The sequence below is a fragment of the Streptomyces sp. NPDC054765 genome (assembly GCF_053612065.1).
Map to the genome: position 1 here is coordinate 1 of NZ_JBSHBP010000050.1, position 56,872 is coordinate 56,872.

The window sequence follows — 56,872 nt, forward strand, 5'->3', positions numbered from 1 at the left end:
ACTGCACCGTTTCCCCTCAAGGACTTCCTCAACATCTCCGCACGGGCGAAGCTGCCCGCCCCATCAGCCCAGGCTAACCGCCCGCTGGTCGGCCCCCCCGGGGATCTCTGCCCCGGGGGCGCCGTCCTCGCGTTCGCGCACCGGCCGTCCGCGCACCGGCCGTCCGCGCATCCGCCGAACGGCCGTCCTCGCCGCCGCCCCTGCCGGCCGGGCGCGCGTCCGCGTCCGGCCGCGCCGCACTCACCCCAGCCGCCGGTACTCCGAACTCAGCAGCTGGTCCTTCGCCGGCCCGCCGACCTGCCACCGCAGATGCCAGGTGTCTGTCCCGGCCACAGTGAAGGTGCCCTCGTACCGGTCCTCGGCACAGGGGTGGACGGCGCTCCAGCGGCCGGTCCTGAGGTCGAGGTCGTGGAAGGGCCGGCCGTCGGCGAAGGCGACCTCGGCGGTGCCGTCCGGCCGGGGCCGCAGCCGCAGCGTGCGGCTCGCCGGATGCACCGCCCCGCCCCAGTGGAGCCGCCCTTCCTCAAGGTGCAGCAGCACCTCCCCCGTCGCGTCGGGACGGAACTCGGCGGTGCCGCGGAAGCTGCCCGCTGCGCCGGTCCGCAGGTCGCACACGGTGCGTTCGATGCTCCAGCGGCCGGAAAGGTACACCGCGGCATCGGCGACGGGGTACGGATGCGGCCCTGCGGACGGATGCGGCCCTGCGGACGGATGCGGGGCCTGCCCCGGCTCCCGCCCGTGCCTTCGGCCGGGTTCACTGCCACTTCCCATCCCCCTATTCTCGCGTCCGCCCGCCCACGTCACTCCGTCGGCCCCGCCCGGCGCCGCTCCCCTCTCCCCCGGCCCCTCGTACCGTGCGAAGCCGCACCGGCCGTCTTAATCTCGGGGCAGTGATCGTCACCGAGGTCCACACGGCGGGCCGCCCGTCGGCCTGACGCCGTCGGCCGGGGCCCCGCGCCTGCCGCGACCGCCCCGTACGAGCCCGAAGACCGGAGGCACCAGCATGCCGGAGCTGTTCATCGGAGGTCAGTGGACCGCAGCAGCCGACGGGCAGGCGCGGGAGATCCGTTGCCCGGCCGACGGCACACTGGTCGCGACCGTTGACGAGGGCGGACCGAAGGACGCGGCGGCCGCGATCGGGGCTGCCCGTACGGCCTTCGACGACGGGCCCTGGCCGCGGACGCCGGCGGCCGAGCGCGGCCGGCTCGTACGGCGCGTCGCCGAGCTGCTGGAGCGCGACAGGGACGCACTGGCCAGGGCCGAGTCGCTGGACACCGGCAAACGGCTGGTCGAGAGCGCATACGACATGGACGACATCGCCCGCTGCTTCCGCTACTTCGGCAACCTGGGCGCGGCGGGCGGCACGGACCGGTTGGTGGACGCCGGTGCGGCGGACGTCGACAGCCAGGTGCGGCATGAGCCGGTGGGCGTCTGCGCGCTGATCACCCCGTGGAACTATCCGCTGCTGCAGACCGCCTGGAAGGTCGCGCCCGCCCTGGTCACGGGCAACACCTTCGTCCTGAAGCCCAGTGAGCTGACCCCGCACACCGCCATCCACCTCATGCGGCTGCTGGCCGAGGCCGGGCTGCCGGACGGCGCCGCCAACCTGGTGCTGGGAACCGGCCAGGACGTGGGCGCGCCGCTGACCGAGGACCCACGGGTGGACATGGTGTCCTTCACCGGCGGTCTGCTCACCGGCCGTCGCATCATGGCCGCGGCGGCGCCCACGGTGAAGAAGATCGCCCTGGAGCTGGGCGGCAAGAACCCGAACATCGTCTTCGCGGACGCCGATTTCGACACCGCCGTCGACTACGCGTTGATGGCGGTCTTCCTGCACTCCGGGCAGGTCTGCTCGGCGGGCGCCCGGCTGCTCGTCCAGGAGGAGCTGCACGATGCGTTCGTCGACGAGCTGGTCTCCCGCGCCCGGCGGATCCGGCTCGGCGGACCGTTCGACGAACATGCCCGCTCCGGCCCGCTGATCTCGGCCGCGCACCGCGCGAAGATCGAGGCGTATGTGGCGGCCGGGCTCGACGAGGGCGCCGTGCTGCTCTGCGGTGGCTCCCGGCCCGACGATCCGTCGCTGGCGAACGGCTTCTACTACCTGCCGACGGTGCTGGACGAGTGCACCCCCGACATGTCCGTCGTCCGCGACGAGAGCTTCGGCCCGGTGCTGACCGTCGAGCGGTTCCGGGACGAGGAGGAGGCGGTCTCGCTCGCGAATGACACGGTGTACGGGCTGGCCGGGGCGGTGTGGACGCAGGACGGCGGACGTGCCCACCGGGTCGCCGCCCGGCTGCGCGCGGGAACGGTGTGGATCAACGACTTCCATCCGTATGTGCCGCAGGCGGAGTGGGGCGGAATGAAGCAGTCGGGCATCGGGCGTGAGCTGGGCCCCGCGGGGCTGGCCGAGTACCAGGAGGCCAAGCACATCTGGCGCAATACCGGGCCGCGTCCGCAGAGGTGGTTCGAGTGACCGACGCCGAGTCCCCGCGCCCCGGCACCCGGGCCGACGGTTCGCACGACGACGACTCGCTCGCCGAACTCGGCTACAAGCCGGAGCTCAAGCGCACCCTGGGCAACTTCCACACCTTTGCCGCCGGGATCAGCTATATCTCGATCCTCACCGGTACCTTCCAGCTGTTCTACTTCGGCATCGCGCACGGTGGCCCGGCGTACTGGTGGTCGTGGCCGATGGTCTTCGTCGGGCAGCTGATGGTGGCGCTGTGCTTCTGTGAGCTGGCCGCCCGCTATCCGGTGGCCGGGTCGGTCTACAACTGGTCCAAGAAGCTCGGCGGCCCGCACATCGGCTGGCTCGGCGGCTGGATGATGCTGACCGCCACCATGGTCTCGCTGTCCGCGGTGGCGCTGGCGTACCAGGTGACGCTGCCGCAGATCTCGTCGTGGTTCCAGTTCATCGGCGACGGCACCGGCCAGTCCGTGGCCGCCAACGCCGTGGTGCTCGGCACGATCCTCATCACCTTCACCACCCTGGTCAACGCGTTCGGCGTCAAGCTGATGGCGCGGATCAACTCCGCGGGCGTGGCCATCGAGCTGATCGCCGCCATTGTTCTGGTCATTCTGCTCGCCGCGCACGTCACCCGCGGCCCCGGCGTGGTGTTCAACACCTTCGGTCTGGGCAGCGGCCAGAACCTCGGCTATCTCGGCGCGTTCCTGACCGCGGCACTGGCCTCGGCGTACGTCATGTACGGCTTCGACACGGCCTCGTCGCTCGGTGAGGAGTCCAAGGACCCCGGCCGCAACGCGCCCCGCGCGATCCTGCGGGCGCTGGTCGCGTCCTTTCTCATCGGCGGCCTGATCCTGCTCTTTGCCCTGCTCTCCGTGCCGGATCTGCATGCCGAACAGCTGTCCGTGGACGGCCTGCAGTACGTGGTGCTCTCCACGCTCGGCTCGACGATCGGGCAGATCGTGCTCTGGTGTGTGGTCATCGCGATCACCGTGTGCGAGCTGGCGGTGCACACCGCCGGCATCCGGCTGGCGTTCGCGATGGCACGGGACAACAACCTCCCGGCCGCCTCCCTGCTCGCCAAGGTCAGTCCGCGCTTCCAGACGCCGGTGCTGCCGGCCGTCATCATCGGCCTGGTGGCGATCGGCATCCTGCTCATCAATGTCAACCAGCCGCAGATCTTCTCGGTGATCACCAGTATCGCGATCATCATGATCTATCTGGCCTACCTGGCGGTCACCCTGCCGATGCTCTTCCAGCGGCTGCGCGGCAACTGGACCCCGGCCAAGGGGAAGTTCTCCCTCGGCAAGTTCGGCCTTCCGGTGAACGTCCTCGCCGTGCTCTGGGGCTTCGGGATGTCCCTCAACCTGGCCTGGCCGCGCGCCGCGGTCTACAACGCGACCGGCCCGCAGCACTGGTATCTGCGCTGGGGCGCCTTCTTGTTCGTCGGCGTCGTGGCGATCGGCGGCTTCACCTACTACTGGTTCGTCCAGCGCAAACGCACCGGCGTCCTCGCCATGCACGCCGCTGTCACCCCCGGCAGCGGCACCCCGGGCGGCAGCGCCCCCACCCCCTGACCTGGAGACGGCGCGATGTCCCAAGAAGCTCCTGTGGACGAGTTCGACTATGTCGTGGTCGGCGGCGGCACGGCCGGTGCCGTCGTGGCGGCCCGGCTCAGCGAGGACCCGACGGCCACCGTCTGCCTCCTGGAAGCCGGCCCCTGTGACGTCGGCGACGAGAACGTGCTGCGTCTGGACCGCTGGATGGGGCTGCTGGAGTCCGGCTACGACTGGGACTATCCGGTCGAGCCCCAGGAGAACGGCAACAGCTTCATGCGGCACGCCCGCGCCAAGGTGCTCGGCGGCTGTTCCTCGCACAACTCCTGCATCGCCTTCTGGGCCCCGGCGGAGGATCTCGACGAGTGGGCCGCAATGGGCTGTACGGGCTGGAGCGCGGCCGACTGCTTCCCGCTCTACCAGCGGCTGGAGAACAACGACGCCCCCGGTGACCATCACGGCCGCAACGGCCCGGTCACCCTGCGCACCATCGCGCCCCACGACCCGGGCGGGGTGGCCCTTCTGGAGGCCTGCGCGGCGGCCGGCATCCCGACCACACCGTTCAACACCGGCAGGACCGTGGTCCGGGGCGCGAACTGGTTCCAGATCAACTGCCGTGAGGACGGCACCCGTTCCTCCGCCTCGGTGTCCTACCTCCACCCCGTCATGGGCACCCGTAAGAACCTCGATGTACGCACCGGGCTCCAGGCCAAGCGCCTGAATTTCGATTCCTCCCGGCACTGCACCGGCGTGGACTACCTCGCCCCCGATCTGATCCACACCCGCACCGTCAACGCCCGCCGGGAGACCGTCCTGTCCTGCGGCGCCATCGATTCCCCGAAACTGCTCATGCTCTCCGGCATCGGCCCGGCCACCCATCTGCGGGCCACCGGTATCGAGCCGATCGTCGACTCCCCCGGCGTCGGCTCCTACCTCCAGGACCACCCGGAGGGCGTGATCATGTGGGACGCCAAGCAGCCCATGGTCACCTCGTCCACCCAGTGGTGGGAGATCGGCATCTTCGCCGACACCGAACCCGGCCTCGACCGACCGGACTTGATGTTCCACTACGGCCAGGTGCCCTTCGACATGAATACCTACCGCCGCGGCTACCCCACCTCGGAGAACGCCTTCTGCCTCACCCCGAACGTCACCCGTGCCCGCTCGCTGGGAACGGTCCGGCTGCGTACCCGCGACTTCCGCGACAAGCCCGAGGTCGACCCGCGCTACTTCACCCACGAACACGACATCCGTGTGATGACCCACGGCCTGCGCCTCGCCCGCGAGATCATCTCCCAGACGCCGATGGCCCATTGGGCCGGTACCGAACTCGCCCCCGGTCCGTCCGCCCACTCCGACGCCGACCTGTTCGAGTACATCCGCACCACGCACAACACGGTCTACCACCCCGCCTGCACGGTCCAGATGGGCGCCCCCGATGACCAGGCGACTCCCCTCGACCCCCACCTGCGCGTCAAAGGCGTGACCGGCCTACGGGTGGCCGACGGTTCGGTGATGCCGTTCCTCCCCGCCGTGAATCCGTGCATCACCACCATGATGATCGGGGAGAAGTGTGCGGACCTGATGCGCAGCGACTGATCGCCGGGTCCACGCACACCGACGACCTACGAGGTGGGCTCCCTGCGTCGGCATTGTCCGCATCAGGTGCTAGGGGTCGCCGTCCGGTCTTACGACCTTTCAGCCTCTCAGCCCGGCCTTCCTTCATGTCCTCGGCGGCAACCAGAGCTGCCTTCCCCGAGGCCGGTCCGGCCGGACTCCCTCGCTCGCCCCGTAGGCCTTCGTTCAGCATACTCCCAAACAAAGGGGATGGAGCGGGCAATCCGGACTTTTTCCTGACGCTGCCCGGGGCAGCGAAACCCCTGCTCACCAGGGGTTTTCACGGGAACCCGAGGGGCGCGAACCCTGCGCACACGCCGGCAACCGTGCGTATACGCCAATACTGCGGGGCCGGCTGCGGCCGCCCCCGTCGCCGGACCGGCCTTGAGCCCCCACCACGGTCAGCCGAATGCGCCGACGCCGCGCACGGAGGGCGCGGCCGGCCCCGAAACCCCCATGATCCACTCCGGCACTCGATTTCCCGGCTGTGTCACGATCGTTGCGTCACGCAGGGTGGAGAGGGGACACGCATGGCCGGTCGGGCCAAAGAGCACAGCAACCATACGGAGGGCGGCACGGGCCCGGAGCCGGCGGGGCGCGACGCCGGCTTGGGGGCGACCGTGGCCGAGCGGGTGCGGCGTGTCGAGGGGGGCCTGTCTCCTGCCGAGCGGAAGATCGCTCGGGCGCTGACGGCCAACTACCCGGCGGCCGGGCTGGAGTCCGCTTCGGGGCTCGCCTCCCAGGCCGGCGTCAGTGCACCCACCGTGGTGCGTTTCGTCGCCCGGCTCGGCTTCGACGGCTACCGGCACTTCCAGCAGTCGCTGCGCGAGGAGGTGCAGGCGCGTCACGCCTCGCCGCTGACCCTGGCACCGGTGATCGGCGCGGACTCCCCCACCTCCGAACTGGTCGAGGCGGCGCAGCAGGTGAGCGGTGCGACGCTGGGCCAGACGTTCGCCGCGCTCCCCGAGCCGGAGTTCGACCGGGCGGTCGGTCTGATCTGTGACCCTGCCAAGCGGATCGCCTGCTTCGGCGGGCGCTTCTCGCAGCTCCTGGCCGAGTACCTCGACCTGCATCTACGGCTGCTGCGTCCGGGGACCTTCGTGCACACCGCGATGCCGGGGCGCGATGCGGGATTCCGCCTCGATCTGAGCCGACGGGATGTGTGCGTGGTCTTCGACTTCCGCCGCTACCAGGACGACACCGTGCAACTCGCCAGGTTCGCGCACCAACGCGGGGCCAGGATCGTCCTGTTCACCGATCCGTGGCTCTCACCGGTGGCCGAATTCGCCGAGGTGGTGCTCCCCGCACGGGTCGAGGCACCCAGTCCGTTCGACAGTGCCGTCGCGCCCCTGGCGCTCGTGGAGACCCTGGTTGCCGCCGTGCATGCGCGCCTGGGCCCGGCGGCCGAGGAGCGGATGCGGGCCGCGGAGGAGGCATGGCGCGGAGAGGCCGGCGACGGAAGACCGGCAACTTCCTGAAAAATTCATTTCAACATACCCCTTGACGCTCCACTTGTAATGAATATTTCATGAGGGTGTCTCGGGCCGCGCCCCCTGCGGCCCCCCTCCTGCTCGGGAGTCTGTTGTGCCCGATCATCCTCATCCCTCACGCAAGCTGCGGCTGTGGGAAGCCCTGGCCCTCTCCGTCGGTCTCATGGGGCCGACGCTGGCGATGGGCCTCAACGGGGCCGGCGTCGCGGCCACCGTGGGCAAGGCCGTGCCCCTGGTCTTCCTGCTCGGCCTGCTCGGCGTCGGCCTCGTGGGCTACGGCTTCTGGCGGCTGACCCAGCACTTCCACCATGCCGGCTCCGTCTACGCCCTGGCCGGAGCCACCATCGGGCCCCGCGCCGGCTTCTTCGGCGGGTTCGCCCTGCTCGGCACCTACCTCGCCTTCCTCGTGTGCACGCTCGCCGCGACCGGGGTCTTCGCCCATGCGTTTCTGCACGCTCTGGGCATGACCTCCACCGGCCCGTGGGCGGTCGTAGCGATCGTTGCCGCCTTGGGCGTCACCCTGCTCAACTCACGTGACACCCGCCTCACCGCCCGCACCCTGCTGATCACCGAAGGCATCGGCATCGCGGCCATGCTGGTCCTCGCCCTCGTCGTCATCGGGCGTACCGGCACCGGTTCGGCCCCTCGCCACCAGTCCTTGGACCTGTCGGTCTTCACCCCCGGCGGAGCCACCTTCGGCACCATCATGACGGCGACCGTCTTCGCCTTCCTGTCCTGGGCGGGATTCGAGGCGTGCGCGTCACTGGGCGAGGAGACCGACGACCCCAAGCGCAACATCCCGCGCGCCCTGGCGGGAAGTGTGCTGCTCACCGGCGCCCTGTACATCCTGATGATGTTCGTCCAGACCATAGGGTTCGGCACCGACGGCAAGGGCGTGAAGGAGTTCGCCGGGGCGGAATCGGCTCTGGTGACGCTCTCCGACAGCTACCTCGGCGCCTGGTTCTCGCTCGTCATCGCCTTCACCGCGGTCGCCTCGGCCTTCGCCGCTGCGCTGTCGTCGTCCGCCGCCGCCGCGCGCATGGTCTCCGCGCTGGCCCGTGACGGCTTCGGTCCGGCCTGGCTCGCCCGCACCGAGCCGGTCACCGGCGCCCCCACCACGGCCCTACGGCTGTGCGGGGCCCTGGCCGCCGCGCTCACGGTCGTCATGTACGGCCTGGGCACCTCCGCCTTCGACACCTACTACTGGTTCGCGACCATCGGCGTGCTGTGCGTCCTGGTCGCCTACGCGGTAGCCGGTGCCGGCGTGATCGTCTTCACCCTCTCCCGCCGCGGCACCATCCCCCGCCGCGAACTGGTCGTCCCGCTCGCCGGTCTCGGCTACCTCTGCTTCGTCTTCTACCAGCAGTCCACCGGCCAGAGCGCGCCCTACACCTACTTCCCCTGGATCGTCGCCGCCTGGTGCGCGACAGGTCTCGCCGTGATCCTCCTCGCCCCCTCCCTCGCCGAGCGCATCGGCGCCCGTCTCACCGGTGAACTGAACGGGGGTCAGGGCCTCCGCCAGGAGCAGAGCCCCGAACCTCCTGCCGCCGACAGCATGAAGGTGATCTCATGACTCCCCGCACCGACGACTACGCGACCGTCTTCGTCGCCACCTGCGATCTGGCCGGTCAGGTACGGGGACGTGCCGTGCCGCCTTCGGAACACGACTCGGTCCTGCGCAGCGGCACCGGCTGGGTTCCCGCGAACCTTGCGATCTCCTCGTTCGGGCCGATCGCGCCCGACAACGTCTTCGGCTCCCGGGGCGACCTGCGGCTGGTCCCCGACGCCGGCACCGCGGTCGGCATCCCGGCGGACGGCGCTGCTCCGGGGATGCTGCTCTACCTCGCCGACCAGACACTGCCGGACGGACAGCCCTGGGCGTGCTGCCCGCGCACCTTCCTGCGGGACACCCTCTCGGAGCTGCGTGAACGCACCGGTCTGGAGGTCGTGGCCGCCTTCGAGCACGAGTTCGTGCTCGACGGCCTGCCCGAGAGCGCCCCGTTCTCACTGCGGCGCTTCCGGGAGGCCGAACCCTTCGGATCCGATCTGGTACGGCTGCTGGAGCACGCCGGCCTCGAACCGGAGACCTGGATTCCCGAGTACGGGGACGGCCAGTTCGAGGTCACCCTGCGCCCCGCCGCTGCCGCGGTCGCGGCCGACCGGGCCGTCCTCCTCAAGGAACTCGTCCGCGACCTGGCCCGCCGCCGTGGTCTGCCCGTCACCTTCGCCCCGCTCCTGGACGCCGACGGAGTGGGCAACGGCGTCCACCTCCATCTGAGTCTGCGCGACGCCGACGGCCACCCCGTGCTGTACGACCCGCAGCGCCCCGGCCGGCTCTCCGCCCTCGGCGCCCGTTTCAGTGCCGGCGTCCTGGCCCATGCCCCGGCACTCACGGCCCTGACCGCGCCGAGCCCGGTGTCCTTCCTGCGCCTGGCCCCGAACCGGTGGAGCGCCGCCGGGGCGTTCCTGGCCGAGCGCAACCGCGAGGCGCTGCTGCGCATCTGCCCCACCACCGAGCTCGCCGGATCCGGCCCCGCCGGCCAGTTCAACCTCGAATACCGCGCCGCCGATGCCACGGCCAACCCCTGGCTCGCCCTGGCCGTCCTCGTCCGGGCCGGTCTGTCCGGTCTCACCGGGGAGTACGACGAACCCACCGTGTGGCCCGAGGACTCCGACCGGTCCGATCTCGCGCTGGTGCCGCCCCTGCCCGGCACCCTCGACGAGGCCCTGGAGGCCCTGGAGAAGGACCACATCGTCCGGTCCTGGTTCGATCCACGGCTGCTGGCCACCCACCTCTCGGTCAAACGGTCCGAACTCGCCCAGCTCAACGGCCTGGACGACGCGGCACGCATTCGGAAGGTCCGCAATGTCTACTGAACGACTCCTCGCGGAGATCGCACGGCTTCCCCTGGTGGACCACCACGTCCACGGCGCCCTCCGTCACGACGCCGACCGCTCCGCCCTGGAGCAGATGCTCACCGAGTCCGACCGCCCGATCCCGCCGTGGATGACCCAGTTCGACTCGCAGATCGGCTTCGCCGTCCGCCGCTGGTGCGCCCCGGTCCTCGGCCTCGAACCCCACACCGATCCCGAGACGTACCTGGCCAGGCGCTCCGAACTCGGCACCGACGAGGTCAACCGGAGACTGCTCGAAGCCTCGGGCATCGGCCACTACTTGCTGGAGACCGGCTACAAAGGGGAGGACATCCTCGACCCCCTGGGCATGGCGGCCGCCTCAGGACGCCGCGTCGACGAGGTGGTGCGCCTGGAAACCGTGCTGGAGGACGTGGCGCGCTCCGGTGTCACCGCCGCCGGACTCCCCGACCGGTTCCGGGAAACCCTGACCGCACGCACCGCCACCGCGGTCGGCCTCAAAAGCATCATCGCCTACCGCCAGGGCTTCGACTTCGAGCCCGAACGCCCCGACGATCACGAGGTGGCCGCCGCCGCAGGCGCCTGGCTCGCCGAGTGCGAAGCCACCGACACCTTCCGCGTCAGCCACCCGGTACTGCTGCGCTTCGCCCTGTGGTGCGGTGTCGACCGCGGTCTGCCGATCCAGCTGCACGCCGGCTACGGCGACCCGGACATCGAACTCCACCGCTGTGACCCGCTGTTGCTCACCCGGTTCATCAAGAACGTGGAACCGCACGGCACCGACCTGCTGCTGTTGCACTGCTACCCCTTCCAGCGCAACGCGGGCTACCTCGCCCAGGTGTTCCCGCACGTGTACTTCGACGTCGGCCTCGGCATCAACTACACCGGCGTGCGCTCCGACGCCATCATCGCCGAATCACTGGAGCTCGCCCCCTTCGCCAAGATCCTCTTCTCCTCCGACGCCTGGGGGCCGCCGGAACTGCATCACCTCGGCGCCCTGCTGTGGCGTCGCGGCATGGCCAGGACCATCGCCGCGTGGACCGAGAGCGGAGAGTGGGACGTCGAGGAAGCCCTCAAGGTGGTGCGCATGATCGGCCACGACAACGCCCGCCGCGTCTACCGCCTGGAGGCCCGTACATGACCGGCCACCACCTGCCTGCGCTGACCGCCGCGCTCGACGAGGAACTGCCGGCCGCCGCGGCACTGCGCCACCGCATCCACGCCCGCCCCTGCCTGTCCGGCGCCGAAGCCGCCACCCGCGACCTCCTGCTCGCCGCACTGCCCGCAGGCTCCACCACCAAGGTCGCCGACACCGGTGCCGTCATCCGGATCGGCGGACCGGGCCCCGCCGTCGCAGTCCGCGCCGAACTCGATGCCCTCCCGGTACAGGAGAAGACCGGCGTCGCATGGACGTCCGAACACCCCGGCCTCATGCACGCCTGCGGCCACGACGTACACCTGGCCGCGCTCACCGCCCTTGCCCGAGCCCTCGACCGCACCGGCGGCCCGGCCCCGCTGCTGGCCGTCCTGCAACCGAGGGAGGAGGCCTACCCTTCCGGCGCCCAGGACATCGTCGAGGACGGCATCCTCGACCGGGAGCAGTGCCGGGCGGTGATCGGGGCGCATGTGCAGCCCCTGCTGCCGCCTGGCACCGTCGCCTGCACCCCCGGCGGCGTCAACGCCTCGTCCGACGAGTTCACGATCACGGTGCGGGGCCGCAGCGGCCACGCCGCCTACCCGCACCTCACCCGCGACCCCGTCGTCACCCTGGCCCATATCGTCGTCGCCCTGCAGAGCCTGGTCAGCCGCGGTATCGACCCCATGTCCCACGTCGTACTCACGGTCAGCACCCTGGCGGCCGGTACCGCCGCCAACGTCATCCCCGGCACTGCCGAAGCCCGCGGCACACTGCGCGCGCTGGGCAACGACGACCGCGAGATGCTGCACACCCGGCTGGCCGAGGTCGCCGGACTGGTGGCACAGACCCACGGCTGCACCGCGCAGGTGGACATCACCCGCGGAGAGCCCGTGCTCGACAACGACCCGGCGCTGACCGCCGCCACAAGACCGCTGCTCGGCACGCTCGGCCTGAGCGTCAGTGACGACCTGCGGTCAGCCGGCTCGGACGACTTCTCCTTCTTCTGCGCACACCTGCCGTCGCTGATGCTGTTCGTCGGCACCCACGGCGGCACCGAACAACTCCACTCGCCCACGTTCCTGCCCCCCGACGAGCGGATCCGCGACGTCGCGCACGCCATGCTCGCCGGCTACCTGGCTGCCGCAGAATCGATCGTCTGAACTCCCCGGCGTCTTCGCACCCTTCACACACACTCACCGATCACACACACCGAACCGAACGCCTCAACTCCCCGACACCTTCGCGCCCTTCACACACCGGGCCGAACGCCTCGACTCTCCGGAGTCTTCGCACCCTTCGCACGCAAGGACCGCCTCATGACCACCACCGAAACGCACGGCACGCCCCACCCCCGCCCCGGCTCCACGACACAGCACCATGTGTCCCTGGCCGAGACGGCCACCGCCCACAACTACCACCCCCTGCCCGTGGTGCTGGCCTCCGGCCAGGGCGCCTGGGTCACCGATGTCGAGGGCCGCCGTTACCTGGACTGCCTGGCCGGATACTCGGCCCTGAACTTCGGCCACGCCCACCCCCAGCTGACGGCCGCGGCCCAGGAGCAGCTGGCCCGCCTCACCCTGACCAGCCGGGCGTTCCACAACGACCGCCTCGGTCCGTTCTGCCAAGACCTCGCCGACCTGGCCGGTATGGACCTCGTGCTGCCGATGAACACCGGTGCCGAGGCCGTCGAGACCGCGATCAAGGTCGCCCGCAAATGGGGCTATGAACGCAAGGGCGTAGCCCCGGACCGCGCCACCATCATCGTCGCCGACGGCAACTTCCACGGGCGCACCACCACGATCGTCAGCTTCTCCACCGACCCCGTCGCCCGCGACGGCTTCGGCCCCTTCACCCCCGGCTTCCGTACCGTCCCCTACGGTGACAGCGCGGCGCTGGAAGCGGCGGTCGACGAGAACACCGTGGCCGTGCTTCTCGAACCCATCCAGGGTGAGGCCGGCGTGCTCATCCCCCCGCCGGGCTACCTCCACGCTGTGCGGGAGGTGTGCAGCCGCAAGAACGCGTTGTTCATCGCGGACGAGATCCAGTCCGGACTCGGCCGTACCGGCACCACGTTCGCCTGCGACGCCGAGGGCGTCACCCCCGACATCTATATCCTCGGCAAGGCCCTTGGCGGAGGCATCGTGCCGGTGTCCGCCGTGGTCTCCAGCCATGACATCCTCGGCGTCATCCGCCCCGGCAACCACGGCTCCACCTTCGGTGGCAACCCCCTCGCCGCCGCCGTCGGCCATGCCGTGGTCGGGTTGCTGCGCAGCGGTGAGTACCAGGCCAGGGCGGCCGCACTGGGCGAGCGGCTGCGCGGCCGGCTGGAGGATCTGACCGGCCACGGCGTGGTCGCGGTCAGGTCCCGTGGTTTGTGGGCCGGCATCGATCTCGACCCCGCACTGATCACCGGACGCGATGCCTGTATGCAGCTCCTGGACCGCGGTGTGCTCGCCAAGGACACCCACGGCTCCACTCTCCGGCTCGCCCCGCCACTCGTCATCGAGTCCGGCCAACTGGACTGGATGTGCGATCAGTTGGGAGACGTCCTGGCACAGGCGGGCGCCTGAGGTCCGGCGGGCAGGGGCGGACGGTGTCACGCAAAGAGGGTCGTGACCGTGGTCACGACCCTCTTTGTACGCGCTTGCGGGACGTGTCCGAGGGGGACACGTCCCGGCCACCCGTATCAGGAGCCGGCACTGGGACTCGATCAGGTCGAAGTCGAAGTCGATGAAATTGACGGGTGACGAGTGACGGGTGACCGGCGACCGGCGACCGGCGACTGATGGCTGATGGCTGGTTGAACCGGCCGTCTCCCACTGATCAAGAGAAAAATTCCCACTCACTGGAAGACCGGACCCCTAGCCTCCGGTTTTTCGCTCTATATTCCGGCAGGTGACCACCAAGAAGACCGCGCACGGGCCGGGCCACAGGACCGGAGTCATTCTGGCGGCGTTCGCCGGGCAGACGTCCATGACCGCTCAAGGCATCGCCCGGCACACCGGCATTCCCATCAGCGCCGTGTACCGGCACCTGCAGGATTTGGTGCGCCTCGGCCTCGTCAGCCCGACCCGGACGCACGGCCGATACTGCGCGGGGTCACTCACGGTGCAGATGGCGGAGAACTACCGGCGCGGGATGCTCCACGGCGGGACGGTGCAGCGCCGACTGGCCCGGTTGGCGTCCGACACCGATGAGCTGGCGGCCTTCCTCATCCCCAGCGGCCCTCACGTGGTGTGCGTCGACGTCGCCGAGGGCTCGCGCGTGATCAAGTGCAGCTTCTCCCCCGGTCTGAGCCAGCCGCTGACCCTCGGCGCGAGCGCGCAGGCGATCCTTGCCCACCTGCCGGAAGAGCGCGTCGCCGAAGTCTGCGCCGCGCACCGGCTGGGCCCCGAAGAGGTCGAGTCGCTGCTCATCAGCCTCCACCATGTCCGCGAGCGGGGATACGCGATGAGCGCGGGCGTCGTGGACGAGGGCGTGTGGGGTGTCAGCGTTCCGGTCTTCGACCGGTTAGGGCAGGTCACCGGAGCGGTCAGCACCATGGCGCCGGAGTTCCGGGTCCATGGCAGCCAGCAGGCCCTGCTCACCTTTACCCACGCCGCAGCCCAGGACATCAGCCGCCTTGAGGAACTCCCGCCATGACGATAACGAACACCGGCCGCAGCGCTGTCCCGGCCCCGGCCGCCATCCCGGCCCGACCTGTCTGGGCCGGCCGCGTTGACGGGCCGGGGCCGGAGCACCGGCGCTGGCACTCCACGGTCGGCGCGGCCGATCCGCAGGCCCTGGGAGTGGCCCTGATCGGCTTCCGCAGTGACGAGGGCGTCCGCCGGAACGGGGGCCGGCCAGGAGCCGCGGACGGGCCGGGAGAGATACGCCGAGCGCTCGCCTCCAAGGCCCTGCACGCCGACCTCGTCGTCCACGAGGCGGGCGACATATGCGTAGACGGTCACGATCTGGAGGCCGGGCACGACAGCCTGGCTTCCGCCATCGGTTCACTCGTCCGCGCGGGCCACCTGCCCATTGTGCTGGGCGGGGGCCATGAGACGGCCTACGGGTCCTACCGGGGACTCGCCGAGGGCGGGGCCCTCGAAGGACGGCGTCTGGGGATCCTCAACCTCGATGCGCACTTCGACCTGCGCGCGGCGGAGCAGGCCACCTCCGGCACCCCCTTCCTCCAGATCGCCGGACTCGAGGCTGCGCGCGGCGCCGACTTCACCTACGCGGTGGTGGGCATCAGCGAGTCGAGCAATACCGCCGCCCTGTTCCGCACGGCGGCCGCCTGGGACGTGGCGTACCTGACGGACGAGCAGTCCCAGGAGCGCCACCTGGACGAGGTGCTCGGGTTCGTCGCCCGTTTCGTCGACTCCGTCGATGTCCTCTACCTCACCATCGACCTCGATGTCCTGCCCGCCGGTGCCGCCCCCGGCGTCAGCGCCTCGGCCGCACTCGGCGTACCCGCGACGGTTGTCGTCGAAATCTGCAAGGCGGTCGCGGCGAGCCCGAAGCTGGCGCTGCTCGACGTCGTGGAACTCAGCCCGGCTCACGACCAGGATCACCGAACGGCGAACCTTGCGGCCCGCCTCGTCCACACCGTGGCGGTCACCGCCGACGCCACCCGCCATCCGTCACGCGGGCGCGCTGCCGCAGACCGCGTCCGCGTGAGCTGAACCCGCCCACCACACCGAGCCAGAACGGAGTTCACCATGGTAAGAGCGCCCCTGAGGCGAAGGAAAGTCGCAGCCGTCCTGGCCGGGCTCGTCGCCTGCGTCACGCTGCTGATGGGTGTCTCACCGGCCGCCGCGGAGGACAAGGGCAAGGGGGCCGGCAAGCTCGAACGGCTGCGTTCGGGCCAGGCGACCCTGCGCGTGGGCACCGATGCGACCTTCCCGCCCTTCGAGTTCACCGACGCCAAGGGCCACAAGCAGGGCTTCGACATCGAGCTGGTCCGAGCGCTGGCCGAACGCGCGGGGATCAAGAAAGTCTCCTTCCTGCAGATGCCGTTCGGGAACATCGTCCCGGCCCTGCAGGCCCAGCAGGTGGACATGGGCGCCTCGGGGATCTACATCAACGACGAGCGCGCCAGGGTCGTGGACTTCACCGATGTGTACTACCCGGGCGGGCTCGTGATGTTCGTCGCGGAGAAGAACGACTCGGTCAAGTCTCTGGCCGATCTGGCCGGGAAGCGCGTCGCGGTGCAGGTCGGTACCAAGTCGGTCGAGTGGCTCAAGGAACATCAGCCCCGGGCCCAGCTGATCACGGTGCAGACGAACGAGCAGATGTTCTCATCGGTCAAGCTGGGCCAGGCCGACGCAGTCGTCACCGGCGGTCCGGCCGGGCAGTACTTCATCGCCCAGCACGGCGGCCTCAAGCAGGTCGGCAAGCGGCTGACGCACGAGAACTACGGTTACGCCCTTCCGAAGTCCGACGGCGAGGTGACCGCGGCGTTCAACTCCGCCCTTCAGAAGATGAAGGACGACGGCTCGTACACCGCGCTGACCAAGAAGTGGTTCTCGGCGCAGAGCGGTACGGGCGCAAAGAAGGCACGTCCGCTCTTCAATCCGCAGACCATCGTGGAGTCGTGGAAGCAAATCCAAAGCGGCCTCCTGGTGAGCATCGCGGTGATCCTCATGTCGCTGTGCCTGAGCCTCGTGCTCGGCATGGCCGGCGGGTTGGCAAAGCTGAGCAGGGTCCTGCCTCTGCGCTGGCTCGGCAGCGCCTATGTCTCTGTGATCCGCGGAACACCGTTCGTGGTCCAGCTGTTCTTCCTCTATTTCGGTCTGCCCCAGCTCGGGCTGCAATTGCCGCCCATGGTCGCGGGCGTCCTGGCGCTCGGTCTCTACAGCGGCTCGTACGTCACCGAGATCTTCCGCGGAGCCGTACAGGCGGTGGACCGCGGCCAGATCGAGGCCGCCAGGTCCTGCGGGATGTCCCATGCCGCGGCCATGCGCCATGTCGTCGTCCCGCAGGCGTTCCTTCGGATGCTGCCTCCGCTGGGCAACGAGTTCGTGTCACTGACCAAGAACTCCGCGCTGGTCTCGTTCATCACGATCGGCGAGCTTTTCCTGGTGGGGCAGACGATCATTTCCAGGACCTTCGACGCCCTGACCGTCTATCTCTTCATAGGCCTTCTCTACTACGCCCTTACCAGCATCATCGGGGCCACTACCCACGCAATCGAGAAGAAGATGGCGGTGTACGTCTGATGGCAATCCTGGAAACCTCCGGAATGACCAAGGCGTACGGCGAGCACCAGGTGCTTCGGGGCGTCGATTTCGCCATCGAGCCCGGACAGGTAGTGGCCGTGATCGGGCCGAGCGGCGGCGGCAAGTCAACCTTCCTGCGCTGCCTCAACCTGCTGGAAATACCGACCGCGGGGCGTGTCGTGTTCGCCGGCGAGGAGCTCAGCGCGACCGAGTCGAACCTCGACCGGCTGCGGGCCCGGATGGGCATGGTCTTCCAGCAGTTCAACCTCTTCCCGCACATGACAGTGCTGCGCAACGTGGTACTGCCCCAGATGAACGTGCTCGGAAGGACCCGCGAGGAGGCGGAGCGCAGGGGCCGCGCCCTGCTGGACCGGGTCGGCATGCTCAGGTTCGAGGACTCCTATCCCAACCGGCTGTCGGGTGGGCAGAAGCAGCGCGTCGCCATCGCGCGGGCCGTGGCGATGGACCCCGAACTCATGCTGTTCGACGAGCCGACGTCCGCGCTGGACCCGGAAGTCGTCCATGACGTCCTCGAAGCCATGACCGACCTTGCCCAGGACGGCATGACCATGGTCGTGGTGACCCACGAAATGGGGTTCGCGCGCAAGGTGGCCGACCGCGTCGTCTTCATCGACGGCGGCCGGATCGCCGCGGATCTGCCGCCAGAGGAGTTCTTCTCCGAGCAGAACGACAACGAACGGATCCGGACCTTCCTGGCCAAGGTGCTGTAGGGGAGCCGTGACCGGGGCCGGCCTCGGGAGAACGTACCGGGCCTGATCGCCAGACCTCAGCTCAGACCGCTTCGGCCCCGGCCTCCACTCTCGGAGGCCGGGGCTCGGTGCTGTTCGGGCACGGACAGCACAGCACGCCGCACCGCAGGATCACGTTCGCGTACGGCGTCGCCTCCTCGGGTCCGGCCTCGAGTCAGCCTGTCGGCCACGGTCGGCGGCTCGCTCGCGGACGAGCCGTCGGGGCTTCGGTCAGCCGGAGCAGGAAGAGCAGGGGCAGCAGGACCCGACCCTCACGTTGTCGATCACCGGACCGTAGGCACCGCCGGCAGTGGTGCTGGTGAACGACAAGGTCGTGGAGGCACCGGTGGCCACGAACGTCACCTGACGCCCCACGTAACCCATCCGGGCAAATGTCTTGCCCGTGGTGTCGAACGAGAAGTCCTGGAAGTTCTGCCCGTCAATGAGCACCTGACCTGTCTTCACGCCCTGATTGCCCGCCGGGTTGCCGGCCAGCGCGTAGGAGACCGTGTACGTCTTGCCCGCTGTCGTCGCGAAGGTCTGCGACACCTTGCCTGGGCCCGCGCCGTTGAGATCGACGGACTGCCCCCCGTCAGCCGCCTGCCAAAAGCCGCTGCCGATCAGGTCCACCGAACCACTGTCGACCGTCCAGGGACCGATGGACTGCCCCGCCGTCAGCTCACTGAAGGAGTTCGCAGGCGCGGTCGGGTATTCGAAGCTGCCGTCATCGAGCGCGACCGGGGCCGCCAGCGCGGTACCGGGCAGGAGAGCCAGCAGGCCGGCAGCGGCAACGGTTGCGACGGATGCGCGTAAGGCCACCATGAGTTCCTCCAGGTGAGAAGGGCGTTCGGGTGTACTGGCGGAGCACACGAAGTCTGTAGCACGGGCCTCGCCAGGAACAGATCACGAAGACGGCGCCCGGGGGTAACGGCCCTGGTGAGTTCGCCATCGCGCGCCGCGCTCACACATCAGCACGCCGATAAAAATCAGCCAGGGCCGACCGCGGACACATCACCAACTGCGAGTGGCGGCCGACTGATCAGAGGCCGTTCCGCTCGTTCCCCGTCTTCCTCCACCAGGCTGACGGACGATCAACCGCGACGATCACAGCCTCCGACCGGCCCGCTCACACCCCCGGCGACCTCACACCAGAACCTCCCTCCTGCATCAGGAGGGAGGGCGCTCAAAAGCCCGCTACCGGACCTCAACTGACCTCGTCCGTTGGCGAGATGAGCGCTTCAGTGATCACACGACTGCGCACGCTCGTCGAGTACACGACCATGGTCGTCGTCGAGCCGATCCGGGCGATTCGCGAGGTGACCTCTTCCAGATGCGCCATGGACTGCGCCGCGACCTTGGCGACGAAGCAGTCGCTGCCCGTTACGTGGTGGCACTCCAGGACCTCCGGGCAGTCGTGGAGGATGCCCGCATAGTCACGGAAGTCGCTCGTGGGATAGCGGATGTTGACGAAGGCGAGGATCGGCAGGCCCAGCCGGTCCAAATTGAGCCGCGCCTGGTAGCCCTCGATGATGCCCCGCTGTTCCAGGCGCCTGACCCGCTCGGCGACCGCGGGTGGGGTCAGAGCGATCCGGCGGCCCAGTTCACTGAAGCTGATGCGGGCGTTCTCCTGGAGCTCGGCCAGGATCCGCCAGTCGGTGACATCAAGGTCGTCTTTCAAATCAATAGCCATCAGTCAATTATGCGAATAATTCAACAGCGAAACAAGGAATACCCTTAATGATCTCCCTGTCCAATCGGCAGTGGACGCCCATAGTCTGCGGGTAGCCATAGCCAGGGAGGCCAGATGTCGCGGACTGAGCAGGACGTGCGGGTCGTCGAAGACCGACGGGAACGACACCGTCGCCATGGGCTGAACCTCGCACAGGGGATCGCCCTCTACGTAGGGGCGGTGCTCGGGACCGGAGTCCTGGCGTTGCCCGGCCTTGCGGCCAAACAGGCCGGACCGGCGTCGTTGCTGTCATGGCTGGGGCTCGTCGTGATGTCGGTACCGCTCGCTGCGACTTTCGCCGCACTCGCGGCGCGCTTCCCCGACTCCGGTGGGGTGTCGACCTACGTGCGGCGGGCCTTCGGAGATCGGGCTGCGGACGTTGTCGGCTGGTGGTTCTACCTGGGCGCACCGGTCGGCATTCCGGCGCTGGCCTTCTTCGGCGCCTCCTACCTGACTCGAACGACAGGCGGCGGCTGGTGGGCAACGGTCAGCTATGCGGCGGCACTCCTCGTGTTCGGCTTCGTGGCCAACGTCTTCGGGGTACGCGTTTCCGGGAGAGTCCAGCTCGTCCTGTCGGGGGCGCTGGCGCTCCTGCTCGTCCTGACGGTCGCGGTGGCACTGCCGTACGTCCGGCTGTCCAACCTGCATCCGTTCGCCCCGCATGGATGGGGGGCGGTCGGCTCTGCGGGTGCACTGCTGGTCTGGTCGTTCACCGGGTGGGAGACCGTCACCCACCTTTCCGCTGAATTCGCGCGCCCGGAACGCGATGTGAAGCGCGCTACCGCCGGGGCGCTGATCGTTGTCGGCGTGTTGTATCTGAGCCTGGCGGCGGTGACCGTCCTGGTTCTGGGGAGTGCGGCCGGGACGAGTTCGACCCCGCTGGCCTCGCTGCTGCAGAGCGGCCTGGGCGGCTCGGGGCCGCTGATCGCGAGCGTGGTCGCGCTGCTGATCACCCTCGGCACGATCAATGCCTATGTGACCGCCACCGCGAAGCTCGGCGCCGGCCTGGCCCGGGACGGTTCCCTGCCGTCCCGTCTCTCGGCGGGCGCGGAGCCAGGCGCGGTGCCGCGGCGAAGCCTTCTGGTGGTGGCGGGGATCTCGGGCAGCGTGTTCGCCGTCGCCGCAGCCACGAGGATGGACGTGCAACCGCTGGTGCTGAGTACGACGGCATGCCTCGGCGCCGTCTACGCCATCGGCTCAGCCGCCGGGGTCCGACTCCTGCAAGGCACGAGCCGGGCGGGCGTGGTCAGCGCTGTCGCGGCGTTCGGGATCATCCTCGTCTTGCTTGCCCTCACCGGCTGGTTTCTGATCTGGCCGCTGTTCCTGGCGGCCGCAGCGCTCGTCCGCGCAGCCAAAACCTCCGGGAGACAGTCGGCAAAGGACTGACCGGTCCACCTCCACCACGCCCTGAAGAAAGGCTGTTGGGGACGTCGAGGTAGGTGCCGTCGATCGCGACGGCCAGCAGACCCTTGAAGCGGGCTCCAGGGGTGCGGATCGCCGAGGCCGGCCCGCGCAGCAGGTCGAACAGGGCCCGCATCGGGCGTACTCCGAGCCGGGTCCGAGCGTTCCGCAGTCCCGCCCCGGTGATCTTCGGGACCGGCAACGTCTCCAGCGCGGCGGTGAGCTTGTGCCAGACGGCCAGGTAGCCGCACTCCTCAAACAGGGCGGCCGCCGGCAACAGGTAGACCACCACCCGGGCGGGAAGATTCCGCAGCCGCCGCTGCCTCGCACCGGCCTCGGCGAGAGCTGCATCGACCATGTCGAACCGCACGATCTGGGTGAGTTCCCCCAGATGGCCCGGGGCGAACAGGCCCCTGGCTATCGTGATTTCACGCGTGATGACGCTTGCCGAAGTCGCGGAACCGGTCGGCGTACAGGGCGTGTTCGAAGTCCAGGACGCAACTGATCCGTCCGTCGCGGACGAGGAAGTTCGGCAGCCACAGGTCGCCATGGGTGAGGGCCGGGACGTTCGCCGCGTCGTCCAGCCGCGCCAGGGCGGCGCCGACGGCGGTCCGCAGGGCGTCGGCGTCGCCGATCAGCGTCAGGTCGGCCTGCGGCAGCAGCGCCTCCACCTCTGCCTCGACGGCCTGCCGCAGCGTCGGCGCGGTGGTACCGCCGAGCACGTCGCCGTAGTGCGGGCCCTTGATGGCGTGCAGCCGTCCGACGACGTCGCCGAGGTCGCGGACCAGCGTCAGCCGCTGCTCCGGGCCGAGGGCTTCCCATACGTCCCCCGCGGCGTCGCCTTCCTGGAACTCCTGGATGACCAGCGGGCCGTCCACGGCCGGCTCGTGGGGGACGAGCTGCCGGTAGCGGACCACCGGGATGCCGTGCTCGGCCGCCACCTGCGCTGCGGCCATCAGGCGCCGCAGGTGCTCGGGGTCCCGTTCGCGCTGCGGCACCTTGACCAGCAGTCGGCTCTGGTCGGTGTCGGCCACCCACTGCTTGCTCGTGTAGCCCTTGTCGAGGGGGTGGACCGACGTGACGCGGATCTGTGGGAACTCCCTTTCCAGGATGGCGCTGATGGCGCTGGAGGGGTTGGTGGGCATGCGGAAATCACCTGCTGTGGGCATGGGGGGTACGGTTCGGCGCCCGGTTCGGCACCTGAGTGAGGGCAATCTTGAGGCGCCCCTGCATCAGCACAACGTAGGCCATGCGCAGGGCCGTTGCACCACGCCTGATCCGCTCCCAGACGAGGTCGGCGACGCCGAGCCGGGCCGCCTGCGCCATGAGGAACACCACGGCGTCCCGGGACTTGGCCGAGTGCCCCGTCTCCACGTTGTCGTCGGCGATATCCAGGCCGTGTTTAAGACCGCGTCCTACATGGTCTTACACACAGCCTGGTTGTGCACGCTCTGCTTCCGGACGTACACCGGCTCTGCCGCCTCTCGAGCGCTCTCATGACGACCTCGATCGCCCGCTCCACCCCCGCGCAGAATGGGCGCGGGCTCGCCTGCAGGACAGTCGGTCTTACGGCCGTCGACGGACAGCTCGGAGGCAACGAGCAGCCTGCCCCGGCCCGGCGGCGGTCGCGTTCATCGGGGAACCGGAACTGTTGGTGGCAGCGGCAGCCATATCGTGTGCCTCCTTTCTTCAGCCGGATCTGGCCAGTCGTAGGGCGCGCGCCCGCCTGGGTACCGGGTACGGCTTTCGTGGTGGGTATGGCTGCTGACAGGCAGCAGCATCGGTCGCCCGGCCCTACGACGACTCAACAGCTGAGGGGGATATACGAATGACGGCTCTGCGCGGACACAGTGGTTCCGCGCCGTGAGCGCCCTGTCCTGAGCTCATCAGGAGATCCGCGCTGAGACCGTGGACGCTCAGACCGGTGGAGACGGGAGTCCAAGCTCACGCGCTGTGTCCGCCGTATCGCGGGGACCTCGCGTTCCAGGAAATGAGTCCGGCGACGAATCGGTTCATCCCGTTCACGTATCGGGAGATGCTGCTGCTGCCGGTTTCCTTGATCAGCTGGGCGGACAACTCGGCGTGTCGGTCCATAGTGGTCTCGAAGCGTTCGATCGTCAGCTGCGCGGCCTCCATCGTGGTGATGTTCCGGCTGCGAGCGATGACGCTCACAGCGTTTTCCTCTCCCTCACCGGCCAGGATCTCCTTGTGTAAGGACTGGAGATCCTGCAGGAGGATCACCCGGTCGATGTCACACGTGTGGAGGGACTGAAGGAGCGGGTTCTCGCACTCGGCGGAAAGGTCGATACCGAGGCTGATCTCGATGAGGATGTGGTCGATGGCCTGCCCGATGGTGCGGCGTCGGGCCTCCAGGTATGCGTCAAGGTCTTCGTAGGTTTCCGCGGCCGTGCGTCGTTCGGCGGTTTCGACGCAGCCGTGGAAGTAGTCAAGTACCGTCCTGGTGAGGCGGTCCAGTTGCCCGGGGGGGACGTAGCCCCGCAGCCGATCCCAGATGACCTTCATCAGCGGACCGAATCGTTCTTCGTTCGTGGTGGTGAAGGCCGACTCCGCGTCCGCGATGCAAGCCTTGAGCATCCCGCGCACATCGCTGTCACCATCCGCGTCGATGACATCGTCGCGCTCGACGAAGACCAGACTGATCGCCGAGAAATCCCACAACGCCTCACGGCCGCACGCCGGCCAGCACAACGCCGCACACAGCACATAGTCCGCAGCGATGATCCTCGGCTCTTCACTCTGCGGGAAACGGCCGCGGGCGAAGATGCCGGGGTAGAAGTCGCTGTTTCTCACTTCCTCGTAATGAGGACTTTCCGTGGCGCCTTCCCCTTGCGTCAGGCTGTGCCGCAGTTGTGCCAGCGACTCAAGACGCGGCTGAACCGTGGATTTTCCCATGGTGATGACGAGCTCCTTACGATGTCCTGCGTGGTCGTCGCTCTCCGCGGATGTCACGAGGCCGCGAGGTGCTCGGCGACATCCCGGGCGGCAAGGCGCATGGGGAGCCGACGCGGCGTCATCACGCTTCCGAGGGCGGGCCTGACCTCGACATCCGGCACAGGTTCCAGCTTCCACCGGGCGACAATGGTTGCCAGGGTGATAACCGCCTCGACGATGGCGAACTTGTCACCGATGCATTTGCGTGCCCCACTGCCGAACGCGACCATGGCATGACGGGGCGGCAGCTCGTTGCCGTTGGACGCATCCCACCTATCGGGGTCGAAGGCAGCGGGCTGAGTGAAGTGCTCAGCGCTGCGGTGAACGATGTAGGGGCTGTAGGCAATGGTGGTGCCGGCGGGAATCCGGTGCTCCCCCAAGGTGGCGTCGGCGGTCGATTTCCTCGTCAGGAACCAGCCGGGTGAGTACAGCCGCAACGTCTCCTTGATGACGCGGTCGGTGTATTCCAGCTGGGACACGTCGTCGTAGGTGGCCGTCCGACCGGCGAGGACCTGGTCGACCTCCTCATGCAACCGCCGTTGCACCTCCGGGTTCTGGCCAAGAGCGTGAAGTGCCCATGCGACAACCGTCGCTGACGATTCACCTCCGGCGAACAGGAACGAGATGACAGCGTCCGATATCTCGTCGTTGCTGAGGCGTTGGTTGCTGCTTTCCGCATCACGAGCGGATACCAGGGCGGACAGCAGATCACCGTGGTCGACGCCACTTTCGCGGCGGCGCGTGATGATCTCATGGGTGGTCGCGGTGAGGCGTTCCTTCGCCTTGAGGAACGAGCGGTTCCCCGGCACCGGGAGCCGGGTCAACCATGCCGGCATGAACATCTGCCGGTAGAAGCCTTCGAAAACGACCGCGACATCGCTGATCATCTGCTCAAGCGTCTCGTCAGCCAAGGTGTCCGAGAAGGCGGCGGTCATGAGAATCCTGTTGGTGGCCTTCATGATCTCGCCGGGCACGTCCACGACCTGCCCGTCGCGCCAGGAGCTCACCACTTCCTCGACGTGACTGCTCATCACCTCGGCATAAGCAGGCAGCCGGGCGCCATGGAACGCAGGCTGAAGCAGCCGCCGCAGCCGCCGGTGCCCCTGGTACGGACAGGATCCCGGACCGTTGCCCAGGACTTCGCGGACGCGGTCGAAGAGCACCCCGCCCTTGTCGAATGTGCGGTCGTCGCGGAGAACCTGCTGAGTGAGATCCGCGTCGCACACCACGACCATTCCTATGGGGCCCACACGAATGCGTACGAGATCGCCGAGAGGGGATAGAGAACCCAGGAACTTCTGCGGATCCCGGAGCAAAGGCAGGCTGTGGCCGAGCAGAGGAAGCGCTTTCGGCGCGGTCGGTACGGTGTCGATGACTGTCATACGCTCCTGCTTTCGTCGATGAAGGTGGTAACGAATCCCGGCCTGCGTCACACGCTTCGTCGGGTGGCCGAGTCCGCCAAGTGGTGCAGGACCGGCAGGGCGCCCGGGTGGATCGGACCAGGGTCGGCCAGCAGCTTTTTGACGCTGTCCCGGTGCCGGGCGATCATGTCCTCGATACCGGCCCGCGCACCGGTCTCGATCAGGACGGCCCGGACCTGCTCGGCCTGAGCATCGGTGAGGTCCGCCCGGCCGAGCAGATCGCGCAGCAGGTCAGCGGAACGCCCCGAAGCAGCACGCAAAGCGAGCGCGACGAGCGCGGTGTGTTTGCCGTCGCGCAGGTCGTCCATGCGCGATTTCCCGGTCTCGGCGGAGTCTCCGAAAGCGCCGAGCAGATCGTCACGGAGCTGGAATGCCTCGCCGAGCGGCAGCGCGTAGGCGGTGAGCTCATCGAGGAGGTCGTGGTCGGCCCCGGCGAGGACGGCGCCGATGTGCAGGGGGCGCTCGATGCTGTACTTGGAGGTCTTGTAACGCGCGATGGTCAGGGCCCGCTCGACATCATCGGTGGGAAATCCGGTGGCGGCGAGGTCAAGGTACTGCCCGTACATGATCTCCGCGCGCATCACGTCGAGCAGGGGCAGGAGACCGGTGAGCTCGGTGGGTGCGAGACCCGCGGTGTGGATGAGTTCGTCGGACCAGGTCAGCGCGAGGTCGCCGACCAGGATGGCGCCACCGACCCCGAACCGCTCGGCTGCCTTGGGACTGTCACCCGATGCCATGCGCCGGCCGGCCAGAGCTCGGTGCACGGTCGGCTCTCCACGACGGATCGAGCTCTGATCCATCACGTCGTCGTGGATGAGAGCGAAGGCGTGGAACATCTCCAGCGCGGCCGCCACACGGATGACGGCCGGTGGCGGAGTCTGCTCGCCGACAGCGGCGTGCCAACCGGTGATGCACAGCAGCGGCCGCAGTCGCTTTCCGCCTGCGGCCAGGAAGTCGGCCACGACCTCAACGAAGGGGGCAGGCAAGTTCTCCCGCTCCGCAGCGGCCTCCTTCTCACGCATGAATTCCTTCAACACGGCGTCGACGCCGGCCCGTACGCCCGCGAGGGCCGGTATCGCCTGAGGAGCGCGCCACGAGGTGTCGTCCGGCACGGGAGTTTCCCCATCGCCTTCCGCATTCCATAACCGCGTCTCCGCAGCGAGGGGATCCAGGTTCGTATAGGGCTCATCCGGGGCGAGTACCCCGGAAGCGTCCTTGCTCGGCCAGTTTTCCGCGACCTCTCCCATTAACGCCAACCTTTCTTGTGGTCACCGTGTCGAACGTAAGGATGGCAATAGCGTGGCTGGATTTTGAATGTCCCGTCACGGCTCCTCTGCCCGCGTTTCCAGCGGCAGGGACTTCCGTCTGGAGAACGCAACCGGCGGCCGAAAGATTCACCACAGCATGCGCACCCGTTCGCCACTTCGAGGTGTCTCAGAGATACGTGGCTCGGCGGGGCCGCGCTGCCACAGCAAGGGTCTTGACTTACCCTTTGGGCCTGGTCAAATCGACCGCTGGGCCTTCCTTCCAAGTGTCTGAGCGAGGTTTTATGGTGGCACTCAAGCTGACATCAAGGATGGCTGTCCCGAGCTCTTCCTGCTGCTCGCCGCGGAGGGTGAATTTTCGCCGGCTTTCCACGAAGACAGAAGCCCAATTGGCCGGGGTTTACCCTGGACTACTTGCGACAGTAAAGACACCTGGCGATACTAAAGACACCTGGACTGCCTGCGCGGCGCCGGCGCGGGACGTCTTGGCTGCGGTGGATGCACGCAGCGCGGTAGGCATGACAGCTGTGCATGTCTTTTCGCCCCCGGCGCGCCGATCAGGTGACCCCGGAGCGGTCGGAGGGCAAGTCTCCTTGCCTGACACGACCTTGAGGGTTTCCGGCGCCGCGTACTCCCGTTGCAACCTGAATCGTCAAGGCTTCCCAAATAACGGGGCCCTAGAATTTCGTCGTACGCTTACGTGCCGGCAACTGCTTGGGTGGGGAGGAGCAGGAGCATCGTTGACGCTACGGTCAACGGCAGAGGCTATGTGCGTAAATCGATCCACGGTATTCCCGTTTTCTTTGCCTGATCGGTCGTGCTCATTTCGTTCGATAGGCAACCATGGCGTGATCGCAACGTCAACGATTAATTCCGGACAGTGCATTCCTCAGGCAACCAGGTTTAGTTTTACTCATTTATCATCGCAGAACGCAATCTACCGCCTGATCAAGCACAAGCCAGGACATCTCCTACAGTTGCTACGCCCCGACACAGTGTCGCGCCGGCACCGTGAACCGCTCAGGCGACGCGACGGCGCGACCTGCGTCCCAAGCGAGGTGGACGGCCACACACCGCGGTTTTCCGCGCTCGCATCCGCGGAGTGCAACGGGCCTTCTCCGTCGTATGGCTGCCTCGCGCACGGGTTCGGCAACACGGTGGACGGACCCGGCCGCGCCCCGTGCTGCGGCCCCGACATGACGGAGGCGGAAGGGCAGGATCCGGGCGGCACTGCCGGTGCCGACCTGGCTTCCGGGTCGCGGCGGCCTGCCCGAGGGGTACTGCCACCAGCAGATGATCGATGCCGTCCGTTGTGTCGCCGACAACGGCGTGAAGTGAGCGAACCGATTTTGCGGACCGCGATGGCCAGGTACGCCCGAGGACGGGGCGGCGGCCGGGGCAGGTGCGTCGCGCCGTCTCCACGTCACGGTGGTCGAAGGCGCCGGTGAAGACCCTGACGTCGTGCACGATGGCATCGCACCGGCGGCAGCAATCGGGCGATCGTCACAGTGACGTACTCCGTGGCCGTGCTCCCCTTGCCTCGCGCCCTTCCGGCTACCGCCTTCACAAGCAACCGACTCACGCCGACCGGGCGGCAAAAGCGTCCCGCACTCCCGCGCACACCAGGCTGGCACAGTGATCTGAAAGAGATCGGCACCCACCTCGTCCAGTGCTGCTCAGAGGATTTCGACTTCGCAGCTCTCATCAACACAGACGACCTGGAGCGGCTCATGCACGACGCCCGGCTCGGTTGGCGCATCGAGGGGAACCGCATGATCGGGTGGACGTACGGACGCAAAACCTACGAGGATCTCCTTTCCCTCGCGGAAACCGTCGCGGCCATCATCGACGACTTCCCCGAACAGGCGTGGCACTGGCCACAGTGACAGGGCCACGGGTGCGATCACCCGCACGGCCAGGTTCAGTGAGACGGAAGGCCAAACGACTCGGTTCGCTGAGTAAACGCCTCGATTGGATGAGAGCGGTCACGAGTTTCCACAGCGATTGGCGGTCGGCGGGCTCCCGGATGTTCACGAGAAACGACGTCACCGGGACCAGCGCGGTTCGTCGCTCTGTCGGGGATAGCAGAGCGCGGAACGGGCGTGAATATCTGCGTGCGGCCGGTCTCGTGTCACGGCAGCATGAGCGGATGGAGCAACCACTTGACGTGCCCGAACTCGCTGCTGGTGCGGGGTTCAGTCTTCGGCCGTGGCGCCTTTCGGACCTTCAGCTTGTCCGCGAGGCGTCCGAGGACGATTACATCCCGTTGATCACCACCGTGCCCTCGCCCTATTCAGAGTCGGCAGCTGTCGCGTTCATCGAACGGCAGTGGGGTCGGGCGTCCGCGAGGACTGGGTATCCGTTCGTCATTGTGAGCGCTGATGGTCGGCCGGTCGGCAACGTGGGGCTTTGGCTGAAGGACCTGGGGCAGGGTCGGGCATCGTTGGGTTACTGGGTCGTTGAGTCGGCGCGTGGGCAGGGGGCGGCCGTGGCCTCGGTCGGCGCCGTCGGCGACTGGGCCTTGAGCGAATTGCGAATTCCTCGGCTTGAGCTGTATGTCGAGCCGTGGAACACGGGTTCCGTGCGCACTGCCGAGCGCGCGGGGTTCCAGCGTGAAGGGCTGCTGCGTGGCTGGCAGCAGGTGGGGACCGACCGGCGGGACATGTTCATGTATTCGATGCTGAACGGCGAGCAGTGATGGTGCCGGAATCGCCGATCAGGCAGAGCGGCTGACTCTTCTTGATCCACTCGCAGCTGGCGAGGGTGACTCCGGCCATGGGTAGCCCCCAACCGGAGCGGCTGGACGTTCTGGGTCATCGACACCACCGGGGAACGACTCAAAACCCTGCGCGGTAAACGCTGCCCCATCGCCACCCCCAGCACAGCGCAATGGGGCAGAGGCACACGCACAAACTTGGTGGCGGTGAATGCTTCGGCGGGTTGTGCTTGCAGGTGGTCGATGACCATCTGTCGCAGCGCTCCGGGGGGCGAGCCGCTTCTTGTGATCTGACAGAGTGATCGGTTGCGTCAGCACCGGCTGCGGTTCGGGGTGTTCCTCCGAGGTGGAGGCGTCGTTGTCGTCCTCGTTCGCAAGCCGTTGTCGCTGCTGTCGTTGCCCCCGCTGTGCGCGGTGTCCTGTGGGGGCACTGCCGCCTGGGGTGCGTTGTCGTCCTCTCCGGTGGTGGTGTCCGTGCTGTCGGAATCCGGCGCGGTTGGGGGCTCCGGTGCGGGCTCGTCGTGCGGGGTTTCCCCGTGGACTGCGTTGTCGCTGTCCGGCTCCGGGGTGTCGGCGATGGAGGGTTCAGGCTGGGGATCCACAGGTGCCTGACGGGTCACTTCGCCGTTGATGTCTACGGGGGCAGGTGCAAGGGGTGTGGGATACCAGACGTCGGGCACGCGGCACGGACCGTTGTGCCCGCCGGGGGTATGTACGGCCAGGCCGCGCTGCTCCAGCAGGGGCAGTGCCCTTCCAGCGGTGGACTTGCCGACGCCTGCGGCGAGGGCGATTTCGATGACCGTAGCCGGCTCGGTGAGGCCGATCAGTTCGGTGTAGATGGCGGCTTGTGCGTCGGTCAGCCCGGTCAGCCTGGCCAGTGGTTCGGGGGTGGGGTCCTGCGTCGGTGTGCTGTCGGGGGTGGTGTCGGTCATGAGGGCAAACACCTCACGCGACCTGTGCATCAGCGGTCTCCCAGCAGGCCTCCAAGTCACCAGGGGGTGCCCGCGGTGTGAGCTTCCGCTACGACGACTCGGCCGTCCGGGCCCCCTCACGGACGCAGGCGTCCACCGCCGACTGGGCGGAGGCCTCATCACAGCGCCCTGAGCTCCATGTGCATGCCGCGATACGTCAGTCCGGCAGCCGTCGTGCCGGATAGCATTTCGCGGCGGCCAAAGCCCTCTGCCGGCCACGACTCACGAGGTCACCACTACCGAGCTGTGGTCACCGTCACCTGCCCCGACTCCGGCTCACCGCGGACGTTTCGGACCCGCCGTGGGGTGTCTTGGTAAAACCGGTGGACAGATGGTCGTGGCTCCATCAAAGATGACTCGAGCCGAGAAGATGATCTGCCTGAGGGGCGACTTTGCGGTCCGCTGACTGCGTCGTTGACGCTTGTGAACATGCGAATTACTTCGCTGGCGAATCTGTGATCAGCGCCTTGGTCGCCCGCCGCGTGATGGAACAGCCCGAGGAATGCGCGCTGCGCGACACCACCGGCAGATCACTGACCTATGCCGAGCTGTGGGAACGTGCCGGCTGGATGGCCGCGGCGCTCGCGGAGGCCGGGGTGGCACCGGGAGACCTGGTCGCCCTGGCGGTGGAACGGTCCGTCGAACTGCCCGTCGCCGCGCTGGGAGTTCTGCGAGCGGGCGCCGCGTACGTACCGCTGGATCCAGCAGTACCCGAGGCGCGGCTGCGGACCATGGTGGAGGACTGCGCGCCACGCGCCGTCGTCCGAGGGCCGGGCACCCGCTGGATGCCGCCGGCAGGCCCGGCAGTGGTGGCTCTGCCCGATGCGGCCCCAGCCTCTCGGCCGCCGGCTCCGGCCCGAACCGACGCCGGGAAACCGATGTTCGTCGGGTACACCTCCGGTTCCACCGGCCGCCCCAAGGGCGTGGTGATCAGCCATCGCGCGGTCGCCTCCTACGTCCGCTCGTCGCACTACTGCCCGCTCGGTCCCGGAGACCGGGTGGCGGGCCTGTCCAGCCCGGCGTTCGACGTCACGACCTTCGAGATCTGGAACACCCTGGTGGCCGGGGCGACGCTGGTCGTCCTGCCCAGCCCCGCGAGCATCCCGGTACAGGCGTGGGACGGGCTGCTGCGCGAGCACCGCATCACCGCCATGATGCTGACCACCACGCTGTTCGACATGATCGCCCGCGAGGACCCGACCGCCTTCCGCTCTCTGGACACCTTGCTGTTCGGCGGCGAGCAGGCCGACGCCGTGACGATCCGCCGGGTGTGCGCGGCCGAACCGCCGCGCCGGCTGGTGAACACCTATGGTCCCACCGAAGCCACCACCATGGTCTCCGCCTTCGTGTGCACGGCACAGTCGACGGCGGAGGTCACGCGTGTCCCGATCGGCTTCCCCATCCAGCCGGGCACCCTGCACGTCCTGGACGCCGACGCGCGGCCCGTCCCGACGGGCGAGGTCGGTGAACTCTGTGCCAGCGGACCACAGCTGGCCACCGAATACCTCGGCGACCCGGCCCTGACGGCCCGCAAGTTCATCACCCTGCCCGGCGGTGAACGCGTCTACCGCACCGGGGACCTGGTCCGGTGCCGCCCCGACGGCGCGCTGGAGTTCTTGGGGCGGATCGACCGGCAGATCAAGCTGCGGGGCTTCCGCATCGAGCTCGAAGAGGTCGAACTCGCCCTCATGGCCACGGGTATGGCATCCGCCGTGGCGGTGGAGAAGACCGGGGAGGGCGCCAGGGCCGGCCTCGTGGCCTACGTGCGACCCGCCGCTGGTACCGCAGCACAGGCCGACGACCTGACCGACCGCCTCGCGGTCGCGGTCCGCGAGGCGCTGCCCGCGTACATGGTGCCCGGCCGCTGGATCGTCATGGCCGAGATGCCGATGCACGTCACCGGGAAGATCGACCGCGGCCGGCTGCCGGAGCCCGGATCCGCCGACGGGACCCCGGCACCCGGCGTCGCCGTCCCCGCGGACGGCGACGAGAACGACCCGCTCACGGCCGTACGCGCTGTCGTGGCGGACCTCCTCCAGCTCCCGGGCGTCGGCCCGGACGAAAACTTTCTGGATCTCGGCGGCAACTCCATCCTGGCGTTGCAGACCACTGCACGGCTGCGCGACCGGTTCGGCGTCGAGCTCAATCCGGCGGACCTGCTCTTCGCCGACAGCATGGCGGAATTCGCCTCCCTGCTCGCCGCACAGCTCGCCGAACTCCCCGCATGATCCCCGCCACCGACCGCCGCCCTGACCTGCGTCGGCGCGGCGCCATCGAGGCACCTCTGTCATCGTCGCAACGGGGCCTGTGGTTCTTGCACGCCGCCGACCCCCACCTCTCCGCCTCCGCCGTACCGCTCCTCCTGCGCTTCCCGCGACGGGTCGCTGTGCGGGCCCTCCGCACCGCCCTGGCGGCTCTGCCTGCCCGGCACGAACCACTGCGCACCCACTACCCGCTGCGTGACGACGAACCGGTGCAGCGGATCCTGCCACCGGGCCCGGCACCGCTTCGGGTGGTCGACCTCACCGGCGTTCCGCAGGCCGCGGAACGGGCCGTCCGGGAAGCAACCACAGCCGCCGCGGAACCCTTCCGACTGACCGAGGAACCGCCGCTGCGCTGCTCCCTGTGGCACGACCCGGCCGGCGAGGATCTCCTGCTGATCTGTCTCCACCACATCTCAGTGGACGGCTGGTCGCTGTCGGTCCTGGTCGAGGAGCTGTTACAGCTGTACGCGGCGGCTGCGGCCGGCACCGAACCGGACCTGCCGCCACCCGCGCTCCAGCCCGCCGACTTCGCCGCCTGGGAACACGAGGAGCACCGCACCAGCGCCTACACGGCACTGCTCGACGCCCGGATCGAGCGGCTGCGCCCGCTGCCCACCCAGCTGCGGCCGGGTCCCGCCGCCCTCAAGACCGGCGCCGGTGAACGGGGGCGGGCGCAGCGCGCAGTTCGGCTTCCCGCTTCCGGAGACCACTGCCTGCCTGCTGCGGGACCGACCAGGCGGCGCGGGCCGGGGTGGACCTGGTCGCCGACTTCCGGCCGGGTGAGCGCAACCGGATCATGGAGATCGCCTACCGGTTCACCGGGTTCACCGACGCGCCCGCGCCGCTGACCGCCGGGCTGCCCGCACCCGGCAACGGGGTGCGCCGCCTGTTCGTCGCCCCCACCCGCCAGGCCCGGCACCGCCCATGCGGGTCCTCGGTGCCGATCCGTCCGCGTCCGACGACACACGGGAGCACCTGTGGACAATGCGCGCCCAGTTGCTCCTGGTCGCCGTCTCCTGGCGCTGGCTGACCAGCCGGGCGGCCGCCGCGCAGGCGGAGGCGGCGAAGGCCGCGGTGGAGGCCACCGCGTGAGCCCGCGAACCGCCCCCGCACGCCCCGTTACCCGTCCCTTCCACCTGTTGGAGTCCCGATGACCGAAGGCCCGGCGTTCCGCGTCGTCGTCAACGACGAGGACCAGCATGCGATCGTCCCCCAGGAGTTCCCCGCACCCGCCGGCTGGCGCGAGGCCGGCTTCGCCGGCTCCGCGGACCAATGCGAGAACTGGGTGGACGAGCACTGGCCGGACATCCGCCCGCTCAGCATCCGGGGGAACCGGACACCGTGAGCATCATCCCGGCCTCCTCCGTACTCGCCGGAGTCGACCTCACCGATCCGCGGACCCACGCGGAACGCGACGTGCGTCCCCTCTTTGCCCGGTTGCGGAGGGACGAACCCGTCGCCTGGCACGAGCCGCCCCCGGGACGTGACCGGGGATTCTGGGTGCTGAGCCGGCACGCGGACGCCCTGCGCGTGAGCCGGGACACCGCCCGGTTCTCCTCGGCGCGCGGCAACATGCTCACCACGCTGCTCGGCGACGGGGACTCGGCGGGCAACCGAATGCTGGTGGTCAGCGACGCGCCACGGCACACCGTCCTGCGCACCCGGATGCGCCGGGCGTTCACCGCCGAGGCGCTGAACGAGATCGGCGACCACGTCCGCACAACCACCCGGCGGCTGCTGGCGGCGGCCGTCCTGCGTGGTGCGGCCGGTGAGCCCGTCGACGCCGCCCGAGACATCGCGGCGCACATCCCGCTCGGTGCGATCTGCACGATGCTCGACGTGCCGGAGGCCGACCGGCCGTTCGTGCTGGCGCAGACCAGCCTCGCGCTGGCCTCGCACGAACCGGTACCGGCCACCCGACAGGCCCGGCTGGCTCAGGCCCAACTGCTGCTGTACTTCGCCAGACTCGCCCGCACCCGCGCTGCGAGCCCCGGCCGCGACGCGCTGTCCCTGCTGGCCGACAGTGGCATCGACGAGGAGCGGCTGAGCGAGGACGAGGTCGTCCTCAACTGCTACAGCCTCATCCTCGGCGGCGACGAGACCACCCGGCTCGCGATGATCGGCGGCATCCGGGCGCTGGCCGAAAACCCGGAACAGTGGCGCCGGCTGCGCGACGGTGAGGTCGGGCTCAGCGACGCGGTGGAGGAAGTGCTGCGCTGGACCAGCCCCGTTCTCCACCTCGGCCGCTCCCTGGCCGAGGACATCGACCTGCACGGCCGGTCGCTGGCGGCGGGGGACGTGGCGACCGTGTGGATCCCCTCCGCCAACCACGACGAACGGGAGTTCACCGAGCCGGACCGCTTCGACGTCGGGCGGCAGCCCAACCGGCACCTGACGTTCGCCCACGGCCCGCACTTCTGCCTCGGCGCGCGGATGGCCCGCGAGGAACTGGAGATCCTGCTCGGCGAGTTGCGCGACCAGGTGGCGGAGCTGCGGCCGGCCGGACCGGCCACGCCGGTCTACTCCGCCTTCGTCGGCGGCTCCGCCGGCCTTCCCATACTGATGCTTCCCGCCTGATCCGGCGACCACACACACCATCCACAGCCCTCGACACGAACGGGAGCGCATCCGTATGCCCGGTCAATCCACCCAGGACACCCTTCACGGCCGCGTCGCCGACCTTGCACGCCACGCCCCCGAGCGCATCGCCCTGGTCTTCCAGGACGAGCGGATCAGCTACGCCGAACTGCTGCGCCGCGCGGACACGCTGACCGCCCGGCTCCTGCGCCTCGGCGTCCGCCCCGAGCAGCGGGTGGCGATCCACCTCGAACGATCCGCTGACCTCATCGTGTCGATGCTGGCCGTGCTGCGGGCCGGCGCCGCCTTCGTGCCTGTCCCGCCGGACTACCCGGCCGAGCGGGTCCGTTTCCTGCTCGACGACTGCGGTGCCGCCGCCGTGATCGCCCCGGCGGGCGCCGAACTGCCCGGGGGCCCGGTCCACGTCACCCCGGGCGGGCCGGAGGGGGCGGGCGACATACCGGTACGTCGGCCCGAGGTGCCGGCCGACGGCGCCGCCTACGTCCTGTACACCTCCGGTTCCACCGGTCGGCCCAAGGGCGTGGTCGTCACCCACCGCAACGCCCTCGGCCTGGTGAGCGGCCAGGACTACGCCGATTTCTCCGAGGACGAGACGTTCCTCCAGCTCGCCCCGGTCGCCTTCGACGCCTCCGCCTTCGAGATCTGGGGCGCGCTCACCAACGGGGCCCGCCTCGTGCTGCCCGTGGCCTCCTACCAGGCGATCGAGGAACTCGGTGACCTGCTGCGCGAGCACACGGTCAGCACGCTCTTCCTGACGCCCGCGCTCTTTCACGAGGTGGTGCGCGGCCGGATCAGCATCCTCGACGGCGTCCGGCGTGTGGTGGTCGGCGGCGACGTGCTGTCCACTGAACGCGCCACCTCCTTCCTGGCACACCGTGCATTGCTCTCCCGGCCGGTGGTCCTCGTCAACGGCTACGGTCCGACCGAGACCACGACCTTCGCCACCGCCCACCGGGTGGCGGCCGCGGACGGCGCGGACGGCGCCATCCCGGTGGGCCGCCCGCTCGGCTCCGTTGCCGTCCATCTGCTCGACGCCGAGCTCGCGCCGGTACCGGCCGGGCAGCGGGGCGAGATGTGGATCGGCGGCCGGGGGGTGACCCGCGGCTACCTGGGGCGCCCCGGCCTGACCGCGCGCTCCTTCCTGCCCGACCCGTTCGCCGGGGTCCCCGGCGCCCGCATGTATCGCACCGGGGACCTCGGCCGCCGACGCCCCGACGGCGTCATCGAGTTCATGGGCAGAGTTGACGATCAGGTGAAGGTCAACGGCTTCCGCATTGAGCCCAAGGAGGTCGAGGCGGCCCTGCTGGCTCTGCCGGGGGTGCGGGACGCCGGGACGGTCGCGGCGGCGTCGCCGGACGGCGGCAAACAGCTCATCTCCTACGTCGTCGCCGCGCCCGGTCACCACGCCGACCCCTCCGGTCTGCGTTCCGCTCTGGCCGCGACGCTGCCCGGACACCTCGTGCCGTCCCGGGTCGTGCTGGTGGACGCTCTGCCGCGCACTCCGTCGGGCAAGCTGGACCGCGGCCGGCTCCGCGAACGCCCGGTCCCCGCCCCGGTCCCCGCCCCGGTCCCCGTCCCGGGAGCCGGGGACGCGGTGCTGCGCGGCCGCAACGAGACGGTCCTCGCCGAGATCTGGGCCGACGTTCTGGGCGTTCCGAAGGTCGGTCCGGACGACGACTTCTTCGCGCTCGGCGGTGACTCCATGCTCGCCATCCGTGCGATCGCCGACGCCGAGGAGCGCGGCGTACAGGTCTCACTGGTCGACATGTTCGAAAACCCGGTCCTGCGTCACATCTGCCCCCCTGACGAGGAAGCCGCCGAGGTCGCCGCGGCCGGCACCGCCGTGCCCGACGTTCCGACGGCGAGCCGTGTCGCCGCGGCGGCTGCCGGTGTTCCCGGGACGCCGGACGGCTCGCCCGTCCCGGCGCGGGAGACCTCGTGTCCGGCGACCCGGCTCCAGCTCGGTCTGATCTTCGAGGCGTCAGCCACGGGCGGAGCCCTTTACCACGATGTGATGGCTCACCGGATCGAGGCGCCGCTCGACGCCGCCGCGTTGCGGACCGCGCTCCACGTGGTGGCTACCACGCACGAGGTGCTGCGCACCCGCTTCGACCTCGGCGCCGCGACCGGCCCCCGCCAGATCGTCGAGCCCGAGCCGCGCCTCCTGCTCGTCCTCGACGACCTGCGCGGGCTCGACGCCGAGCAGGAGGAGAAGGAACTCGCCCGGATCGCGGCCGCCGCCGGCCGCCGTTTCGACGTGGCCGAGGCCCCGCTGATGCGCGTGTACGCTGCGGCTCGGGACGACGCCTCGTTCTGGCTGGTGTACGGCTTCCACCACGCCGTGATGGACGGCTGGAGCGACACGGTCTTCCTGTCCGACGTCGTCGCCGCGTACGCCGAGGCCCGAGACGGCCGCACTCCGGTGCCCCGCCAACCGGCTGTGCCCTACGCGGAATTCGTCCGGTTGGAGCAGCGAATACTGGAGTCGCGGGAGGCGCGCGCCTTCTGGAGCGAGCGGTGCTCCAGCCTCAAGCCGACGCCCCTGAGGCCGGGCGCGGCGAGCCGGGGCGCGGATCGCCGCCGGGTCTCCCGGCCGCTGCCCGGTTCGTTGCGCACCGCGCTGGAGAAGGCCTCCGCCGACCTGCGCCTCCCGCTGAAGAGTCTGGTTCTGGCGGCGCACCTGTCGGTGGTCGGCGCACAGGCCGGTTCCGACCGGCCGGTCTCCGGGCTCCAGCTCAACGGCCGACCCGAAGTCGTCGGGGCCGACCGGCTGGTCGGGCTGTTCCTCAACATCGTGCCGGTGTCCGCAGACCTGACCGACGTGACGTGGGAAGGCCTGGCACGGCGGGCCTTCGACGAGGAGCGGGCCGTGCTGCCGTTCCGCCGTTTCCCGTACCCCGCGATCCGGGAGTTGGCCGGTCGGCCGCTGTTCGACGTGGTCCTCAACTTCGCGCACTTCCGCCTATGGGCGGGACTGGACTCGCACCAGGAAGGCCCGCGTGTCGGCGCGACCCGTATGTGGGACAAGTCGAGCTACCCGCTGGTGGTCGACGTTGCGCTGGACGCTGTCGGGGACGGCATGCGCGTCGAGCTCACGGGCGACTGCGCGCTGTGGGACGCGGAAGACCTCCACCGCACAGCGATCGCCTACCAGGAGGCACTGGCCGCGCTGGCCGCCGACCCGCGCGGGTCGGTGTTCTGAGATGGCCGTGCGATCGACCCCGGCCGTGGTGGGCGCCCGCCACGCACCGCTGAGCCCGGCGCAGTTCGCCATCTGGCTGCGGGACCGGATGACCGGCGATCCCACCCTCTACCGGGAGCACACCTGCTACGAACTGCTCGGCCCCTTGGACCCGAAGCGCTTCGCCACCGCTCTGCGCGCGGCCGTCGCCGCGCATCCGGCCTTCGGCGCCGCGGTGCTCCCGGGGCTCCGCGGTGTCCCCGAGTTGCACCTCGACCAGCACATCGTCGAGGTGGAGCACCGTCACGTCACCGAGGGTGAACTAGCCGATGTGCTGGACCACGAGTCGCTGACCGGTCCGGCGCTGGACGGCGGCCCGCTGACGCGCTGTCTACTGCTGTCGGTGACGCCCGAGCGCCACGTGATGCTCATGGTCTGGCATCACCTGGTGGCTGACGGGATGGCGCTGCGTGTGCTACTGGAGACCTTGCGGGACTGCTGGGACGATCCGGCCCGCCTGCCGGAGGCCGGCGGACCCACCGTGTGCGACGCCAACCTGGCGTACCTCGCAGCCGCCGAGTCGGCGGCGTCCCGGGAGCGGGCGCGGGCGGCGGCGGATCGCCTTACGGGGCTCGCCCTCCAGCCGCTGCCCCGGACCGGGGCCGGGACGGGGGCGTCGCGCCGCGAGGTCATCGGCGAATGGGACGGCGCCGTCGACGGTCTGGCCGAGGCGGCGGTCGCCGCCCGGTTGACGGTGCCGATGCTGCTGGCGGCCGCCTGCCGGCGCGCGGCCGGGGAGGTGCTGGGGCTGGAGGACTTCCTGCTCGGCTGCGTCACCGCCGGACGCTGGTTGCCGGACTTCGAGGCGGTCGTCGGCTGCTTCGTCAACACTGTGCTGGTGCCCGCGAACAGCGGCCTGGAGCTGTCGGTCCGTGAGCATGTCCGCTCCGGCGCACGGGAGTTGGCCGCGGCGGTGGCCCGCCAGGACATCCCCTTCACCGCGGTGGCCGGCCACTTGCTGCGGGACGTGCGGCCGAGGCCGCGGACCTTCCCGCAGATCTATTTGAGCATGGACACCCCGACACCGCTGCGCCTGACCGGCCTGGAGTGCCGGAGGATCCGGATCCGGCATGCCCAGGCCAAGTTCGACGTGACCCTGACCGTCGAATACGACCGGGGTGGCGTCCACGGCGCCCTGCAGTACCGTGACGACGTGCTCACCCCGGCGACCGCTCAGCGCTTCGTCCGCGTGTTCCTGGCCCGGCTGCGCGAACTGCCGGGTGCACTCGTCCGGCCGTCGCCGGCCCGCTGAGCCGGAGGCCTCCCCGTCCAGGTGGCACGGGGAGGCCTCCGGTGGTGTGGACACCGGCCGAGAACCCGCAGTAGCCGCGCCTCGCAAGCGAGTCCTACTGGCGTGACCGAACGTCACCACTCCACAAGAAGTGGACCAGAGCCGCAACTCACTGACAGCGCGGCAGCAGCCCTGCTGCGCTTCCAGCACGACGAGTACAACCGCATGGTGGATACGGCACCGGTTCAGACCCCCTGGTCAGCGGGCACGACGGACGACTGGCCCTCTACCCGAAGCAGGAGGTATTACGGACCACCGTCGTCCGCCGTGCCCGCAGCACAACTCCAGAGAGCGCCCATACCAAGCTGCCCCCGGCGGGCGCGGGGACGGTTCTGGCGTACGGAGGGGCTGCGCCGCTGAGTCCCTGCTCGCCGCACGCGGCTTCGCCTTCACCAGCCAGGCTCGACTCGCGCCTCGGGTTCCTCCGTTCCTGCGGCGCCACTGCGAAGGTTGCACCGCGGTTCCTACTTTCCCAGCGCCGCCCGCAGGCCGGACTCGGAAACGTTTCCGGTCGCCCAGGACCAGAGTGCACGCCGAGCGCTCCGGTCCATCGAGAGTGAGCGCCGGCAGGCGCGGAAGAGCAGAGCGGGCCTTTTGGCCACATACCACTGTTCCTCTGCCACCTTCAGGCAGATATCAGCAGGCGCCATGCCGTTGGCAGAGAGTTGCATCATCGCATCGACGTCCAGATCGAACTTCGACCGGGCCGCGATAGAAACCCCGTAGGCACTCTTGAACTCACGGCAGAAGTCGCGCGCTGCATAAGACGGTACGCACCGGAGCCACCACTCCGATGGTGACACCTTGGAGAACGCCTGGATATCGAAAATCGGCCTCAGTGTCGCATCGACCGCGTCGAGTTCTGCTGCGATCAGGCGATGGTCGACTGCACGATCCTCACGAGAGTCGGCCATCAATTCTTGAAGTGTGCTCCGTGAATTCACATCCATGAGAAATTCTTCGACCTCCCACGGATAACCGTCGAGGCAGTCGTCAGCAAAGGTGCGCCAGCGCGCGAGCCTTTCCAGCAGATCCATGGATGTACCCTCCGAGAACGTAGCCTTGCCAGCTGAAGCTTACGTTAGCGCTGACTCTCATTGTCCATATACTTGCGCGCCTCCGCGATGGTACTGCCGGGCCGGAAGTAACTGGTGATCTTCCCGTTGTGCGCGATGGCCAATCTGCCCTCCGGGTCCATACGCAGCGCGGCTTGATCATGAGAGCGTATAACTTCGCGAACTCCCTCAGGGGGCTTCGGGTCGCGGAACAGAGCCTCGGAGTCCGCTACATAGCGCGCGAACCCGTCATCTTTATCGTGCTGATCTTGATACTCCGGCATATCGGGTTTTCCGTCCTTCGCGCCCTCTCCATACGCATGTTTGTCGTAATGCTCGTCGACCTTTGCAGGATCCCATTTGTACGGCGCGAGTCCGAGGGGGTCGGTCCAGGTCTGGGGATTGTGGACGTAGGTAGACGGGTTGGGAGCGGGGTCGAGCCCGAGAGGGTCGGGTGTGAGGTAGCGGGCGGTTTCGGGGTCGTATGTGCGGAAGTAGTTGTGGTGGAGTTCGGTTTCGGGGTCGAAGTACTGGCCGGGGAATCGGAAAGGGGTGTGGGCAGTGGCGCTGGTGTTCCAGGTGGTGGTGCCCCACAGGGTGGTGCGGGTCCGGGCGGCGATGGTGCCGTATTCGTCGAGGAGTTCGGTGGGGGTGCCGACGAGGTCGGTGACGATGAGGAAGAAGCGCTCATCGATCTCGTGTTGCGGAGCCTGGGCTGCGGTGCGGCGTTCGCGCTGCGTCAGGGGTTCTAGGCCTTGGTGGTCCCAGGTCAGGGTTGCTTGAGTGGAGTGGCCGTGGACGAGAGTGGTCTGCTCGCACAGGGTGGTGCCGTCCCAGGTGAAGTCCACTTGTTCGGCGATGTTTTGGCCGTCTTCGGTCAGGCGTAGTTTGGCGGCGCGTCGGCCCAGGGGGTCGTAGGTGTAGCGCCAGGTGGTGCCGTCTGGGGTGGTGCAGGTGGTCAGGCGGTCTTCGGCGTCCCAGGTGTAGTGCCAGGTGTCGGGCTTGCGGGACAGACGGGATTTCTGGCGCAGGGTGGTGCGGCCGGCGGCGTCGTACTCGTAGCGGACGGATCCGGCGCGGTTGATGCGGGTGCCGGTATAGGTGCGCTCGCCCCGCGCCTCGGGGACCGGGTGGCGGTCGGGCCAGGTGGCGTGCGTCTGGTTGCCGGCGGTGTCGTAGGCGTAGGTCTCGGTCCAGTTGCGGGCGGAGACGGTGGTGACCCGGCCGGTGGCGTCGAGCTCGAAGCGGCGGGGGCCGTTGAGGTGGTCGTCGATTCCGGTGAGGTAGCCGTCCGCCCGGTAGGTGTAAGTGCGGCGCTGGAGGGTTTCGGCTGGTGAGGTGACGTGCTGGGCGGTGAGGCGGCCGAGGGCGTCGTAGGTGTGGGCGAAGGCGAGGTCGCCGAACGTGCGGGAGAGTTCCTGGCCGAGGGCGTCATGGGCAAAGGTCAGAGTGCGGCCGGAGACGTCAAGTGCGGTGCGGCGTCCTGCCGCGTTGCGGGTCCAGGTGCTCACCGCGCCGGTGGGGGTGATGCGGGATATTCGGCGGCCCAGGGCGTCATAGGTGTACGTGGTGGTACGGCCGTTCACCGCTTCGGCGACTACCCGGCCGAACCCATCGCGAGTGTAGGTGAGTTCACAGTCCGGTCCGGTGATCTGGACCGGGCGTCCGGAGTCGTCGTAGGTGAAGGTGATGAGCGCGCCGTCGACGTTCTTGGTGGTGGTACGGCCCAGTGCGTCGTGGGTGAAGCGGATGGTGTGGCCGAGCGGTGTGGTGCGTGAGGTCAGATGGCCGGCCGCGTCGTGGGTGTAGGTCTGGGTGCGGTTGTCGAAGTCTGTCTCGGAGATCAGACGCCCGGCCTTGTCGTATTCGTATCGCCAGGTCAGACGCTGCGGGTTGGTGACCTGCATCAGCCTGAGTTCGGTGTCGTGCACGAACTCGTGGCGTGCGCCGTCCGGGTCGGTTCGCGCCTTGAGCTGGTCGAAGTGGCTGTATTCGAAGGTGGTGACCTGGCCTAGGGGGTCGGTATGGGCGGTGCAGTTGCCCTCGCCGTCGTAGGTCCAGGATTCCTGGGTGCCGTCCGGGCTCCGGCGGGTGGTGAGGTGCCCTTCAGCGGTCCAGGTGAAGTGGGTGGTGTTGCCGAGGGGGTCGGTGACGGAGGTGGTGCGGCCGAAACGGTCCCGGCGGAAGGCCGTGACGGCACCAAGCGGGTCCGTGACGGTGAGCGGGAGGCCCGCTTTGTCGCACTCGATTCGGGTGGTGCTTCCCAGCGGGTCGGTGATGGAGGTGAGGTGGCCCTGTTCGTCATGGGTGAAGCGGGTGGTCTGGCCTGCGGGGTCGCTGAGGGCGCTCCGGTTGCCCTTGGCGTCGTACTCCTGGTGGAAGGTGAGGCCGTCGGGGCCGGTGAACTCCGCTGGCAGGCCGAGATCGGTGTAGGAGGCGGTGCTGGTGGAGCCGTCCGGGCGGACGACGGCGACGAGATGCCCGTCCTCGTCGTAGGCGAGGTGGGTGGTGTGGCCGAGGGGGTCGGTGACAGTGAGGGGGCGGTCGTACGGGTCGTATGTGGTGCGGGTGGTGTTCCCGAACGGATCGGTGACCGCAGTGACCTGGAGACGCTCGTTGATGCGGTACCGGGTTCCGGCCCCCTGCCCGTTGATGTGGAGGGTGGTGCGGTGCCCGGTCTCGGGATCCGCCTCACCATAGGTGAACCGGTTGGAAAGGTGGCCCTCCACGCCGGACTGGGCCGTGCAGCGGTTCAGGTCGTCGTAGAAGTACTCGTACCGGGAGTCGTTGGAGTCGACCCAGGCAGTCATGCGGTGCTCGGTGTCGTACTCGAACCGGGTCGCCGTGCCCGTGGAGTCGGTGACGGTAGTGAGGTTGCCGTCCCCGTCGTGTCCGTAAGACCTGATCAGTTGGTCCGAACCGTCCTCAGCCGCGCCAGTCAGGTGCAGGGATGTCAGGCGGCCCTGGTCGTCGCAGGTCAGCTTGAACTCGTAGCCGGCGCTGTGGCGCATCGCGTACGGGATGCCGGTCTCGTCTGTGTAGTCGAAGGTGATCCGGTGGCCGTTGCGGTCCGAGATCTCGTCCGGCAGGGCCAGGCCGGGGGCGTGCAGGGCATCGGCGAAGTAACGGGTCTGGCCCGTGGCGGGGTCGTGGACGGCCCAGTCACCCTGGAGGGTGCGCATCAGGGGCCAGCGAGGGCCGTGCTTGGGCAGTACCCGCTCGCCGGTCTCCGGGACGGGGTAGCGCAGCAGCATCCCCGTCTCGGTGACGAAAATGACCCCGTCGGCGTCGATCTCCAGGCGCTGGTCGATGGTGGAGGACCAGGACGGGCCGATGTGCCGTCCGATGCGGTTCGAGGACTCATACTTCCGGGTGAAGGCGAGCGGGAGGGCACCGGGCAAGGTGATGTCCGTCTGGGACAGGAACACCCTGCCGGTCGCCAGGTCAACCGGGTCGGTGCCCTCGGTGGGCTTGACCTCGTCCTCGCGGGTGCTTGCATTCGGGTGGCCGGCTTCGGCTCCTTCGCGGGCCCCGCCGGAACTGCCGCCACCCGTCGGCCGTCCGCCGCCGCTTGTGCCGTGGGGCGGGTGCGGCATTTCCTGCTTGCTGTCCTTGAGGTGCTTGCCGAATGCCGCAGCTTGCTTGGCCTCGTTCTCCGCGTGGTTCGTGGCCACCTTCTTCATCCGCTGGCCTGTCCCGTGGTACAGGTCCTCGACCGCCTTGCCCGCATCCTTGCCCAGGGTCTTGCCCAGCTTTTCGGCGGCGTGCTCCAGTGCCTTGACGATCGGATTGCTCATTCGAAGCTCGCCCCCGCAGCCTTCGTCTCGAATTCCGCGGCGTGCCCGGCCACCGTCCGCGCATGCATGTGGAGCTTCTCCGCACGCGCGTGCAGCGCCTCTGGGTGGACGGAGAAACTCTCCCCCGCCCGCCCCCCGCCCCCGCCGGCGGAGACGCCCAGGGCGGACTCGGCGGCCTGGAAGACCAGTCCGCCCACCGCCTTGCCGACCGTCTCGACGAGGGGATCGATGGCCGCCTCGATGACCTGGCCGATGATGTACTGCTCCAACTGCTGCACCAGGAAGTCCATGAGCTTCTCGGCCGCCTCGACGACCAGTGCCTCGGCCGCCTCCGCAATCCCCAAGGTCGCGACAGCGGCGGCTTGGTCGGCGACGAACGTGATGGCCAGCACTGTCAGTTCGGCGATCGCCTCCAGCTTCATCGCCACGATCGTGTCCGCCGCGATGTCCAGTGCGTCCGCCACCGTGTGACAGGCGTTGACCAACTCCGTCATATGGCTGTCGGACATCTGACCCCACTTGGCCAGTAGCGCCTCGTACGACGCGCCCTGGTAGACGTCTTCCAGCTGCTTGATCGTGGCGGTGGAGTCCTTGTGGGTGTCGTCCACCTTCTGCGCGAAGTCGCGTACGTGTGAGGCGAATTCGCGGACCTTGTCCTCATTGATGTTCGGCCAGTTCACCCCGATGAACTGAAGGAACGACACCACCTGACCAGGCAGCTCAATCGCCATACGGACCCCCCGATCGCCTACATGACAGCTCACCAGACGACGTTCAAGAGAGGGCAACGCAAGGGCAAATGAGTATCCTCAGAGCGGCCATCAGTGCGTAACGGCAGCAAGGGCTCCTCTTGCATCCCTAGCCTCCCTCCGTCTCTACCCGGTGACAGGTGGCACCCGCGCAACCGGAGCGTCGGCACGGCCCCTGTAAGGAGTTGGCGTGCATCTGTTCGCGCTGCCGCACGCGGACGACGCAGAACCTTCATAGCGGGCCTCACATCAGGTCGTCACGTACCTGTTCGGTCACGTCGGTCACGCCGGCATGGCTCTGCTCGCGCTCGTCGGCCATGCCCGGCGTGGCAGGCGGTCTGTTTCGGCCTGCAGTTCGAAGTGGGGCTCCTTGCGCCAGCTGTCCTGGTCCCCGATAACGAAGAGCCGTCGCTTGGCACGGCTCACTGCCGCATTCAGCAGATTTGGTGTCTCGGCTGCCCAGGCGCGGGCGTGGGCGCCGTGGCGCGGATGCGTCCCCAACACCAGGATGACGACGTCCGCCTCCTTGCCCTGCATCGTGTGGACGGTTCCGATGTGGTCTTTGAGGAATGCGGAGACTTGCTTGCGATGAGCCCTCGCGTCGTCACCCGCCGGGACGTGGTCCTCCAGGTGCATGTCTCGTACGGCCCGTGCGCATCCGAAGACCACGTCGCGGAAGGGACTGATGATGCGCACCCGGGCCAGGCCGACACCCCACTCCAGATGCAGCATGGTGAGCATGTGTGTGAGAGCTCTGCCTTCCTCGGGCACCCCACTTGCCGACCGCATCGGACGGTGCCACTTCCACCCAGCAGCTCAGCGGGTATACGCAACGTCGGCAGCCTTCCCCGTCGTTTCTCACCTGGCATTCCTCGCACGGTGAGGGCCCCGGGAAGGGCTTCTCCGCGGTGCCGTACACCATTAGCCCGTCGTACGCGATGTCGTTGCTGAGCTCGAACATCGTCCGCTCACACCGTCGGTGGACCCGCAGTGGCGCACCCACCCACACCGGTTAGACCTCACCGTCCCGGCGCCGGTAGTCGACCGTCGTTATCGTGCTGACCTCGGTGCACTGGACGCGCTCGGTCACGAGGTGCTCCCGGTGCGGTTCACCGGGGTGTTGGGTATCGCCCCGGGATTAGCTAGACGGAGGCGTCCTGAAGAGCGGGGTGTGGGGGGGTTGGTTGGAGTCCGAGGCGGGACTGCAGCTGTACTCGTGAGCTGACCCCCAGTTTGCGGTAGATCCGGGTCAGGTGCTGCTCCACCGTGCTGGTCGTGAGGTAGAGCTTGCCGGCGATCTCCCGGTTGGTCAGGCCCTTTGCCGCGGCCTTGGCGACCCTCCGCTCCGCATCGCTGAGCGCAAGCATGTCGACTTCCGTCTCCTCCAGCACATCCGGCGCGCCGACCCGCCGAGCGGGTTGTTCTGCGAAGCACGCCTGCCTGATGCTGTTGGTCTTGCGTGCCACTGACCGCGCCCGGCCGGCATCACCAAGTTGGGTGTATGCATCGTGCAGGGCGGCGAGCGCACCCGCCAACTCAAACATATCCCCGCTTCGGTGCAGCACATCCACAGCCTCGCTCAGCATAGGTGGCCGGAGGTGCAGTTCGCGGGTCGCCGCCAGCAGCCGCATGGTGCGCCCGCGCACCCGCATGTGGCCGTCTGTGCCGATCCGGCGCAGCTGCTCGCGAGCGTAGCGCGCGGCCATCTCGTGGTCCCCGAGTTGCAGGTGAGCGGCGGCCATCTCCGTGCGCCACGGCAGTGTCTCGGTTTGGGCCATCCCCCACTGGTCGAGCAGGTCAGCGACGGCCTGGAAATCGTCGAGGGCGACCTGGGCGAGACCGCGCTCGACGTAGTGACGGCCGCGCGCCAGCAGGTAGGACAGGCCGAGCGGCGTCTCGAACATCACGTCCGGCACTCGCAGGGCGAGCGTGCGTGCCGCTTCGTCGTGTTTGCCCTGCAGCGTTTGCGCCGTCAGCAGGGTACTCAACGGTTCAGCGGCCAGCACGCCCCATTCGGCGACCGGGACGAGTTCGAGCGCGGTGGCCGCCCGGGAGACCGCGACGCTGAGCGAGCCCCGGCGCAAGGCGATGCCCGCTGCGATCGCGCAAAACAGCGCACGCCAGGTGGGTGCCTGGAGGTCGAGGCAGGTCTGCATCAGTTCCCGGCACCGCTGCTCGGCTTCCTCCAATCGCTCGGCATACACCATCGTGTGCAACGCGAGAATGAGCGGCAACAGATTGATCTCGGTCAGCGGCTGTTGCCAAAGCGCCTCGTCGGCTTGGACCAAGCGTTCCGCGGTTGCCCCCTGGTGGTGGGAGCTCTGGAAATGTTCGAGCAATCGATAACCGATAGCGCCCGGAGGCATGATCGGTGTGCCGTTCGTCCTGCTCTCGCCGGCCACACGCCGGAAGATGCCCGGATATATGTCGGCCAGCCACATCCGTACCATCTCGAACTCCCATGAGGGCCGGGAGCCCGGCGGCACGTCGGCCGCCAGCCGGGAGAGCACGGAGCAAGCATCCTCCACCCGCCCCTGGAGCAGCAGCATGATGATGGGCATCGTCGCGTGCCGGCCCCGAAGTCGACCGCTCAGCATCGCCTCGGTCAGCTCGGACAGATGCCCGACCGAGGCTCGCAGATCGTCCCGCCACCCCGCCCGCAGCAGCAAGGCCATAATCTCCACCCGACGCCGGCCGTCGGTTTCGACCTGGTACGCCAGCCGCAGCAGCTCTGTGGCCCGCCGCGAGTGGCCCTCCTCCAGCGCCTGCTGCGCCCCCTCCACCAGGTTCAGCACGGCCGACGGGTCGTCGAGACGGCCGGAGGCGACGAAGTGCTCCGCGATCGTCAAGGAGTCCGCACCGCACGCCTTGAGCAGATCCACAGCGCGCCGGCTCAGCTCGGATCGATCCGCGGCCGAGAAGGCGTTGAGCACGGCGCTGGCCATGATCGGGTGCCGCATCCGGCCGGCCTCCACCAAACCGGTCCGGGTCAGTACCTGCATGGCGACAGCGACCCGGTCCGACGCGACGCCGACCAGCCGGTCGAGGAACGCGAACCGCGACGGCTCACCGATCACCGAGATCGCACCCGCGACCCGCAACGTCACCGGATCGCACCGGCGCAGGACGAGCTGGACCGCCCGCTCGAACTCGGGCCCGGTGTTCAGCTCGGCCGGCGGGCCATCGCCGCGGGTGGCAGCCCAACTGTCCTCCAGCAACGCATGCAGCAGCAGCAGATTGCCACCGGTGAGCTGGTGTGCCTCCGCGGCCAGTTCCGTCGAAACGGACTCGAGGAGTCGCTCGGTCATGAGCTCCGCGACGCCGCTCGACGACAGTGGAGCCAGCAGCAGCCTCCGCAAGTAGGCCTGCTGGTAGAGCTCGGCGCACAGTAGCCGGGAGTTGCTCGGAGACATCTCGATGTCGTCGTCGCGCCAGCCAAGGACGATCAAGATGCGGGCGAGCCCGGCACGGCGGATCAGATAGATCAGCCAATCCTGGGAGAACGCGTCGAGATACTGTGTGTCGTCAATGGCGATCACCACCGAGCTCTGCTCGGCCAACTCCAGAACCGCCGTCGCCAATCCGTCCAACACCCGAGAGCGGCTCACCCCGTCGCTCGCCGCATCGGCGAGCAGCTGGTGGTCGAGCAAACCACGCACGATCGCCGCCCTGTCGCGGTCGAAAACCTCACCAGCAAGCAACTGACGCACGATGCCCAAGGAAAGCGAGCACTCGGTCGGCGCCCCACTCGCCCGGAGCAATCGCGCCCCCGCCCCACGAGCCCGGCCGCCGAACTCCTCGAGTAACGCTGTCTTACCCGTCCCGACAACCCCCTGAAGCACGACAACCCGCACACCCTCAGCGGCGGACTCGGCAAAAGTTGCAGCCAGCTCAGCGAGCTCAGACTCTCGCTCGATCATGCACGATCCCCTGACTCTCATGGAGCGGTTCCTACGTCGCGCGCACCGACAGACCGCGCGGAAGAAGGATCGGAAACGGAAATCGACGGATTAAGACCAGACATCAATGCCACAAAACTGGCCACACCCATGTCTACCTCAGTCGATCACGCCGTTGTAGCCCCTGGGCAGAATGGTGAACCGCCCCGGGTTCGACCTCAGTTGATGGCTGTGAGCTGGGGGTTCGTGGTTGCTCGGTAGTAGTTGGCTTCGTATGCGACAGGCGGAATGTGCTTTATCTCACCGTGGAGCCGACGGTGGTTGTACCAGTCGACCCACTCGGCGGTGGCGAGCTCGACGCGCGAGAGTGTCTTCCACGGCCGCTGCGGTTTGATGACCTCGGTCTTGAACAGGCCGATCGTAGACTCCATCGGCGCGTTGTCGTACGCGTCGCCGACCGAGCCGATCGAGGCCGCGATGCCAGCCGCGTCGAGGGGTTCGGCGAGGCGAAACGAGGTGTATTGCGAACCGGCGTCGGAGTGGTGCACCAACTCGCCGGGGGCCGGCGGACGGCCGTCGCGGTCGCGCTGCCACGGCATGGTGGTGATCACCTTCTTGCCGCGGACGGCGCCGGCGATGCCGAGCTCACGCATGAGGCGCTCGACCGTGCAGCGGGCCACCTCGTGGCCCTGGCGATTGAGCTGTCGCCAAACCTTCCTGGCGCCATAAACCCGGTAGTTGGACTGGTAGACCTCCTTGATCTGTTCCTTGAGTTCTTCGTCCCGCACGGTTCCTGGCGAGGGCGCCAACTGGCGTTTCCTGGCTGCGTAGTAGGTGGCGGGGGCGATACTGATGCCGTGCGCTGCCCGCACGGTGCAGATCGGCTCGACACCGCCGAAGCGGTCCCGCATCTCGTCGATGAACGCTACGAGCGCGTGTGTGGCCGGTCGAGCTCGGCCGCGAAAAAAGCCGAGGCCGCCTTGAGGATCCCGTTCGCCCGCTTCAGCTCGGCGATCTCCTTCTTCAGGGCCTTGACCTGCGCGGCCTCCTCGGTCGTCGTTCCCGGCCGCTGCCCGGTGTCGATCTGGTCCGGGGCGGTTCACCGACCTCGACCCCGAACTCGTCGCTCACGGCCACGCCTGCCTCCGCGATGCCCAGCGAGTCCACACCCGCCCGGCTCAACGGCTCAACGGCTCGGCGGGATCCATGTGCTCGAGCCGGGCACCCTGTTCGGCCAGCACGTCGATCAGGAAACGCGCCACAGCGTCGCGCGTCACCGGCCGGAATCCCGGTGCACCTGGCGGAATGCGTTGATGCTGCCGAGGTGCCGGGCACGCTTGTCCTTGTCCCGCACGCCGAGGCCCTCTTCCGGCGCGAGGCACAGCACGCCGACCTTGCCGTGGTGCGCGTTGCGGTGCACGTCGAGCGCGGCCTGGCCGGTGTCCTCCAGCGCGTAGGACTTCGACAGCGTCGGGTGGATGAGCCCCTTGTCGATCAGCCGGTTGGCTTCCCACGACTCCCGGTAGTTCGCGAAGTGCGATCCGACGATCCGCTTGAGGTTCATCCACAGGTACCGGTTGTCGAACTGGTGCGTGTACCCCGAGGTGGACGCGCAGGTCACGATCGTGCCGCCCTTGCGGGCCGCGTAGACCGAAGCGCCGAACGTCTCCCGGCCCGGGTGCTCGAACACGATGTCCGCGTCCTCGCCGCCGGTCAGCTCCCTGATTCGGGCGCCGAACCGCTGCCACTCCTTCGGGTCCTGGGTGTGCTCGTCCCGCCAGAACCGGTACCCCTCGGCGCTGCGGTCGATGACCAGCTCCGCACCGAGGCGGTGGCAGATCTCCGCCTTCTCCGGACTGGACACGACGCACACCGGGATGCCGCCGCCGTTGAGCACGTATTGCGTGGCGTACGAGCCGAGCCCGCCGGAGGCACCCCAGATCAGGACCACGTCGCCCTGCTTCATGTTCGCGCCGTTGCGCGACACCAGCTGCCGGTACGCGGTCGAGTTGACCAGCCCGGGGCTTGCCGCCTCCTCCCACGTCAGGTGCGCGGGTTTGGGCATCAGCTGGTTCGCCTTCACCAGGGAGATCTCGGCGAGGCCACCGAAGTTGGTCTCGAAACCCCAGATCCGCTGCTCGGGATCGAGCATCGTGTCGTCGTGGCCCTCGGGGCCTTCCAGCTCGACGCTGAGGCAGTGCGCCACGACCTCGTCGCCGGGCTTCCAGCGGTGCACCCCGGGCCCGGTCCGCAGCACGACACCCGAGGCGTCCGAGCCGACCACGTGGTGGGGCAGGTCGTGCCGCTTCGACAGCGGGGACAGCTTCCCATAGCGCCGGAGGAACTTGAAGGTCGGCAAGGGCTCGAAGATCGAGGTCCAGACCGTGTTGTAGTTGATCGCGCTCGCCATCACCGCGATCAGCGCCTCACCGGGCCCGAGCTCCGGTGTCGGGACCTCCTCCACGTGCAGCGACTTGCGCGGGTCCTTGTCCGCGCTGGCGATGCCCTTGAACATCTCGGTCTCCTCGGCGTGCACGGTCACGCCGCGGTAGCTCTCCGGCACCCGCAGCCCGGCCAGCGCGCCCGGGTCCCCGGTCACGACGGCCTGCTGGATCTCCTTGAGCTCTGCGTTCGGCACGGCTTTCCTTCCTTCGCTGGTCCGGTTCACGACAGGAGGCCCGCGTCGGCCTCGTCGTCCTCGCCGGCGGCACGCTCACCCGGGTGCCACCAGCCGTTCCCGTTCGCCGGCGGCCGTCCGGCCGCGGAGTCAAGGGGGTTGTCACCGGCCCTGCGAGCCACTCCCGCAGCGCTTCGGCCCACCAAGCCATGTCGACGACCCAGTCGAGCGCCGGCTGGTCCGCCAGGTGCACCTGTCCCGCGCGGACGCGCGCCAGCTCTTCGGTCCAGCCGGCGACGGCGGGTCCGAAAACGGCCTCCGGGCCGGCGACCCCGAGCGCCTCGCCGATGACCGGCCGGCCGATCCCCTCGGCCCGTGCGGCCACGACGGCCCTCTCCACGTAGCGGGAGACCAGCTCGGTCAGTGCTCGCCCGGCGCGCAGCGCGGCGAGATCGGTTTCGTGCGGCCAGTGGTGTTCCGGGACGACCGTGTGCCGCGCGCAGCGAGCAACCGCCCACGCTGCCTGCGCGGCGGCGACTTTCGCATGCAGTGCAACGGGAAGCCCGTCGAGTTCAGCGTCCGCGCGCGCGTCGGCCACGGCTTTCACCGGTCCCCGGTCCGGATCGTGCCGACCGGCAGCCGTTCCCTCACCGAGACCACATCTCGCGCGCTGAGAACCAAGGTGTGCACACGCTCTCCGTTGCCACTGCTCACGGGCTGACAGGCCCGACTTCCGGATCACGGACTCGACCACGTCCACCCCGCCGGCCCGGACGGCACGGCCGGGGGACGTTCGCGCCGTGGGGCCGAGCAGAGCCCGGCCCTGCGGCGCGATGCGAAACGGTCAGGCTCAGTCGCGGTGCGCGGTGGCCAGCGCCTTGCTGCGCCACGGGGCGATGTGCTCCGCAACCATCGCGTTCTTGACCTCGAGACGCTCGTAAGCGTCGCTGCCCACCAGCAGGTGCGAGGGCAGCGTCTCGCCGTCGGTCACCTCGACGATCAGCGCCGCGCCCTTGACCGGGTCCCCGGGCTGGGCGTGGTTGGCCGCGTCGACCCCGTCGCGCACGAGGTGGGCGGGGGTGCCGTCGTAGGCCGCCAGCCGCGCCCCGGAGACCGACAGGGAGCTGGCGTCGAAGAGGTCGGTGCGGAACGCCCCGGGCTCGACGACCATGCTCTGGATCCCCAACGGACCCAGCTCGGCGGCGAGGGCTTCGCTGATGCCGGCGACCGCGAACTTCGAGGCGCTGTACAGGCTCACCCCGGGCTCGCCCTCGAACCCCGCCCGGGAGCCGATGTGCACGATCTTGCCTTTGCCGGCAGCACGCATCGTCGGCAGGACCGCTCGCGTCACGTTGATCAAACCGAAGACGTTGACGTCGAACAGCGACCTGGCCTCGGCGTCGGTGACCTCCTCCAGTGCACCCACCAGCACGCGACCCGCGTTGTTGACCAGCACGTCGATCGTGCCGAACCGATCGACGACCTGCGCGACGGCACGGTCGATCTGGGCCTGGTCGGTGACGTCGAGGGTGACCGGATGGCATCGCTCGGCGCCACGCAGGTCGTCGGGCAACGCGTCGACACGCCGGGCGCCGACGGCGACGTCGTGTCCCGCCTCCAGGGCGTGCCGGCCTATCTCAGCGCCCAGCCCTCGGGCGGCTCCGGTGATGAACCATGTCGCCATGACGGAAACGTCTCCTTCTGCAGGCATCGGTGCTCGCTGCCGGACCGCGGTCCACGGCCCGGCGAAGTTCCTTCTTGATCTGGCGGTGTCGCTTGCGATGGGCGGTGACTATCCGGCCGACGTCGCCGTCCTGCGCGGACCCGGAAAGTGTTCGGCCCGGTCGCGTCCGATCCGACGGTGTCGCGGCTGCTCACCGCGCCGGCCGGCAACCCGGTGCGGGGGTCTCGCTCCGGGTCGCCGGCCGGCGCCGCGGCCCGCAAGACCGTGTGGCGATGCGCCGGTGCCACAGCCCCGGACCACGAGATCCCCTGGCCGCGTTCGTCGACCACGGACAGGCGTGTCACGACGGCACGGTCAGGACCCCTCGGCCACCTCGTCGGCGTACTTGCGGTTCATGTGCTCGAGCGCCGCGCCGGCTGCGATGCTCGCCTCCTCGCGCCGCGCGAGAATCCGGGCTCGGGCGTCGTGGGACGCCTGGGCGTGGGTCGTCCCCGATCCCTGGAAGTGCGGGGCGACCTGACGGGCGACGAGTTCCCACGAGCGCCACTTCGCCGTCGGGCCGGCCCAGTCGTGCGCCATCAGCAGCACGGTGCCGAACCCGCCGGACTGGTCGACCATGCGCTGGATCTGGCGGCGGACGTCGTCGGCCGTGCCGATCGCGCCCAGGCCCGATTCGTTGACGAACTCGATCAGCTCCCGCGTGCTGCCGTCGGGCAGCGCGAGCCCAGGCGTGGCCGCGTTGTCGTTCAGGTGCCTCAACCAGTCCTGCAGCCCGAACTCGACGTCGCGGTATGCCTGCTCCCGGGTCTCGGCGACGTGCACGTTCGTGACCAGCCGCCAGGTCGCGCGGTTGGGCGCCGGCCGTCCCGCGTGGGCGGCGCGCTCGGTGGCGATCCCCCAGTGGTACGCCAGCGCGTCGAATCCGTCCTGGCTCATGGTCGCCCCGAGCGAGATCAGGCTCGCACCGCGGCTGCCGGCCAGGCGCGCGCCGGTCGGCGACGCCGTCGCGGCCACCGCGATCTCGAAGCACGGCTCGGTGAACGGGCGCAGCTGCAGCGTCGCGTCGACCAGCGTGTGGCTCCCGACCGTCGTGGTGACCGACTCACCGGCCAGCAGCCGCTGGATGATGTCGAGATGGGTCTCGAGGAGCTCGCGGCTCTCGGTGGGGGTCATGCCGATCATGGCGACGTCGGAGGGCAGGGAGCCGGGACCGACCCCGAGCATCACCCGGCCCTGCGTGAGGTGGTCGAGCATCACCATCCGGTCGGCCACCCACAGCGGATGGTGGTACGGGAGCGAGGTCATGCCGGTCCCGAGGCGGATCCGGGTGGTGCGCTCCGCTGCCGCCGCAATGAAGATCTCGGGCGAGGCGATGAGGTCCCGACCGGTCGAGTGGTGCTCCCCGATCCACGCCTCGTCGAAGCCCAGCCGGTCGAGGTGCGCCATGAAGTCCAGGTCGTGGCGCAGCCACCACGTCGGGCTCTCCCCCAGCGGGTGGATCGGGGGCAGGAACGCACCGAAGCGCAGACTAGTCACAAGTTCTCCACCAGGTCGGCGTCCACATCAGTCACTCGCGGCCGCAGCGCTTCCACACGACGGGCGGTGAATGTGCCGGCGATGAGCCGGCGCGGACGGGTGTTCTCGGGCGGGTCGGTCGGCACCTGGCGCACGTCCTCGTAGCGCGTGACCGGCCAACCGGTCTTGCCGTCAGCGAGCCGGAACCGGGTGACCGGCCGGTCCCGTTGCAGCTCGTTCAGCTCCGGCGGGGGATGGAAGAGTGACGGCGCGGGCGGAAAAGGGGTCAAGACTGGCGCTCGGTCGGCATGAGCCATGAATTAACCTCCGGAAAGCTGCGTGCGCCCCACGGTAGGCTCTGCGACTCGGCGAGCCATCCCCTAGTTTTCCGGTGAACCATCCCCTAGTTGTCACAAGGCATCTCTGGGGTCTCTGGGGTCTCTGGGGTCTCTGGGTCACCCTCCCCATGCCCGACCTGGCGGCGGGACTCGACATGCAGGGGCCGGCAGGCCCGACGTGGACGGAGCTGGTCTGCAGCGTCGTGGCGACCACACAGAGCCCTTGGGAGATCGTGAAGCCGCCCAACAGCCCGAGCACCGTCGCGGCCAGGTCCGCGGGCTCCGCATCGGGCAAGCGGTCCTCCTTCGACCAGATGGCACCGTCCGATCCAACCGGAGCCACGGGAACGGCCCGGCACCACGGGCGCCGGGCGGAGACGCCGCCCGGTGACACGGTCGGTCTCCGACATTGATCGCGACCTACCCAGGTGGTGATCTCGAGTCGGCGTTTGGTAGGTCACGCCCCGTCACCCCGAAGCCTGCCGCCCCCTCTTACTGAAGACAGAAGACGAGCGCGCCGGCCGCCACGGCCCGAGCCCGCGATTCGGTCGACGACCTAAGCGCGGTCAGGTCAGCGATGAATGCCGCGTCGTCGGAGACTAACGAGCTCGTGCATGGTTGGCGGGGCGGTTTGCTCGGGTGGAGACCCGGCGGCCAGTCCGTGGGTCCTGCTCGGGCTGCTGGCCGATGTTCCCCGCAAGACCTGCTGGTCCGCGACGCCGACGCGGTGCTGGTGGTCGACGAGACCGGCGACCTGAAGAAGGGCCGGTGCACGGTCGGGGTGCAACGCCAGTACACCGGCACCGCCGGTCGGATCGAGACCGCCCGAGTCGCGGTGTATTCGACCTACGCCGGCGCCCGCGGACACGCCATGATTGACCGCGAGCCCCACCTCCCGCGGTCTTGGACCACCGACCCGGACCGGCTCGACGAGGCCGGGATGCTCACCCGCGCCCTGAACGCCGGTGCCGAGGCCCGCTGAGTGGCCGGTGACGAGGTCTACGGCGCCGACCCCGCCCTGCTCGCCGGGCTGGAAGCGCGCCGGGCCGGCTACGACCTGGCCATCGGCTGCGACCGCCGCAGCCCGACCGCCGCCGGGCTGCGGCGCGCCGTCGAGATCACCGACATCCTGCCCCGGCGGGCCTGGCAACGGCTCTCGGCCGGGTCAGGAGCCCAAGGGCAGCGCTAGGGCCTGTGTGTGGTTGTGATCAACCTTCGGGTTCCGTCCCCGCATGGGGACGGAACCCGGTAGGAAGCTGGGTGTGACGCGCAGGCAAC

43 protein-coding genes and 2 pseudogenes are annotated in these 56,872 nt (G+C 69.0%); 24 read left to right on the forward strand and 21 right to left on the reverse strand.

The features are described from left to right. Window positions 1-240: 240 nt before the first annotated feature. Window positions 241-651: a DUF6314 family protein gene (locus ACWGJY_RS26940; protein WP_453263431.1), complete on the reverse strand. Its 411-nt coding sequence runs from the start codon at window positions 649-651 to the stop codon at window positions 241-243. Between the two features lie 352 nt (window positions 652-1,003). On the opposite strand from ACWGJY_RS26940, the gene ACWGJY_RS26945 reads away from it, so the two are divergent. The 13 genes from ACWGJY_RS26945 to ACWGJY_RS27005 all read left to right on the forward strand — a co-directional run bounded on the left by ACWGJY_RS26945 (window position 1,004) and on the right by ACWGJY_RS27005 (window position 18,073). Beyond that, window positions 1,004-2,473 carry an aldehyde dehydrogenase family protein gene (locus ACWGJY_RS26945; RefSeq protein WP_453263432.1) on the forward strand — a complete coding sequence of 490 codons (1,470 nt, stop codon included), beginning with the start codon at window positions 1,004-1,006 and terminating at the stop codon, window positions 2,471-2,473. Then, complete coding sequence (locus tag ACWGJY_RS26950; RefSeq protein WP_453263433.1) at window positions 2,470-4,041, forward strand: APC family permease; 1,572 nt, start codon at window positions 2,470-2,472, stop codon at window positions 4,039-4,041. Before ACWGJY_RS26945 ends, ACWGJY_RS26950 begins: the two co-directional genes overlap by 4 nt. A gap of 15 nt (window positions 4,042-4,056) precedes the next feature. Further along, window positions 4,057-5,619 (forward strand): GMC family oxidoreductase, encoded by a 1,563-nt coding sequence (locus tag ACWGJY_RS26955; protein ID WP_453263434.1) that lies wholly within the window; start codon window positions 4,057-4,059, stop codon window positions 5,617-5,619. 548 nt (window positions 5,620-6,167) lie between these two features. Continuing rightward, window positions 6,168-7,115 carry a MurR/RpiR family transcriptional regulator gene (locus ACWGJY_RS26960; protein ID WP_453263435.1) on the forward strand — a complete coding sequence of 316 codons (948 nt, stop codon included), beginning with the start codon at window positions 6,168-6,170 and terminating at the stop codon, window positions 7,113-7,115. Between the two features lie 106 nt (window positions 7,116-7,221). Further along, the gene (locus tag ACWGJY_RS26965; protein WP_453263436.1) at window positions 7,222-8,700 is read left to right on the forward strand and encodes an APC family permease; all 1,479 of its coding nucleotides are present in this window, start codon (window positions 7,222-7,224) and stop codon (window positions 8,698-8,700) included. Beyond that, window positions 8,697-10,004, forward strand: a complete 1,308-nt coding sequence (locus ACWGJY_RS26970) for a glutamine synthetase family protein (RefSeq protein ID WP_453263437.1) — start codon at window positions 8,697-8,699, stop codon at window positions 10,002-10,004. Before ACWGJY_RS26965 ends, ACWGJY_RS26970 begins: the two co-directional genes overlap by 4 nt. Continuing rightward, window positions 9,994-11,142 carry an amidohydrolase family protein gene (locus tag ACWGJY_RS26975; protein WP_453263438.1) on the forward strand — a complete coding sequence of 383 codons (1,149 nt, stop codon included), beginning with the start codon at window positions 9,994-9,996 and terminating at the stop codon, window positions 11,140-11,142. Before ACWGJY_RS26970 ends, ACWGJY_RS26975 begins: the two co-directional genes overlap by 11 nt. Further along, window positions 11,139-12,299, forward strand: a complete 1,161-nt coding sequence (locus ACWGJY_RS26980) for a M20 metallopeptidase family protein (protein WP_453263439.1) — start codon at window positions 11,139-11,141, stop codon at window positions 12,297-12,299. Before ACWGJY_RS26975 ends, ACWGJY_RS26980 begins: the two co-directional genes overlap by 4 nt. 156 nt (window positions 12,300-12,455) lie before the next feature. After that, window positions 12,456-13,709: an ornithine--oxo-acid transaminase gene (gene rocD, locus ACWGJY_RS26985; protein ID WP_453263440.1), complete on the forward strand. Its 1,254-nt coding sequence runs from the start codon at window positions 12,456-12,458 to the stop codon at window positions 13,707-13,709. 325 nt (window positions 13,710-14,034) lie between these two features. Beyond that, window positions 14,035-14,781, forward strand: coding sequence for an IclR family transcriptional regulator (locus tag ACWGJY_RS26990; RefSeq protein WP_453263441.1), 747 nt, complete (start codon window positions 14,035-14,037; stop codon window positions 14,779-14,781). Beyond that, window positions 14,778-15,806, forward strand: coding sequence for a formimidoylglutamase (gene hutG / locus ACWGJY_RS26995; protein WP_453263442.1), 1,029 nt, complete (start codon window positions 14,778-14,780; stop codon window positions 15,804-15,806). Before ACWGJY_RS26990 ends, hutG begins: the two co-directional genes overlap by 4 nt. 36 nt (window positions 15,807-15,842) lie before the next feature. Next, window positions 15,843-17,342, forward strand: coding sequence for an ABC transporter substrate-binding protein/permease (locus tag ACWGJY_RS27000; protein ID WP_453263443.1), 1,500 nt, complete (start codon window positions 15,843-15,845; stop codon window positions 17,340-17,342). Beyond that, window positions 17,342-18,073 carry an amino acid ABC transporter ATP-binding protein gene (locus ACWGJY_RS27005; RefSeq protein ID WP_453263444.1) on the forward strand — a complete coding sequence of 244 codons (732 nt, stop codon included), beginning with the start codon at window positions 17,342-17,344 and terminating at the stop codon, window positions 18,071-18,073. Before ACWGJY_RS27000 ends, ACWGJY_RS27005 begins: the two co-directional genes overlap by 1 nt. Window positions 18,074-18,322: 249 nt before the next feature. On the opposite strand, the gene ACWGJY_RS27010 is transcribed toward ACWGJY_RS27005, so the two are convergent. Next, window positions 18,323-18,913 (reverse strand): choice-of-anchor C family protein, encoded by a 591-nt coding sequence (locus tag ACWGJY_RS27010; RefSeq protein WP_453263445.1) that lies wholly within the window; start codon window positions 18,911-18,913, stop codon window positions 18,323-18,325. A gap of 382 nt (window positions 18,914-19,295) precedes the next feature. Then, entirely contained in the window at window positions 19,296-19,781 is a 486-nt protein-coding gene (locus ACWGJY_RS27015; RefSeq protein ID WP_453263446.1) for an Lrp/AsnC family transcriptional regulator, read from the reverse strand. 114 nt (window positions 19,782-19,895) lie between these two features. Here ACWGJY_RS27015 and ACWGJY_RS27020 point away from each other — a divergent pair, with 114 nt between their 5' ends. Continuing rightward, window positions 19,896-21,206: an APC family permease gene (locus ACWGJY_RS27020; RefSeq protein ID WP_453263447.1), complete on the forward strand. Its 1,311-nt coding sequence runs from the start codon at window positions 19,896-19,898 to the stop codon at window positions 21,204-21,206. Here ACWGJY_RS27020 and ACWGJY_RS27025 read toward each other — a convergent pair. The 6 genes from ACWGJY_RS27025 to ACWGJY_RS27050 form a co-directional block, all read right to left on the reverse strand. Then, on the reverse strand, window positions 21,112-21,660 hold the full coding sequence (locus tag ACWGJY_RS27025; RefSeq protein WP_453263471.1) for a transposase domain-containing protein: 549 nt from the start codon (window positions 21,658-21,660) through the stop codon (window positions 21,112-21,114). The genes ACWGJY_RS27020 and ACWGJY_RS27025 overlap by 95 nt on opposite strands. Beyond that, the gene (locus tag ACWGJY_RS27030) at window positions 21,650-22,366 is read right to left on the reverse strand and encodes a phosphotransferase family protein (RefSeq protein WP_453263448.1); all 717 of its coding nucleotides are present in this window, start codon (window positions 22,364-22,366) and stop codon (window positions 21,650-21,652) included. The genes ACWGJY_RS27025 and ACWGJY_RS27030 overlap by 11 nt, the downstream gene beginning before the upstream one ends. Before the next feature lie 7 nt (window positions 22,367-22,373). Further along, window positions 22,374-22,595, reverse strand: coding sequence for a hypothetical protein (locus tag ACWGJY_RS27035; RefSeq protein ID WP_453263449.1), 222 nt, complete (start codon window positions 22,593-22,595; stop codon window positions 22,374-22,376). Window positions 22,596-23,165: 570 nt separating this feature from the next. After that, the gene (locus ACWGJY_RS27040; RefSeq protein WP_453263450.1) at window positions 23,166-24,134 is read right to left on the reverse strand and encodes a terpene synthase family protein; all 969 of its coding nucleotides are present in this window, start codon (window positions 24,132-24,134) and stop codon (window positions 23,166-23,168) included. A gap of 53 nt (window positions 24,135-24,187) precedes the next feature. Further along, window positions 24,188-25,555 carry a cytochrome P450 gene (locus ACWGJY_RS27045; RefSeq protein ID WP_453263451.1) on the reverse strand — a complete coding sequence of 456 codons (1,368 nt, stop codon included), beginning with the start codon at window positions 25,553-25,555 and terminating at the stop codon, window positions 24,188-24,190. A gap of 47 nt (window positions 25,556-25,602) precedes the next feature. Further along, entirely contained in the window at window positions 25,603-26,706 is a 1,104-nt protein-coding gene (locus ACWGJY_RS27050; protein ID WP_453263452.1) for a polyprenyl synthetase family protein, read from the reverse strand. Between the two features lie 1,673 nt (window positions 26,707-28,379). On the opposite strand from ACWGJY_RS27050, the gene ACWGJY_RS27055 reads away from it, so the two are divergent. Both ACWGJY_RS27055 and ACWGJY_RS27060 read left to right on the forward strand, forming a co-directional pair. Beyond that, window positions 28,380-28,745 (forward strand): hypothetical protein, encoded by a 366-nt coding sequence (locus tag ACWGJY_RS27055; RefSeq protein ID WP_453263453.1) that lies wholly within the window; start codon window positions 28,380-28,382, stop codon window positions 28,743-28,745. 263 nt (window positions 28,746-29,008) lie between these two features. Then, complete coding sequence (locus tag ACWGJY_RS27060) at window positions 29,009-29,557, forward strand: GNAT family N-acetyltransferase (RefSeq protein ID WP_453263454.1); 549 nt, start codon at window positions 29,009-29,011, stop codon at window positions 29,555-29,557. A 329-nt stretch (window positions 29,558-29,886) separates the two neighbouring features. Here the strand turns inward: ACWGJY_RS27060 and ACWGJY_RS27065 are convergent, their stop codons facing one another. Further along, window positions 29,887-30,507: a hypothetical protein gene (locus ACWGJY_RS27065; RefSeq protein ID WP_453263455.1), complete on the reverse strand. Its 621-nt coding sequence runs from the start codon at window positions 30,505-30,507 to the stop codon at window positions 29,887-29,889. Between the two features lie 494 nt (window positions 30,508-31,001). Between ACWGJY_RS27065 and ACWGJY_RS27070 the strand changes: the two genes are divergently transcribed. The 6 genes from ACWGJY_RS27070 to ACWGJY_RS27095 all read left to right on the forward strand — a co-directional run bounded on the left by ACWGJY_RS27070 (window position 31,002) and on the right by ACWGJY_RS27095 (window position 39,901). After that, window positions 31,002-32,774, forward strand: coding sequence for a non-ribosomal peptide synthetase (locus tag ACWGJY_RS27070; RefSeq protein ID WP_453263456.1), 1,773 nt, complete (start codon window positions 31,002-31,004; stop codon window positions 32,772-32,774). Then, window positions 32,771-33,658 carry a condensation domain-containing protein gene (locus ACWGJY_RS27075; RefSeq protein WP_453263457.1) on the forward strand — a complete coding sequence of 296 codons (888 nt, stop codon included), beginning with the start codon at window positions 32,771-32,773 and terminating at the stop codon, window positions 33,656-33,658. Before ACWGJY_RS27070 ends, ACWGJY_RS27075 begins: the two co-directional genes overlap by 4 nt. A 302-nt stretch (window positions 33,659-33,960) precedes the next feature. Continuing rightward, window positions 33,961-34,155 carry an MbtH family protein gene (locus tag ACWGJY_RS27080; protein ID WP_453263458.1) on the forward strand — a complete coding sequence of 65 codons (195 nt, stop codon included), beginning with the start codon at window positions 33,961-33,963 and terminating at the stop codon, window positions 34,153-34,155. Further along, complete coding sequence (locus ACWGJY_RS27085) at window positions 34,152-35,387, forward strand: cytochrome P450 (protein ID WP_453263459.1); 1,236 nt, start codon at window positions 34,152-34,154, stop codon at window positions 35,385-35,387. Before ACWGJY_RS27080 ends, ACWGJY_RS27085 begins: the two co-directional genes overlap by 4 nt. Before the next feature lie 55 nt (window positions 35,388-35,442). Further along, a complete protein-coding gene (locus ACWGJY_RS27090; RefSeq protein ID WP_453263460.1) occupies window positions 35,443-38,610 on the forward strand; it encodes an amino acid adenylation domain-containing protein in 3,168 nt (1,055 codons plus the stop codon). A gap of 1 nt (window position 38,611) precedes the next feature. Next, window positions 38,612-39,901 carry a condensation domain-containing protein gene (locus tag ACWGJY_RS27095; protein ID WP_453263461.1) on the forward strand — a complete coding sequence of 430 codons (1,290 nt, stop codon included), beginning with the start codon at window positions 38,612-38,614 and terminating at the stop codon, window positions 39,899-39,901. 503 nt (window positions 39,902-40,404) lie between these two features. Here the strand turns inward: ACWGJY_RS27095 and ACWGJY_RS27100 are convergent. The 8 genes and pseudogenes from ACWGJY_RS27100 to ccrA all read right to left on the reverse strand — a co-directional run bounded on the left by ACWGJY_RS27100 (window position 40,405) and on the right by ccrA (window position 52,054). Continuing rightward, window positions 40,405-40,977, reverse strand: a complete 573-nt coding sequence (locus ACWGJY_RS27100) for a hypothetical protein (RefSeq protein WP_453263462.1) — start codon at window positions 40,975-40,977, stop codon at window positions 40,405-40,407. Between the two features lie 44 nt (window positions 40,978-41,021). Next, window positions 41,022-44,792, reverse strand: a complete 3,771-nt coding sequence (locus ACWGJY_RS27105; protein ID WP_453263463.1) for a DUF6531 domain-containing protein — start codon at window positions 44,790-44,792, stop codon at window positions 41,022-41,024. Further along, a complete protein-coding gene (locus ACWGJY_RS27110; protein WP_453263464.1) occupies window positions 44,789-45,523 on the reverse strand; it encodes a WXG100 family type VII secretion target in 735 nt (244 codons plus the stop codon). Before ACWGJY_RS27110 ends, ACWGJY_RS27105 begins: the two co-directional genes overlap by 4 nt. Before the next feature lie 300 nt (window positions 45,524-45,823). Beyond that, entirely contained in the window at window positions 45,824-46,330 is a 507-nt protein-coding gene (locus ACWGJY_RS27115; RefSeq protein WP_453263465.1) for an AAA domain-containing protein, read from the reverse strand. Window positions 46,331-46,683: 353 nt separating this feature from the next. Continuing rightward, window positions 46,684-49,482, reverse strand: a complete 2,799-nt coding sequence (locus ACWGJY_RS27120) for an AAA family ATPase (RefSeq protein ID WP_453263466.1) — start codon at window positions 49,480-49,482, stop codon at window positions 46,684-46,686. Window positions 49,483-49,658: 176 nt separating this feature from the next. Beyond that, complete coding sequence (locus ACWGJY_RS27125; protein WP_453263472.1) at window positions 49,659-50,039, reverse strand: integrase core domain-containing protein; 381 nt, start codon at window positions 50,037-50,039, stop codon at window positions 49,659-49,661. After that, window positions 50,040-50,351: pseudogene (locus ACWGJY_RS27130) on the reverse strand (IS3 family transposase); the annotation flags it as partial. Window positions 50,352-50,713: 362 nt separating this feature from the next. After that, entirely contained in the window at window positions 50,714-52,054 is a 1,341-nt protein-coding gene (gene ccrA / locus ACWGJY_RS27135; protein ID WP_453263473.1) for a crotonyl-CoA carboxylase/reductase, read from the reverse strand. Window positions 52,055-52,304: 250 nt separating this feature from the next. Here ccrA and ACWGJY_RS27140 point away from each other — a divergent pair, with 250 nt between their 5' ends. Then, on the forward strand, window positions 52,305-52,778 hold the full coding sequence (locus ACWGJY_RS27140; protein WP_453263467.1) for a hypothetical protein: 474 nt from the start codon (window positions 52,305-52,307) through the stop codon (window positions 52,776-52,778). Window positions 52,779-52,907: 129 nt separating this feature from the next. On the opposite strand, the gene ACWGJY_RS27145 is transcribed toward ACWGJY_RS27140, so the two are convergent. The 3 genes from ACWGJY_RS27145 to ACWGJY_RS27155 form a co-directional block, all read right to left on the reverse strand. Further along, a complete protein-coding gene (locus ACWGJY_RS27145; protein ID WP_453263468.1) occupies window positions 52,908-53,741 on the reverse strand; it encodes an SDR family NAD(P)-dependent oxidoreductase in 834 nt (277 codons plus the stop codon). Between the two features lie 354 nt (window positions 53,742-54,095). Next, window positions 54,096-55,277: an LLM class flavin-dependent oxidoreductase gene (locus ACWGJY_RS27150; protein ID WP_453263469.1), complete on the reverse strand. Its 1,182-nt coding sequence runs from the start codon at window positions 55,275-55,277 to the stop codon at window positions 54,096-54,098. Next, entirely contained in the window at window positions 55,274-55,573 is a 300-nt protein-coding gene (locus tag ACWGJY_RS27155) for a hypothetical protein (protein WP_453263470.1), read from the reverse strand. Before ACWGJY_RS27155 ends, ACWGJY_RS27150 begins: the two co-directional genes overlap by 4 nt. A gap of 639 nt (window positions 55,574-56,212) precedes the next feature. On the opposite strand from ACWGJY_RS27155, the pseudogene ACWGJY_RS27160 reads away from it, so the two are divergent. Further along, a pseudogene (locus tag ACWGJY_RS27160) lies at window positions 56,213-56,780 on the forward strand (transposase); the annotation flags it as partial. Between the last annotated feature and the right edge of the window lie 92 nt (window positions 56,781-56,872).

Excerpts from the sequence above, each read along its gene's own strand:
- ACWGJY_RS27030 (WP_453263448.1), bottom strand. The coding sequence starts at position 22,366 with ATGCCCACCAACCCCTCCAGCGCCATCAGCGCCATCCTGGAAAGGGAG.
- ACWGJY_RS27040 (WP_453263450.1), bottom strand. The coding sequence starts at position 24,134 with ATGGGAAAATCCACGGTTCAGCCGCGTCTTGAGTCGCTGGCACAACTG.
- ACWGJY_RS27100 (WP_453263462.1), bottom strand. The coding sequence starts at position 40,977 with ATGGATCTGCTGGAAAGGCTCGCGCGCTGGCGCACCTTTGCTGACGAC.
- ACWGJY_RS26955 (WP_453263434.1), top strand. The coding sequence starts at position 4,057 with ATGTCCCAAGAAGCTCCTGTGGACGAGTTCGACTATGTCGTGGTCGGC.
- ACWGJY_RS26980 (WP_453263439.1), top strand. The coding sequence starts at position 11,139 with ATGACCGGCCACCACCTGCCTGCGCTGACCGCCGCGCTCGACGAGGAA.
- ACWGJY_RS27095 (WP_453263461.1), top strand. The coding sequence starts at position 38,612 with ATGGCCGTGCGATCGACCCCGGCCGTGGTGGGCGCCCGCCACGCACCG.
- ACWGJY_RS27060 (WP_453263454.1), top strand. The coding sequence starts at position 29,009 with ATGGAGCAACCACTTGACGTGCCCGAACTCGCTGCTGGTGCGGGGTTC.
- ACWGJY_RS26970 (WP_453263437.1), top strand. The coding sequence starts at position 8,697 with ATGACTCCCCGCACCGACGACTACGCGACCGTCTTCGTCGCCACCTGC.
- rocD (WP_453263440.1), top strand. The coding sequence starts at position 12,456 with ATGACCACCACCGAAACGCACGGCACGCCCCACCCCCGCCCCGGCTCC.
- ACWGJY_RS27115 (WP_453263465.1), bottom strand. The coding sequence starts at position 46,330 with ATGCGGTCGGCAAGTGGGGTGCCCGAGGAAGGCAGAGCTCTCACACAC.
- ACWGJY_RS27065 (WP_453263455.1), bottom strand. The coding sequence starts at position 30,507 with ATGACCGACACCACCCCCGACAGCACACCGACGCAGGACCCCACCCCC.
- ACWGJY_RS27145 (WP_453263468.1), bottom strand. The coding sequence starts at position 53,741 with ATGGCGACATGGTTCATCACCGGAGCCGCCCGAGGGCTGGGCGCTGAG.
- ACWGJY_RS27020 (WP_453263447.1), top strand. The coding sequence starts at position 19,896 with ATGTCGCGGACTGAGCAGGACGTGCGGGTCGTCGAAGACCGACGGGAA.
- ACWGJY_RS27110 (WP_453263464.1), bottom strand. The coding sequence starts at position 45,523 with ATGGCGATTGAGCTGCCTGGTCAGGTGGTGTCGTTCCTTCAGTTCATC.
- ACWGJY_RS27015 (WP_453263446.1), bottom strand. The coding sequence starts at position 19,781 with ATGGCTATTGATTTGAAAGACGACCTTGATGTCACCGACTGGCGGATC.
- hutG (WP_453263442.1), top strand. The coding sequence starts at position 14,778 with ATGACGATAACGAACACCGGCCGCAGCGCTGTCCCGGCCCCGGCCGCC.
- ACWGJY_RS27005 (WP_453263444.1), top strand. The coding sequence starts at position 17,342 with ATGGCAATCCTGGAAACCTCCGGAATGACCAAGGCGTACGGCGAGCAC.
- ACWGJY_RS27120 (WP_453263466.1), bottom strand. The coding sequence starts at position 49,482 with ATGAGAGTCAGGGGATCGTGCATGATCGAGCGAGAGTCTGAGCTCGCT.
- ACWGJY_RS27080 (WP_453263458.1), top strand. The coding sequence starts at position 33,961 with ATGACCGAAGGCCCGGCGTTCCGCGTCGTCGTCAACGACGAGGACCAG.
- ACWGJY_RS26945 (WP_453263432.1), top strand. The coding sequence starts at position 1,004 with ATGCCGGAGCTGTTCATCGGAGGTCAGTGGACCGCAGCAGCCGACGGG.
- ACWGJY_RS27000 (WP_453263443.1), top strand. The coding sequence starts at position 15,843 with ATGGTAAGAGCGCCCCTGAGGCGAAGGAAAGTCGCAGCCGTCCTGGCC.
- ACWGJY_RS26975 (WP_453263438.1), top strand. The coding sequence starts at position 9,994 with ATGTCTACTGAACGACTCCTCGCGGAGATCGCACGGCTTCCCCTGGTG.
- ACWGJY_RS27010 (WP_453263445.1), bottom strand. The coding sequence starts at position 18,913 with ATGGTGGCCTTACGCGCATCCGTCGCAACCGTTGCCGCTGCCGGCCTG.
- ACWGJY_RS27155 (WP_453263470.1), bottom strand. The coding sequence starts at position 55,573 with ATGGCTCATGCCGACCGAGCGCCAGTCTTGACCCCTTTTCCGCCCGCG.
- ACWGJY_RS27105 (WP_453263463.1), bottom strand. The coding sequence starts at position 44,792 with ATGAGCAATCCGATCGTCAAGGCACTGGAGCACGCCGCCGAAAAGCTG.
- ACWGJY_RS26960 (WP_453263435.1), top strand. The coding sequence starts at position 6,168 with ATGGCCGGTCGGGCCAAAGAGCACAGCAACCATACGGAGGGCGGCACG.
- ACWGJY_RS27125 (WP_453263472.1), bottom strand. The coding sequence starts at position 50,039 with ATGCCGTGGCAGCGCGACCGCGACGGCCGTCCGCCGGCCCCCGGCGAG.
- ACWGJY_RS27090 (WP_453263460.1), top strand. The coding sequence starts at position 35,443 with ATGCCCGGTCAATCCACCCAGGACACCCTTCACGGCCGCGTCGCCGAC.
- ACWGJY_RS27045 (WP_453263451.1), bottom strand. The coding sequence starts at position 25,555 with ATGACAGTCATCGACACCGTACCGACCGCGCCGAAAGCGCTTCCTCTG.
- ACWGJY_RS27075 (WP_453263457.1), top strand. The coding sequence starts at position 32,771 with ATGATCCCCGCCACCGACCGCCGCCCTGACCTGCGTCGGCGCGGCGCC.